53 protein-coding genes (2 of these 53 cut by a window edge) are annotated in these 56,947 nt (G+C 66.5%); 36 read left to right on the top strand and 17 right to left on the bottom strand.

The genetic code is table 11. The annotated features are described in order from the left end of the window. Nucleotides 1-44, bottom strand: partial view of a glycosyltransferase family 9 protein gene (locus tag QLQ85_RS21820; protein WP_282740910.1) — the 5' portion only. Its footprint begins 1,057 nt before the window's first position; the window shows 44 of its 1,101 coding nt (coding positions 1-44); the start codon lies at nt 42-44; the stop codon falls past the left edge of the window. Here QLQ85_RS21820 and QLQ85_RS21815 point away from each other — a divergent pair. Further along, complete coding sequence (locus tag QLQ85_RS21815; protein WP_282740909.1) at nt 43-768, top strand: 3-deoxy-D-manno-octulosonic acid kinase; 726 nt, start codon at nt 43-45, stop codon at nt 766-768. The genes QLQ85_RS21820 and QLQ85_RS21815 overlap by 2 nt on opposite strands. A gap of 11 nt (nt 769-779) precedes the next feature. Here the strand turns inward: QLQ85_RS21815 and QLQ85_RS21810 are convergent, their stop codons facing one another. Next, nucleotides 780-1,901 (bottom strand): glycosyltransferase family 4 protein, encoded by a 1,122-nt coding sequence (locus QLQ85_RS21810; RefSeq protein WP_282740908.1) that lies wholly within the window; start codon nt 1,899-1,901, stop codon nt 780-782. Nucleotides 1,902-1,939: 38 nt separating this feature from the next. Between QLQ85_RS21810 and QLQ85_RS21805 the strand changes: the two genes are divergently transcribed. From QLQ85_RS21805 to QLQ85_RS21795, 3 genes are all read left to right on the top strand, one after another. Further along, a complete protein-coding gene (locus QLQ85_RS21805; RefSeq protein ID WP_282740907.1) occupies nt 1,940-3,037 on the top strand; it encodes a glycosyltransferase family 9 protein in 1,098 nt (365 codons plus the stop codon). After that, on the top strand, nt 3,034-3,798 hold the full coding sequence (locus tag QLQ85_RS21800; RefSeq protein ID WP_282740906.1) for a glycosyltransferase family 2 protein: 765 nt from the start codon (nt 3,034-3,036) through the stop codon (nt 3,796-3,798). Before QLQ85_RS21805 ends, QLQ85_RS21800 begins: the two co-directional genes overlap by 4 nt. Nucleotides 3,799-3,893: 95 nt before the next feature. Then, nucleotides 3,894-5,567, top strand: coding sequence for a sulfatase-like hydrolase/transferase (locus QLQ85_RS21795; RefSeq protein ID WP_282740905.1), 1,674 nt, complete (start codon nt 3,894-3,896; stop codon nt 5,565-5,567). Between the two features lie 7 nt (nt 5,568-5,574). Here QLQ85_RS21795 and waaF read toward each other — a convergent pair whose 3' ends face one another. Together waaF and rfaD are read right to left on the bottom strand one after the other, a co-directional pair. After that, nucleotides 5,575-6,633, bottom strand: coding sequence for a lipopolysaccharide heptosyltransferase II (waaF, locus tag QLQ85_RS21790; protein ID WP_282740904.1), 1,059 nt, complete (start codon nt 6,631-6,633; stop codon nt 5,575-5,577). Then, on the bottom strand, nt 6,626-7,582 hold the full coding sequence (gene rfaD / locus QLQ85_RS21785) for an ADP-glyceromanno-heptose 6-epimerase (protein ID WP_282740903.1): 957 nt from the start codon (nt 7,580-7,582) through the stop codon (nt 6,626-6,628). The genes waaF and rfaD overlap by 8 nt, the downstream gene beginning before the upstream one ends. A 102-nt stretch (nt 7,583-7,684) precedes the next feature. On the opposite strand from rfaD, the gene glyQ reads away from it, so the two are divergent. The 3 genes from glyQ (at nt 7,685) to gmhB (ending at nt 11,541) form a co-directional block, all read left to right on the top strand. Beyond that, nucleotides 7,685-8,662, top strand: a complete 978-nt coding sequence (gene glyQ, locus QLQ85_RS21780) for a glycine--tRNA ligase subunit alpha (RefSeq protein ID WP_282722500.1) — start codon at nt 7,685-7,687, stop codon at nt 8,660-8,662. Nucleotides 8,663-8,664: 2 nt separating this feature from the next. After that, a complete protein-coding gene (gene glyS / locus QLQ85_RS21775) occupies nt 8,665-10,731 on the top strand; it encodes a glycine--tRNA ligase subunit beta (protein WP_282740902.1) in 2,067 nt (688 codons plus the stop codon). A gap of 252 nt (nt 10,732-10,983) precedes the next feature. After that, nucleotides 10,984-11,541, top strand: a complete 558-nt coding sequence (gene gmhB / locus QLQ85_RS21770) for a D-glycero-beta-D-manno-heptose 1,7-bisphosphate 7-phosphatase (RefSeq protein ID WP_282740901.1) — start codon at nt 10,984-10,986, stop codon at nt 11,539-11,541. Between the two features lie 141 nt (nt 11,542-11,682). Here gmhB and gyrB read toward each other — a convergent pair whose 3' ends face one another. The 4 genes from gyrB to dnaA form a co-directional block, all read right to left on the bottom strand. Beyond that, the gene (gene gyrB / locus QLQ85_RS21765) at nt 11,683-14,103 is read right to left on the bottom strand and encodes a DNA topoisomerase (ATP-hydrolyzing) subunit B (protein WP_282740900.1); all 2,421 of its coding nucleotides are present in this window, start codon (nt 14,101-14,103) and stop codon (nt 11,683-11,685) included. Beyond that, nucleotides 14,100-15,230, bottom strand: coding sequence for a DNA replication/repair protein RecF (gene recF, locus QLQ85_RS21760; RefSeq protein ID WP_282740899.1), 1,131 nt, complete (start codon nt 15,228-15,230; stop codon nt 14,100-14,102). Before recF ends, gyrB begins: the two co-directional genes overlap by 4 nt. Nucleotides 15,231-15,277: 47 nt before the next feature. Continuing rightward, a complete protein-coding gene (dnaN, locus tag QLQ85_RS21755; protein ID WP_282740898.1) occupies nt 15,278-16,381 on the bottom strand; it encodes a DNA polymerase III subunit beta in 1,104 nt (367 codons plus the stop codon). 100 nt (nt 16,382-16,481) lie between these two features. Continuing rightward, on the bottom strand, nt 16,482-17,954 hold the full coding sequence (dnaA, locus tag QLQ85_RS21750; protein WP_282722506.1) for a chromosomal replication initiator protein DnaA: 1,473 nt from the start codon (nt 17,952-17,954) through the stop codon (nt 16,482-16,484). Between the two features lie 518 nt (nt 17,955-18,472). On the opposite strand from dnaA, the gene rpmH reads away from it, so the two are divergent. The 4 genes from rpmH to mnmE all read left to right on the top strand — a co-directional run bounded on the left by rpmH (nt 18,473) and on the right by mnmE (nt 22,398). Continuing rightward, a complete protein-coding gene (gene rpmH, locus QLQ85_RS21745) occupies nt 18,473-18,607 on the top strand; it encodes a 50S ribosomal protein L34 (RefSeq protein ID WP_010626003.1) in 135 nt (44 codons plus the stop codon). Between the two features lie 13 nt (nt 18,608-18,620). After that, complete coding sequence (gene rnpA, locus QLQ85_RS21740; protein WP_282722507.1) at nt 18,621-18,995, top strand: ribonuclease P protein component; 375 nt, start codon at nt 18,621-18,623, stop codon at nt 18,993-18,995. A gap of 238 nt (nt 18,996-19,233) precedes the next feature. Then, on the top strand, nt 19,234-20,925 hold the full coding sequence (gene yidC, locus QLQ85_RS21735; RefSeq protein ID WP_282740897.1) for a membrane protein insertase YidC: 1,692 nt from the start codon (nt 19,234-19,236) through the stop codon (nt 20,923-20,925). 102 nt (nt 20,926-21,027) lie between these two features. Then, the gene (gene mnmE, locus QLQ85_RS21730) at nt 21,028-22,398 is read left to right on the top strand and encodes a tRNA uridine-5-carboxymethylaminomethyl(34) synthesis GTPase MnmE (protein ID WP_282740896.1); all 1,371 of its coding nucleotides are present in this window, start codon (nt 21,028-21,030) and stop codon (nt 22,396-22,398) included. A 6-nt stretch (nt 22,399-22,404) separates the two neighbouring features. Here mnmE and QLQ85_RS21725 read toward each other — a convergent pair whose 3' ends face one another. The 4 genes from QLQ85_RS21725 to rdgB form a co-directional block, all read right to left on the bottom strand. After that, complete coding sequence (locus tag QLQ85_RS21725; protein ID WP_282740895.1) at nt 22,405-23,253, bottom strand: 23S rRNA (adenine(2030)-N(6))-methyltransferase RlmJ; 849 nt, start codon at nt 23,251-23,253, stop codon at nt 22,405-22,407. A gap of 87 nt (nt 23,254-23,340) precedes the next feature. After that, on the bottom strand, nt 23,341-24,021 hold the full coding sequence (locus tag QLQ85_RS21720) for an OmpA family protein (RefSeq protein WP_282740894.1): 681 nt from the start codon (nt 24,019-24,021) through the stop codon (nt 23,341-23,343). 39 nt (nt 24,022-24,060) lie between these two features. After that, nucleotides 24,061-25,257, bottom strand: coding sequence for a radical SAM family heme chaperone HemW (gene hemW, locus QLQ85_RS21715; protein WP_282740893.1), 1,197 nt, complete (start codon nt 25,255-25,257; stop codon nt 24,061-24,063). An 8-nt stretch (nt 25,258-25,265) separates the two neighbouring features. Next, nucleotides 25,266-25,877, bottom strand: coding sequence for an RdgB/HAM1 family non-canonical purine NTP pyrophosphatase (rdgB, locus tag QLQ85_RS21710; RefSeq protein WP_282740892.1), 612 nt, complete (start codon nt 25,875-25,877; stop codon nt 25,266-25,268). Between the two features lie 403 nt (nt 25,878-26,280). On the opposite strand from rdgB, the gene QLQ85_RS21705 reads away from it, so the two are divergent. Then, a complete protein-coding gene (locus tag QLQ85_RS21705) occupies nt 26,281-26,979 on the top strand; it encodes a response regulator transcription factor (RefSeq protein WP_282722514.1) in 699 nt (232 codons plus the stop codon). Nucleotides 26,980-26,990: 11 nt separating this feature from the next. Here the strand turns inward: QLQ85_RS21705 and QLQ85_RS21700 are convergent, their stop codons facing one another. The 5 genes from QLQ85_RS21700 to QLQ85_RS21680 form a co-directional block, all read right to left on the bottom strand. Further along, a complete protein-coding gene (locus QLQ85_RS21700) occupies nt 26,991-28,244 on the bottom strand; it encodes an AAA family ATPase (RefSeq protein ID WP_282740891.1) in 1,254 nt (417 codons plus the stop codon). Between the two features lie 38 nt (nt 28,245-28,282). Beyond that, nucleotides 28,283-29,572 carry a glutamate-1-semialdehyde 2,1-aminomutase gene (hemL, locus tag QLQ85_RS21695; RefSeq protein WP_282740890.1) on the bottom strand — a complete coding sequence of 430 codons (1,290 nt, stop codon included), beginning with the start codon at nt 29,570-29,572 and terminating at the stop codon, nt 28,283-28,285. 165 nt (nt 29,573-29,737) lie between these two features. Next, a complete protein-coding gene (thiD, locus tag QLQ85_RS21690; RefSeq protein ID WP_407650432.1) occupies nt 29,738-30,589 on the bottom strand; it encodes a bifunctional hydroxymethylpyrimidine kinase/phosphomethylpyrimidine kinase in 852 nt (283 codons plus the stop codon). Next, entirely contained in the window at nt 30,589-31,020 is a 432-nt protein-coding gene (gene hemJ / locus QLQ85_RS21685; RefSeq protein WP_282740888.1) for a protoporphyrinogen oxidase HemJ, read from the bottom strand. The genes thiD and hemJ overlap by 1 nt, the downstream gene beginning before the upstream one ends. A 9-nt stretch (nt 31,021-31,029) precedes the next feature. After that, entirely contained in the window at nt 31,030-32,808 is a 1,779-nt protein-coding gene (locus QLQ85_RS21680) for a chloride channel protein (RefSeq protein ID WP_282741020.1), read from the bottom strand. A 160-nt stretch (nt 32,809-32,968) separates the two neighbouring features. Here QLQ85_RS21680 and argC point away from each other — a divergent pair, with 160 nt between their 5' ends. The 24 genes from argC to QLQ85_RS21560 all read left to right on the top strand — a co-directional run. After that, complete coding sequence (gene argC / locus QLQ85_RS21675; RefSeq protein WP_282740887.1) at nt 32,969-34,003, top strand: N-acetyl-gamma-glutamyl-phosphate reductase; 1,035 nt, start codon at nt 32,969-32,971, stop codon at nt 34,001-34,003. Between the two features lie 122 nt (nt 34,004-34,125). Further along, nucleotides 34,126-34,479: an iron-sulfur cluster insertion protein ErpA gene (gene erpA / locus QLQ85_RS21670; RefSeq protein WP_240567928.1), complete on the top strand. Its 354-nt coding sequence runs from the start codon at nt 34,126-34,128 to the stop codon at nt 34,477-34,479. Nucleotides 34,480-34,575: 96 nt separating this feature from the next. Next, the gene (locus tag QLQ85_RS21665) at nt 34,576-35,364 is read left to right on the top strand and encodes a transporter substrate-binding domain-containing protein (protein WP_282722520.1); all 789 of its coding nucleotides are present in this window, start codon (nt 34,576-34,578) and stop codon (nt 35,362-35,364) included. Between the two features lie 86 nt (nt 35,365-35,450). Further along, on the top strand, nt 35,451-36,122 hold the full coding sequence (locus QLQ85_RS21660) for an amino acid ABC transporter permease (protein ID WP_282740886.1): 672 nt from the start codon (nt 35,451-35,453) through the stop codon (nt 36,120-36,122). A gap of 32 nt (nt 36,123-36,154) precedes the next feature. Further along, nucleotides 36,155-36,922 (top strand): amino acid ABC transporter ATP-binding protein, encoded by a 768-nt coding sequence (locus QLQ85_RS21655; protein WP_282740885.1) that lies wholly within the window; start codon nt 36,155-36,157, stop codon nt 36,920-36,922. Between the two features lie 563 nt (nt 36,923-37,485). Then, entirely contained in the window at nt 37,486-39,381 is a 1,896-nt protein-coding gene (gene mnmG / locus QLQ85_RS21650) for a tRNA uridine-5-carboxymethylaminomethyl(34) synthesis enzyme MnmG (protein WP_282740884.1), read from the top strand. Further along, nucleotides 39,378-40,037 (top strand): 16S rRNA (guanine(527)-N(7))-methyltransferase RsmG, encoded by a 660-nt coding sequence (rsmG, locus tag QLQ85_RS21645; protein ID WP_282740883.1) that lies wholly within the window; start codon nt 39,378-39,380, stop codon nt 40,035-40,037. The genes mnmG and rsmG overlap by 4 nt, the downstream gene beginning before the upstream one ends. 60 nt (nt 40,038-40,097) lie before the next feature. Beyond that, the gene (locus tag QLQ85_RS21640; RefSeq protein ID WP_102626540.1) at nt 40,098-40,868 is read left to right on the top strand and encodes a ParA family protein; all 771 of its coding nucleotides are present in this window, start codon (nt 40,098-40,100) and stop codon (nt 40,866-40,868) included. Nucleotides 40,869-40,905: 37 nt separating this feature from the next. Further along, nucleotides 40,906-41,814, top strand: a complete 909-nt coding sequence (locus QLQ85_RS21635) for a ParB/RepB/Spo0J family partition protein (protein ID WP_282722526.1) — start codon at nt 40,906-40,908, stop codon at nt 41,812-41,814. 192 nt (nt 41,815-42,006) lie between these two features. Then, nucleotides 42,007-42,390: an ATP synthase subunit I gene (locus tag QLQ85_RS21630; RefSeq protein ID WP_282722527.1), complete on the top strand. Its 384-nt coding sequence runs from the start codon at nt 42,007-42,009 to the stop codon at nt 42,388-42,390. A 24-nt stretch (nt 42,391-42,414) separates the two neighbouring features. Next, a complete protein-coding gene (gene atpB, locus QLQ85_RS21625) occupies nt 42,415-43,239 on the top strand; it encodes a F0F1 ATP synthase subunit A (RefSeq protein WP_282740882.1) in 825 nt (274 codons plus the stop codon). Between the two features lie 73 nt (nt 43,240-43,312). Next, a complete protein-coding gene (atpE, locus tag QLQ85_RS21620) occupies nt 43,313-43,540 on the top strand; it encodes a F0F1 ATP synthase subunit C (protein ID WP_110284402.1) in 228 nt (75 codons plus the stop codon). 72 nt (nt 43,541-43,612) lie between these two features. Continuing rightward, a complete protein-coding gene (locus tag QLQ85_RS21615) occupies nt 43,613-44,083 on the top strand; it encodes a F0F1 ATP synthase subunit B (protein ID WP_282740881.1) in 471 nt (156 codons plus the stop codon). A gap of 11 nt (nt 44,084-44,094) precedes the next feature. After that, nucleotides 44,095-44,631, top strand: a complete 537-nt coding sequence (locus QLQ85_RS21610; protein ID WP_282740880.1) for a F0F1 ATP synthase subunit delta — start codon at nt 44,095-44,097, stop codon at nt 44,629-44,631. Between the two features lie 16 nt (nt 44,632-44,647). Beyond that, nucleotides 44,648-46,192 carry a F0F1 ATP synthase subunit alpha gene (gene atpA, locus QLQ85_RS21605; RefSeq protein ID WP_282740879.1) on the top strand — a complete coding sequence of 515 codons (1,545 nt, stop codon included), beginning with the start codon at nt 44,648-44,650 and terminating at the stop codon, nt 46,190-46,192. Nucleotides 46,193-46,261: 69 nt separating this feature from the next. Next, the gene (gene atpG, locus QLQ85_RS21600; RefSeq protein ID WP_282740878.1) at nt 46,262-47,152 is read left to right on the top strand and encodes a F0F1 ATP synthase subunit gamma; all 891 of its coding nucleotides are present in this window, start codon (nt 46,262-46,264) and stop codon (nt 47,150-47,152) included. Nucleotides 47,153-47,217: 65 nt separating this feature from the next. Beyond that, entirely contained in the window at nt 47,218-48,594 is a 1,377-nt protein-coding gene (gene atpD, locus QLQ85_RS21595) for a F0F1 ATP synthase subunit beta (protein ID WP_282740877.1), read from the top strand. A gap of 25 nt (nt 48,595-48,619) precedes the next feature. Then, nucleotides 48,620-49,048 (top strand): F0F1 ATP synthase subunit epsilon, encoded by a 429-nt coding sequence (locus tag QLQ85_RS21590; RefSeq protein WP_282722534.1) that lies wholly within the window; start codon nt 48,620-48,622, stop codon nt 49,046-49,048. Nucleotides 49,049-49,186: 138 nt separating this feature from the next. Then, nucleotides 49,187-50,560 (top strand): magnesium transporter, encoded by a 1,374-nt coding sequence (mgtE, locus tag QLQ85_RS21585; RefSeq protein WP_282740876.1) that lies wholly within the window; start codon nt 49,187-49,189, stop codon nt 50,558-50,560. 106 nt (nt 50,561-50,666) lie between these two features. Continuing rightward, nucleotides 50,667-51,464, top strand: coding sequence for an undecaprenyl-diphosphate phosphatase (locus tag QLQ85_RS21580; RefSeq protein WP_282740875.1), 798 nt, complete (start codon nt 50,667-50,669; stop codon nt 51,462-51,464). Nucleotides 51,465-51,498: 34 nt separating this feature from the next. Continuing rightward, nucleotides 51,499-52,629, top strand: a complete 1,131-nt coding sequence (locus QLQ85_RS21575) for an FAD:protein FMN transferase (protein WP_282740874.1) — start codon at nt 51,499-51,501, stop codon at nt 52,627-52,629. A gap of 19 nt (nt 52,630-52,648) precedes the next feature. Then, complete coding sequence (gene glmU / locus QLQ85_RS21570) at nt 52,649-54,019, top strand: bifunctional UDP-N-acetylglucosamine diphosphorylase/glucosamine-1-phosphate N-acetyltransferase GlmU (RefSeq protein WP_282740873.1); 1,371 nt, start codon at nt 52,649-52,651, stop codon at nt 54,017-54,019. An 11-nt stretch (nt 54,020-54,030) separates the two neighbouring features. Then, nucleotides 54,031-55,866: a glutamine--fructose-6-phosphate transaminase (isomerizing) gene (glmS, locus tag QLQ85_RS21565; RefSeq protein WP_282740872.1), complete on the top strand. Its 1,836-nt coding sequence runs from the start codon at nt 54,031-54,033 to the stop codon at nt 55,864-55,866. Between the two features lie 155 nt (nt 55,867-56,021). Further along, nucleotides 56,022-56,947 carry the 5' portion of a DUF945 family protein gene (locus QLQ85_RS21560; protein ID WP_282740871.1) on the top strand. Its footprint extends 784 nt past the window's final position, so 926 of the gene's 1,710 nt are visible here — the first part of the coding sequence; it begins with the start codon at nt 56,022-56,024; the stop codon falls past the right edge of the window.

Raw genomic sequence — 56,947 nt, 5'->3', positions numbered from 1 at the left:
AGCACGCCGATGTGCCGAGGTTGGGCGGGCAGAGGATGCTTCATGCGCTTGGCAACATTTCGAACGGGAAAGGTTTCCATTCTATATGATGCGGACAGTTTATGTGACGCCGGCCCGGTGCCACAAACCGACCCGCCGATTGTGCCGCAGGCCTTCGATCCCGACCACTGGCGGAGGAAGGGGCGCGTCGTCGGCGAGGCCCCGGGGCGCGGTGCCAGCCTGTTTCTCGATGCCGGGCGCGACCAGTGGGTGCTGCGTCCCTATCGCCGCGGCGGCCTGATCGCCCGGATCAGTACCCGTCGCTACCTGTGGACCGGTCTCGAACGCACCCGTGCCTTCCGTGAACTGCGCCTGACCGCCGAGCTCTACTCCCGCGGCCTGCCGGTTCCCCGTCCGGTGGCCGCCGCCGTGACCCGGCACGGCGTCACCTATGAGGCGGCGCTGATCACGGTTCGCCTGCCCGGGGCCCGCGCCCTGGCCGCGTGCCTGTCCGGGGAGGCGAACCACGAGCCCTTGCTGGAAACCGTCGGCGCCACCGTCCGGCGCTTCCACGATGCCGGCCTCGACCATGTGGACCTCAATGCCCGCAACCTGCTCGTCGACGAGCGCGGCCGGGTCTGGCTGATCGACCTCGACCGCTGCCGGCTGCGGGCCCCGGGCGCCTGGCAGGCGGCCAACCTCGAGCGCCTGCAGCGCTCGCTGGTCAAGTTCGAGGCCGCCGCGGCCATGGCCGCCATCCGGCGGGGTTATCACACGAGAGCGACCTGACCCCGCTCACCTCAGCCGCCATACTCCTCGGTCAGGGCCGTCACATGGGCCGCGAGGGTGAAGTCCCGGCGAATCCGTCGGCGGGCCGACTCGCCCAGCCGTCGGCGCAGGTCCGCGTCGACGATCAGCTCGGCCATGGCCTCGGCCCAGGCAGCGGGCGCTTCCGGCGCGGCCAGGCGTCCGGTCCCGGCGTCGATCAACTCGGGAATGGCGCCGCTGTCGGCACCGACGACCGCCTTGCCGGCCGCCATGGCCTCGATCACCGTCAGCCCGAAGGCCTCGTTGCGCGAGGGGACGCAGACGACGTCGAGAGCCTCGAACAGCCGAGGCAGGTCGCGGCGAAAACCGGTGAAGGTGATCCGTGACTCGAGGCCCAGCGCGGCGACACGCTCCCGCAACGCCGCCACGTAATCCTCGTTGCTACCCTCGCCAGCCGTCAGGCCACCGATCAACACGCCGTGCCAACACAGGTCCGGGCGGGACTCGGCCAGTCGCGACAGGGCCTCGATCCACACCGCCTGCCCCTTGCCCGGGGTGAGTCGCCCCGGCAGGCCGATGGCCACGGCCCCCTCGGGAATCCCCAGCTCGCGCCGCAGCGCCTCGCACGCCTCCCGCGACAGTCGTGGCGCATAGGCTGCCGGATCGATCCCCAGGTAGAGGCGGCGAATGCGCGCGGCCGGCAGCGGAAAGGCCGCCAGGTTGCGTTGTCGGGTCGCGTCGCTGATGGCGAACAGCCGGGTGACGCGCCCGTAGGCCCAGCGGTGGTAGGGGTCCTTCTTCGGCCGCGTGACGCCCATGTGGTCGGTGTAGAAGAGCCTCAGCCCCGGCCTGAGGGTCGCCAGCAGCGCCCCCAGCCGCAGGTCGCCGGACTTGTGGCAGTGCAGCACACGAATGTCGTGGCTCTTCAGGTAGGCGAGGATCCGCGCCACCGCCAACAGCGCCCGGGGCGGCGTCGACACCACCAGCGGCGAGACGCCGGCCTCCTCCAGGCTCGCGGCGACGCGCGAGTCGGCCAGGGCCAGGCCATGAGGCTCCCACCCCTGACGCTTCAGCTCGGGTATAATCCGTGAGGGATACATTTCCAGTCCGCCCCAGCCGCGCGAGAGGCAGATATGCATGACCTTGTGGGACAAGGTTGACTCCTTTCCGGTGTCGGGGCCCGGGAGCCCGGATGATGACAACTTCCGCCACCGCCATGGACGAGCGCCGCTCCCGCCTGCTGGTGGTTCGCAATGACAAGCTCGGTGACTTCATGCTGGCCTGGCCGGCCCTGGCCTGCCTCAAGGCGGCCGACCCGGCCCTCCATGTGAGCGTGCTGGTGCCGGCCTATACCGCCCCGATCGCCAGGCTCTGCCCCTGGGTCGACGAGGTACTCCTCGATCCGGGCGATGAGGCGGGGGCCGATGGCCGGCGCGAACTGCTGACCCGGCTGCGCCAGGGCCGCTTCGACGCCCTGCTGACGCTCTTCTCCACGCCGCGCATCGGCTGGCTGGGCTGGCGGGCCGGTATCCCGCTGCGCCTTGCCCCGGCCACCAAGTGGGCCCAGCTATTCTACAACCGACGCATCGCCCAGCGCAGGTCGCGTTCACGGAAGCCCGAATACGTCTACAATCTCGAGCTGGCCGAAGGGCTGCTCGGCGAGCTCGCTCGGCCTCTGCCGCCGCGCCCGTCACCGCCTTTCTGGCCGCTACCCGACGGGATCCGCGACACCCAGCGTGCGCGTATCGCCGACGAGCTCGGCCTCGACGAGGACCGCCCCTGGATCTTCGTGCATGCCGGTCATGGCGGCTCGGCGGTGAACCTGTCGCTCGACCAGTACGCCACCCTGGCATGTGGTATCGAGCAGCGGCTCGAAGGCACCGTGATGCCGACCTGGCTGTTGACCGCCGGGCCCGGCGAGGAAGCCATCGCCGACGAGCTGTGCGACCGGCTCGCCGCCGAGGGACTCACCACCGCCCGGCTGCCGTCACGCCGGGGTCTCGATGACTTCGCCCTGAGCCTCACCGCGGCGGACCTGTTCATTGCCGGCTCCACCGGCCCCCTGCATATCGCCGGCTGCCTGGATCGGCCCACGGCAGGCTTCTACCCGGCGCGGCGCTCGGCCACCCCGCTGCGCTGGCAGACCTGCAACGCGCCAGCCCATCGCCTGGCCTTCAGCCCTCCGGATGGCGCCAGTGAGACCGACATGTCGAGCATCGACCTGATGGCGGCAGCGGAACGCATCGTGCAGCGCCTTCAGATACCCACCAGCAGCGAGCCTCCGTCATGAAGCCCATCACCGGCATCGTCATTACCCTCAACGAACAGCAACGGATCGCCGCCTGCATCGACTCCCTGCAGCGGGTCTGCAGCGAGGTCATCGTCGTCGACTCACTGAGCCAGGACGATACCGTGCGCATCGCCGAGGACAAGGGCGCGCGAGTCCTGCTGCAGGAATATCTCGGCGATGGACCCCAGAAGGCCCATGGCGTTCCCCATGCCACCAACGACTGGATCCTCACGCTGGACGCAGACGAACGACTGGAAGAGGATGCCGTGGCCGCCATCCAGGCCCTGACGCTGGATGACCCCACCCGGGCCTACCGCTTCAAGCGTCGCAACTTCTGTGCCAACCACTGGATCAAGGCCGCCGGATTCTACCCGGACGAGGTGGTCCGGCTCTACAACCGCACCACCTCGGGCTACCTGCCGAAGAAGGGCCACGCCTCGGTTCGCGCACCGAAGGTCCTGGACACCGGCACGCACATTCGTCATTTCACCTACGACGGCCTCTCCCACTGGATACAGCGCATCGATCAGCTGTCCACCCGGGATGCCTGGGCCATGAAGGAGCGAGGGGTGGCGCCCTCGGCGTGGCGGCCCGCCCTGCATGCCGCGAGCGCCACCCTGCGCAAGCTGATCCTCAAGGGCGGCATCCTCCAGGGGGCCGATGGCCTGACCGTGACCATCACCACCGCCTTCCATGCCTACATGAAGTACGCCAAGCTCAACGAGCTGTACGAGAACGAAAACCACCGTAACGACAGGTGAGGCGACGAGGACCCTGCCCCTCACCCGGCTGCACGGGGGTCCATTCGGCGTCGCCACCTTGATAAGCTAACCGCGAATCCAACCGGGATATCGTCATGCCCATCCCCCCCACTCTCTCTCCCCTGCGCCGGCCACGCTGGTGGGCCCTGCTCGTCATCGGGCTGTGGATCGGCCATGCCGCCGCGACCGTGACCCTGCTGCCCGCCTGGGGCCTGGTGCCGATCGCCGGCGCCTGGCTCGGGCTGGGCTGGTTGCTGCGCTGGGGGGCACCGCGCCATCCGCGTCCGCCGGTCCGCGTCTGGCCCTGGTCGCTGCTGCCCATCGCCCTCTGGGGGCTCTATGTCTACCTGGCCGCCAGCTTCGGCAACGTCGACCTGGCGGCGGTGTTCTTCCACCTGCAGGCGGGCATGACCGATCACGGCGGCGTCGACCGCAAGCTGGCCGCGGTGCTCTACAACCTGTCGATGGTCGCGCTGCTCGTCTCCTTCACCTGGTTGATCAGGAGGGATCACCGCTGGCGACTCTGGGAGCGTCTGCTGGCCCTGGGCCTGCTGGCCAGCAACCCCTTGCTCTTCGGCATCACCCAGCGCGGCGCCGCCATCGTCACCGACGACGGCGCCTGGCTGGAACGCCGCTATGTCGCGCCGGTCATCCGACAGGCCCCCGAGGACCCGCCCAACCTGCTGTTTCTCTACCTGGAGAGCATCGAGCGCACCTACGGCGACCCTGAGCGCTTCGGCGACGCCTATGCCGATCTGGAAGCCCTCGGCGAGCAGGGGCGGGTCTTCGAGGCCGTGCGCCAGCTCGACAACACCGGCTGGACCATGGCCGGCATGATCGCCAGCCAGTGCGGCACGCCGCTGATGCCCGCCGGCCTGCTCCACGACAGCCAGTTCGAGCCCCTGGGCCAGGTGGTGCCCGGCATCGACTGCCTCGGCGACCTGCTCGCCGACCAGGGCTACCGACTCGCCTACCTGGGCGGTGCCAGCACGGCCTTCGCCGGCAAGGGTGTCTTCTACCAGGACCACGGCTTCGATACCGTGCTGGGCCGTGAGGAGCTGCGCCCGCGGCTCGAGGATCCCGAGTATCTCAACAACTGGGGGCTCTACGACGACTCCCTCTACGACTTCGCCCTGGAGGAGATTCGCCGCCTGGACGAGACCGGCGCTCCCTGGGGAGTCGTCACCCTGAGCCTCGCCAGCCATGCGCCCTACGGTTATCCGGCCCAGAGCTGCATCGATCGCCAGGGTGAATTCGATGGTACCGACATCCTCTACTCGGTCGAATGCTCGGCCTGGCTGGCCCGGAACCTGGTCGAGCGGCTCGAGGCCGAGGGCCTGCTGGAGAACACCCTGGTGGTGATCGCCAGCGACCACCTGACCATGCGTGTCTCGGCATGGGACGAGCTGATCCGTGACGAACGGGACAACACCTTCATGCTGCTCGGCCCCGAGGTCCCCTTGGGCCGGGTGCGGCGCGAGTCCTCCCTGCTCGACGTCCTTCCCACCGTTCTCGAGGCCATGGGATTCGAGATCGAGGATAATCGGGCCGGCCTGGGCGCCTCGCTGCTCTCCTCCTCTCCGACCCTGCTGGAACAGTACGACAGGGAGTTCGTCAACGACCGGCTGCGCGAGGAGACGGCACTGCAGAAGCACATGTGGGACGGACTGGTACCCGAGCGGCCGCCCGAGGAAGAGCCACCGGAGCAGGAGCAGGTCGTGGAGAACCCGGAGGATGCCACCGGCGAGGAACCCGCCATGGTGCAGTGACCCGCTGCTACCCCCGGGCGATGACCGTCTCGGTCGTGCCCAGCACCGCCCCCAGCAAGCGCGCCGGGGGCAACTGCACCAGGCAGTGGGTATGCCCGAGCGGACAGGTGCGCGCGAAGCAGGGCGAACAGGAGAGCCCGAGATAGTGGATCTCGGCATTGTCGGTCAGCGGCGGTGTATAGCGTGGCGAAGAGGAGCCGTAGATCGCCTGGACCCGGGTACCCACCGCCGCCGCCACGTGCATCAGGCCCGAATCGTTGGTGACCACCTGGCGGCAGTCCGCCAGCAGGTCGACGGCATCGGCCAGCCGCGTACGGCCACAGAGGTTGAGCACATGGGCCTGTCCCGCGCTGATCGTCTCGCCGGCGGCCTCGTCCTTCGGCCCCCCCAGTACCCTGACCTCGAAGCCTTCGGCCGTGAGTCGCCCGGCCAGTTCGCGGAAATGGGCGAGCGGCCACTGCTTGGCCGGGCCATACTCCGCCCCCGGCATCATGCCGATGGCGGGGCGCGACGAGAGCCCGAGGGTCGAGCGCAACGCGCCGAGGTTGTCGGCATCGACGGCGAGACGCGGCCGGGGGATGGCGAAGGTGCCCGATTCGGCCTCGGCGGCGGGCAGGCCCAGCGCGACGAAACGCTTCACCGTCTGGTCCAGCACCGCCTTGTCGAGCCGGCGGCGGTCATTGAGCAGGCCATAGCGCTGCTCGCCGGTGAAGCCAGTACGTTGCGGAATGCCCGCCAGGAAGGGCACCAGCGCCGACTTCCAGGAGCGCGGCAGCACGATGGCGCGGTCGAAGCGGCCACGCAGCCGACTGGCCAGGGTCCGGCGGGCCCGCCAGCCGAACTCGCCGTGGCCCGTCTCGAGGCACGCCACCTCGTCGACCTCCGCCATGCGCTCGAGGATCGGCCGCGACCAGGCCGGGGCCACCACGCCGATCCGGCACCCGGGATGACGCGCCTTGAGGGTCATCAGCAGGCTCTGGGCCATGACCATGTCGCCCACCCAGGAAGGCCCCACCACCAGGAGCCGCTCGCCCTTCGGCGGGGCCGCGGTGCCGGCCTCAGCCATGCAGCCACTCCAGGTACTCGCGTACCCCCTCGGCGACGGTGCGGAACTCGCGGTCATAGCCGGCCTCGCGCAGCCGCGAGATGTCGGCCCGGGTGTAGCTCTGGTAGCGTCCCTTGAGTTCCTCGGGGAAGTCGATGTACTCGATCTCGCCCTTGCCGTGGAAGCCGATCACCGCCTCGCCGATCGCCTTGAACGGCTCGGCGCGGCCGGTCCCCAGGTTGAAGATGCCGGACCGCTCCGGGTGGTCGAGGAACCACAGGTTGACGTCGACCACGTCGCCCACATAGACGAAGTCGCGGCTCTGCATGCCCGCTTCATAGCCGTCCCAGGCGCCGAACAGCTTGAGATTCTCGCCGGCGCTCACCTGAGTGTGGTGGTGGTAGGCGACGCTGGCCATCTTGCCCTTGTGCTGTTCGCGGGGGCCATAGACGTTGAAGTAGCGGAAGCCCACCACCTGGCTCCGGAAGTCATCCCAGCGCGCCCGCACGTACTGGTCGAACAGCAGCTTGGAGTAGCCGTAGACGTTGAGCGGCTTCTCGTGCTCCGGCGCCTCCACGAACACCTCGCTGCCGCCGTAGGTGGCCGCCGAGGAGGCGTAGAGGAAGGGAATGCCCTGCCGCTGGCAGAAGTGCAGCAGCACCTTCGAGTACTCGAAGTTGTTGTCGAGCATGAAGCGGCCGTCCCACTCGGTGGTGTCGGAGCAGGCCCCCTCGTGGAAGATCGCCTCGATCGGCGGCAGCCTGGAGGGTTCGCCGCGCAACACCGCCTCGACCCGGGCGCGGAAGTCGTCCTTGTCGAGGTAGTCGCCGAGGGTGCAGTCGGCCAGGTTGACGAACTTGGTGCCATCGCGCAGGTCATCGACCACCAGCACGTCGTCGCGGCCGCGGGCGTTGAGTGCCTTGACCAGATTCGAGCCGATGAAGCCGGCTCCGCCTGTCACTACGATCATGGGATGTCCTCATTGGGGCGCAGCGGACTGCGCCTATAACCGATCTGCCTGTGATTGTATACTTGACGCCCTGTGAATTCATGGCCAACGGTGCTTCCCGCGATGACTCTCTCGACACTCACGTCGACCTCAACCCCAGGGTCGACCCCAGATGGCTCGACCTTTCAAGGCTTGATCCTCACCCTGCAACAGTACTGGGCCGAACAGGGCTGCGTGATCCTGCAACCCCTGGACATGGAAGTCGGTGCCGGCACCTTCCATCCCGCCACCTTCCTGCGCTCCATCGGCCCCGAGAACTGGAATGCCGCCTACGTGCAGCCCTCCCGCCGGCCCACCGACGGTCGCTACGGCGAGAACCCCAACCGCCTGCAGCACTACTACCAGTTCCAGGTGGTGATGAAGCCGTCCCCCGCCGAACTGCAGGAGCTCTACCTGGGCTCGCTGAGACGCCTGGGACTCGACCCGCTGGTGCACGACATCCGCTTCGTCGAGGACAACTGGGAGTCGCCCACCCTTGGCGCCTGGGGGCTGGGCTGGGAGGTCTGGCTCAACGGCATGGAGGTGACCCAGTTCACCTACTTCCAGCAGGCCGGCGGCCTGGAGTGCTATCCGGTCACCGGTGAGCTGACCTACGGCCTCGAGCGCATCGCCATGTACCTGCAGGACGTCGACAGCGTCTACGACCTGGTATGGACCATTGCACCGGATGGCAGCCGCGTCAGCTATGGCGACGTCTACCTGCAGAACGAGCGCGAACAGTCCGCCTACAACTTCGAGCATGCCGACGTGCCGGCGCTGTTCGCCGCCTTCGACCACCAGGAGCGCGAGTGCGCCAAGCTGCTCGAGGCCGCCCTGCCCCTGCCCGCCTACGAGCAGGTGCTCAAGGCCTCGCACACCTTCAACCTGCTCGACGCCCGTCACGCCATCTCGGTCACCGAACGCCAGCGCTACATCCTGCGGGTGCGCACCATGGCCCGCGACGTGGCCCACGCCTACTACGACTCGCGCAAGGCCGCCGGCTTCCCGCTGGCCCCCGAGGCCCTGCGCAATGAACTGCTGGCCGAACAGGGAGACGCATGAGCATGGCTGCCAACACCCTACTGGTTGAACTAGGCGTCGAAGAACTGCCGCCTAGCGCCATCGACACCCTCTCCGACGCCCTGGCCGAGGGCATCCGCCGAGGCCTCACCGAGGCCGAGGTTGCCTTCGGCGAAGTGCTCGCCTACGCCAGCCCGCGCCGCCTGGCGGTGCAGATCCGCGAGCTCGCCGACAAGCAGCCCGACCGCGAGGTCGAGCGCCGCGGCCCGGCGCTGGCCGCGGCGTTCAAGGACGGCCAGCCGACCAGGGCCGCCGAGGGCTTCGCCCGCTCCTGTGGCGTCGGCGTCGACGACCTGATCCACCTGGAGACCGACAAGGGCACCTGGCTCGGCTACCGCGAGCGGCAGCCGGGCGAAGCCACGGTCCGCCTGCTGCCCGCCATCGTCGAGAGGGCCATCGCCGCCCTGCCGGTGCCCAAGAACATGCGCTGGGGGGCCTCGCGTATCGAGTTCTCCCGCCCCGTGCATTGGCTGGTGATGCTCTACGGCAGCGAAGTGATCGAGGCCGAGGCCCTGGGCCTGCGGGCCGGCCGCACCACTCGCGGGCACCGCTTCCACGCCCCCGAGGCCATCGAGCTGGACCATGCCGACGACTACCTCGCCGCCCTGGAGACCGCCTGGGTGCTGGCCGACCGTGACAAGCGCCGCGAGCGGATCCGCGAGCAGGTGCTGGCCGAGGCCGAGGTCCAGGAGGCCCTGGCGGTGATCGACGAGGAGTTGCTCACCGAGGTCAGTGGCCTGGTCGAGTGGCCGGTGGCCCTGACCGGCAGCTTCGACGAACGCTTCCTCGAGGTGCCGGCGGAGTGCCTGATCTCCTCGATGAAGGCCAACCAGAAGTACTTCCACCTGCTCGACGAGCAGGGGCGCCTGAAGCCGCTGTTCATCACCATCTCCAATATCGACAGCCGGGATCCCCAGCAGGTGATCGAGGGCAACGAGAAGGTGATCCGTCCGCGCCTGGCCGACGCCGCCTTCTTCTACGACACCGACCGCAAGCGCCCCCTGGCCAGCCACCTCGACGAACTCTCCGGCGTGGTCTTCCAGAAACAGCTCGGCACCCTGGCCGACAAGGCCCACCGCACCGCCGCCGTGGCCGCCTTCATCGCCGGCCGCATCGACGGCGACGTGGCCCAGGCCCGCCGTGCCGCCGAGCTGGCCAAGTGCGATCTGGTCACCGAGATGGTGCTGGAGTTTCCCGAGCTGCAGGGCATCATGGGCCGCTACTACGCCACCCACGACGGCGAACCCGGGGAGGTGGCCGATGCCCTGGAGGAGCAGTACCTGCCGCGCTTCGCCGGCGACGAGATCCCCCGCACCCGCACCGGCCTGGCCCTGGCCCTGGCCGACCGCCTCGACACCCTGACCGGCATCTTCGGCATCGGCCAGCGCCCCACCGGCACCAAGGACCCCTTCGCCCTGCGCCGTGCCGCCATCGGTGTGCTCAACATACTGATCAAGGGTGAACTGCCCCTCGACCTGCGCGAGCTGCTCGAACTGGCGGCCGCCCAGCACCAGGAGCTGCCCTACGCCGAGCGCCTGGTCGACGAGGTCCTCGGCTACATGCTCGACCGCTTCCGTGCCTGGGGCCAGGACGAGGGTATCGAGGCCGAGGTCTATCTCGCCGTGCGGGCCCGTCCGGTGACCCGCCCGCTCGACTTCGCCCGACGCCTGCGCGCGGTGCACGCCTTCGCGCACCGCGAGGAAGCCGCTGCCCTGGCCGCCGCCAACAAGCGAGTCTCCAATATCCTCGCCAAGCAGGAGCACGACGGTTCGACGCGGGTGGACGCCACGCTGCTGGCGGAGCCCGCCGAGCAGGCCCTCCATGCGTCCCTCATCGCGCACCATGATGCCGTGATGCCGCTGTTCGCCGAGGGACGCTACCGCGAGGCGCTGGACGCCCTGTCGAGCCTGCGTGAGCCGGTCGATGCCTTCTTCGACCAGGTCATGGTCATGGCCGAGGACGAGGCGGTGCGCCGCAACCGGCTGGCACTGCTCGCGGGCCTGCAGGCGCTGTTCCTCGAAGTGGCCGATATCGCCCAGCTTCAGCAGTAGCGCTGTCCGATGTCTTGCCGAAAGGGCCGGCCACTCGCCGGCCCTTTTTTCTTGTCACACGACCCCGCTGGCCTGTTTCACGTGGAACATGCCCGCCCGCCTCTCCCCCCTCCCATCGGTCTTCATCAGCCTTTTTTCGGCAGCGGATGTTTCACGTGAAACACGCCGCCTGCACTTCGCTACTTGGCAACCCGGGTTCCACATGAAACACTTCACACGTCACCGCCATCGAATCCTCAGTGCCCCTCTCTCATGCCCAGCCCCCTCAAGCTCGTGATCCTCGACCGCGACGGTGTCATCAACCATGACTCCGATGACTACGTGAAGTCCCTCGACGAGTGGATCCCCTACCCCAGCGCGATTGCCGCCATCGCCCGCTTGAGCCAGGCCGGCTGGACGGTCGCGGTCGCCACCAACCAGTCGGGCATCGCCCGCGGCCTCTACGACGAAACCACCCTGGCCGCCATGCACCGGGAACTCGGCCGGCGGGTCACGGCGGCCGGTGGCGAGATCGCCCATATCGCCTACTGTCCGCATGGCCCCGACGATGACTGCGATTGCCGCAAGCCGTTGCCCGGACTCCTCGAGCAGATTCGCGATGCCCTGGCCCTCGAGAGTCTCAAGGGTAGCTGGATGGTCGGCGACAGCCTGCGGGACCTGCAGGCCGGTGAGCCGCTGGGTTGCCGCCCGGTGCTGGTCAGAACGGGCAAGGGGGAACGCACGCTGGCCAGGGGCGAGGGCCTGCACCACGCCCTCGTCTTCGACGACCTCGCCGCCTTCGTTGACTGGTTGTTGCAGCAGACCCGCTGATCCCGTTTCTTTCCCCCCGCCCCGTCGCGCCCTTTCTCCTGGCTGATCATCCGTGTAGAAACCACGAAGCCGGCCATGATGGCCGGCTTCGGTCTTCTCTCACTGGACTCGGCATGTTTCACGTGAAACATGCCATCGCCTTCAGACGTCCAGATTGGCTACCAGGGCGTTGCGCTCGATGAAGTCACGGCGTGGCTCCACCTCATCGCCCATCAGGGTGTTGAACATCATGTCGGCGGCCACCGCATCCTCGATGGAAACCCGGAGCATGCGCCGCGTCTCAGGGTTCATGGTGGTATCCCACAACTGGTCAGGGTTCATCTCGCCCAACCCCTTGTAGCGCTGAATGGAGAGTCCCCGCTGGGCCTCACCCATCAGCCATGCCAGCGCCTCGTAGAAGGTGGTCACCGGCTTCTGCCGCTCTCCGCGGGCCACATAGGCTCCCTCTTCCAGCAGCCCGTCCAGGGTCTCGCCGAGGCCGGCGATGATGCGGTAATCGGCACTGGTGAAGAAGTCGATACCCCACACATAGTCGGTGGTCACACCGTGAGCCGTCAGCGTGACCGCCGGCAGATAGAGCCCGCGCTCGCTGTCCTGCTCGAGCCGGAAGGTGTAGCGCGGCCCCCCCTCGTAGGCCACCAGGGCATCCATCTCGGCTTGCAGGAACTCGATCCAGTTCTGCATGGTGACGCGGTCCTTGAGACTTGTCTCACCCTCCAGGTGCGCCGCATGGACGATCTTGCGCAGTACCTCGTTGGGATAGACCCGGGAAAGGCGCTCGATGCGCTTCATCACATCGCGGTACTGGTTGACCAGGCTCTCGAGGCCAGCGCCGCTGATGCCCGGTGCGTCGGCATTGACGTAAAGGCGGCCACCGTCCAGGGCCGTGGAGGTCAGGTAGTCGACCAGGGCCTGCTCGTCCTTGAGATAGCTCTCCTGCTTGCCACGCTTGATCTTGTAGAGCGGTGGCTGGGCGATGAAGACATGCCCCCGTTCGATCAGCTGCGACATCTGACGGAAAAAGAAGGTCAGCAGCAGCGTGCGAATGTGGGAGCCGTCCACGTCGGCATCGGTCATGATGATGATCGAGTGATAGCGCAGCTTGTCGGGATTGAACTCCTCGCGACCGATACCGCAGCCGAGCGCGGTGATCAGGGTGCCCACCTCCGCCGACGACAGCATCTTGTCGAAGCGCGCCTTCTCGACGTTGAGGATCTTGCCCTTGAGCGGCAGGATTGCCTGGGTACGGCGATCGCGCCCCTGTTTGGCGCTGCCGCCGGCCGAGTCACCCTCGACCAGGAACAGCTCGGAGAGGCTCGGATCCTTCTCCTGGCAATCGGCCAGCTTGCCCGGCAGGCCGGCGATATCCAGCGCCCCCTTGCGACGCGTCATGTCGCGCGCCTTGCGCGCCGCTTCGCGAGCCCGCGCGGCATCGAGCATCTTGTTGACGATCGCCTTGGCCTCGTTGGGCTTCTCGATCAGGTACTCCGAGAACAGGCGCCCCATCTCCTGCTCCACCGCGGTCTTGACCTCCGAGGAGACCAGCTTGTCCTTGGTCTGGGAGGAGAACTTGGGATCCGGCACCTTCACCGAGATGATCGCCGTCAAGCCCTCGCGCGCATCGTCACCGGAGGTGTTGACCTTGGACTTCTTGAGCAGTCCCTCCGCCTCGATATAGTGGTTGAGGCTTCGGGTCAGGGCGGCACGGAAGCCCGCCAGGTGGGCACCGCCATCCCGCTGGGGGATGTTGTTGGTGTAGCAGAAGATGTTCTCCGAGAAGGAGTCATTCCACTGCATCGCCACCTCGACGACCACGCCATCCTCGCGCTCCGCCTCGAAATGGAACACCGGGTTGAGCACCGTCTTGTTGGTGTTCAGGTGGTCGACGAACGCCTTGAGCCCCCCCTCATAGTGGAAGAGCTCCTCCTTGCCACTGCGCTCGTCGATCAGACGAATGGCCACGCCCGAGTTGAGAAAAGAGAGTTCCCTCAACCGCTTGGCGAGGATGTCATAGTGAAACTCGATATTGGCGAAGGTCTTCGGCGAGGGCCGGAAATGCACCCGTGTGCCACTCTTCTCGGTCTTGCCGACCACCGCCAGGGGGGCCTGGGGCACCCCATGATGATAGATCTGCTCATGGACCTGGCCGGCACGCCAGATGGTCAGCTTGAGCTCCTCGGAGAGTGCATTGACCACCGAGACCCCGACACCATGCAGGCCACCCGAGACCTTGTAGGAGTTGTCGTCGAACTTGCCCCCGGCATGGAGCACGGTCATGATCACCTCGGCCGCCGACACTCCCTCGCCTTCATGGATATCGGTGGGAACCCCACGACCATTATCGCTGACGGTGATCGATTCATCGGGATGGATAACGACCCGGATCTCGCTGCAATGGCCAGCCAGGGCTTCATCGATGGAGTTGTCCACCAGCTCGAACACCATATGATGCAGGCCGGTCCCGTCATCGGTGTCGCCGATGTACATCCCGGGGCGCTTGCGTACGGCATCCAGCCCCTTGAGAACCTTGATGCTCGTTGAGTCGTAAGCCTGTTCGCTCATTGACTACTCCGTCGTGAAGTCTGTCTGTCCAGTGGCAACAGCTGCCCTGCGCCCGAACTCGAACGTTTCACGTGAAACATCGCGACCGGGGTCTCGGGTTGCCACAGATCCACCAGGGCGTCGTGATCGACGCTGGTAATGAATACCTGGCAGTGCATTCTCTCCAGCCAGTCGCAGAACACGCGACGGTGCTCGCTGTCGAGCTCGGCTGGCAGGTCATCGATCAGGTAGACACAGGTGCGCCCCGTGCTCGCCTCGAGCAACCGGCCCTGTGCCAGCTTCAAGGCGCTGACGACCAGCTTCTGCTGGCCCCGGGAGAGCACCTCCACGGCCGGGCGCCGCCCTAATCGAATACCGAGGTCGGCACGTTGCGGGCCCTGCTGGGTGAACCCCATCTGCCGATCGGTCTCTCTTCCCTGGCGCAGAATCTCGGCCAATTCTCGCCGACGATCCCAACCTCGCGCATAGCGAAGTCGCAGCTCCGGCAGTGGCAGCAAGCCCGTCAGGGTCTCCTCGAAGACCGGCAGGAAGGCCTCCATCCAGGCGCGACGCAAGCCGTCGAGCCGCTCGCTCCAGTGCACCAGTTCCTGCTCCCAGGCCGGCAGGGAACCATCGTTCATTCTACCATGCCTGAGCAGCGCATTCCGATGTTTCAGCGCGCGTCGCGCCCGCTGCCAGACATCGAGAAACTCGTGTTTCACGTGAAACACGCCCCAATCGAGAAACTCGCGCCGCCCGGCCGGTGGGCCCTCGAGCAGGCGGAAGGCATCGGGGTTGATCAACTGCAGCGGGAGGGTCTCGACCAGGCGTGAGATGCGCGCGATTCGCTCACCGGCCAGGCGCATCTCCAGCTCCGGGGCATCACGATGTCGCCGCACCCCGAAGGGCACCGGTGGCTCGCCGGCGAGGCGGCCATGCAGCATCAACGCCTCGGCGTCATGGGCGATCACATGGCGTAGCTGGCGAGTACGAAAGGACCGGCCCATGCCGAGAATATGGATGCCCTCGAGCAGGCTGGTCTTGCCGCTGCCGTTGGCACCGGTCAGGAGATTGATCCGGGGCCCGGGGCGACAGTCCAGGGCCTGCAGGTTGCGCAGGCCCTGGAAGGTGAGACGGTCGAGTGGCATATAGGAGAGAGGGTCAGCCGACGCCGCGCAAGGCGAGGCCAGTTCCGTCAGAGGCGCATCGGCATGACGACATAGAGGGCATCGCCACCGCCTGGTTCTTCCATCAGTGCGCTGCTGTTGGGATCGCCCAGGGTCATCTGCACCCGATCTTCGTCCAGCGCGTTCAACACGTCGACCAGGTAGCCGACATTGAAGCCGATCTCCATGGCTCCGCCGCTGTACTCGATGGCCACGTTCTCCTCGGCTTCCTCCTGCTCGGGGTTGTTGGCCATCACTCGCAGGTTGCCCTCCTCCAGGTTCAGGCGCACGCCACGGTACTTCTCGTTGGAGAGAATGGCGGTGCGGGACAGCACCTGGCGCAGCTCGGCCCGGTCGGCGATGAACACCTTGTCGCCGCCACGGGGCACGACGCGTTCGTAGTCCGGGAACTTGCCGTCCACCAGTTTGGAGGTGAAGGTGAAATCACCGGTATGGGCCCGGACGTGACTGGCCCCCAGGGTCAGGCTGACCGGTTCGTCGCTGTCATCCAGCAGGCGGGCCAGCTCGAGTATGCCCTTGCGCGGCACGATCAGCTTCTGGGCAGGGTCGACCGGGATCTCGGTAGGCCGCGAACAGACCGCCAGGCGGTGGCCATCGGTGGCCACGGCGCGGACCAGGTTGGAACGTAGCTCGAGCAGCATGCCATTGAGGTAATAGCGTACATCCTGCTGCGCCATGGCGAAGGACGTGGCATCGATCAGGTGCTTGAGGGTACCCCGCGGCAGGCTGAGCTCGATGCTCCCCTGACTGTCCTCGATATTGGGGAATTCGGCCACCGGCAGGGTCGAGAGCGTAAAGCGGGAGCGCCCACTACGCAGCACGGCCCGACCATCCTCCAGGGAGAGCTGGAGCTCTGACTGGTCCGGCAGCGACTTGCAGATATCCATCAGCTTGCGTGCCGGCACGGTGGCGGCACCCGGTTCCTCCACCAGGCTCGCGGCAGTTCGCCCGATCAGCTCGACTTCCAGGTCGGTGCCGGTCAACGCCACCTGGTCCTGGTCGACCTGGATCAGCACGTTGGACAGTACCGGCAGGGTCTGGCGTCGCTCCACCACGCCGGCGACCAGCGTCAGCGGGCGCAGCAGGGCTTCTCGGGAGATGGAAAATTTCATGTCGGCTCCACGTCTTGTCCTGAAGGGTTGCGGCCGGCGACGGCTGGCCGGTCGGTCGGCATCGCTAGTGTTGCATGACAGCGGTTGAAAGGCAGCAAACCTAGCTGGTCAGCAGACGCAGCAGATTCTTGTAGTCCTCGCGGATGTCCGCGTTCTCTTCCTGAAGGGCCTGCACCTTGCGACAAGCGTGCAACACCGTGGTGTGATCGCGGCCGCCGAAGGCATCGCCGATCTCCGGCAGGCTGTGGTTGGTCAACTCCTTGGCCAGCGCCATGGCCACCTGCCGGGGCCTGGCCACCGAACGCGAGCGACGCTTCGACAGCAGGTCGGAGAGCTTGATCTTGTAGTACTCGGCCACGGTGCGCTGGATGTTATCGACCCCCACCTGCTTGTCCTGCAGGGCCAGCAGGTCCTTGAGCGACTCGCGGATGAAGTCCTGAGTGATCGGCTTGCCCATGAAGTGGGAGTCGGCAATCACCTTCTTCAGGGCACCCTCCAGCTCGCGGACATTCGAGCGGATCTTCTGGGCAATGAAGAAGGCGGCATCGTGCGGCAGCTCGACCTTGGCCTGATCGGCCTTCTTCATCAGGATCGCCACCCGGGTCTCGAGCTCCGGCGGCTCGATCGCCACCGTCAGCCCCCAGCCGAAACGTGACTTCAGCCGCTCCTCTACCCCACTGATTTCCTTGGGATAACGGTCCGACGTGAGGATCATCTGCTGGCCACCCTCGAGCAGCGCATTGAAGGTGTGGAAAAACTCTTCCTGGGAGCGCTCCTTGCCGGCAAAGAACTGGATATCGTCGATCAGCAGGGCATCCACGCTGCGATAGAAGCGCTTGAAGTCGTTGATGGCATTGAGCTGGAGCGCCTTGACCATGTCGGCCACGAAGCGCTCGGAATGCAGGTAGACCACTCGTGCATTCTCGCGACGCCCGGCCAGGGCATTGCCCACGGCATGCATCAGGTGGGTCTTGCCGAGACCCACGCCTCCATAGAGGAAGAGCGGATTGTAAGCCCCGCCGGGATTCTCGGACACCTGCCTCGACGCCGCCCTCGCCAACTGGTTGGACTTGCCCTCGACGAAGGTCTCGAAGGTGAAGTTCGGATTGAGTCCGCTGTTGTGCTTGAGGCTGCCCTCTACCTGGACCTGGCGCTCGCCGGGACGCCGTCCGGCAGCGCCCTCATCGCGTAGCGCTTCGATCTCGCGCTCGTCCCCGACCTCTCCGCGGCCACGCGACGGCACCTGGACCGCCGGTGCCGCCGGCTGACGGGGGCTGGCCGACACCGGATTGCCGAGTTCCCGCGGCTGGGGAGCGGTCGTCGTGCGACGACTGCCCACCGAGAGCACCACCTTGGGTGGCTTGGCGGGCGACAGCTCCCGCATCAACTCACTGATGCGCTTGGCATACTTGTCGCTGACCCAGTCACGGACGAACCGGTTGGGTGCCAGCAGACAAAGTTCGTTGGACTCCCCCTCCTCCGCCTGCAAGGGGCGAATCCAGGTATTGAACTGTTGGGAATTCAGTTCGTCCTGCAGGTAGTCCAGACACTGTTGCCAGAGAGCGAGCGACACGCGACCTCACCATTCATCGAAAAAACGACCGACATTGTATCGTTCAGGGCCAAGGTTATCCACATGAGCCACCCCCTTGCGGCATGCTGTGGACAACCCGGATGATCGGTGGGGACAGTCCCGAGATTCCGCGGGGACGCCCCGGCCCTGTGGATGGATGCCCGGGGGATACACCGCCGATGCACAGGTCATCCTCCGGTCATACGAGACTTGCCCACAACCAATAACCCCATTCAACATATTGATACAACGAGATTATTTATACATATCCACAGAAGCTGTCCCCAGTATTAATAACAACATCATCTAAAGATCTTTAATTATAATGACTGATTCGAGGCATGGCGGCGTTTCCCCTTCCCCTGCCACGCCCCGGCATCGATACGGAAAAATTGCACCCGGGCACCGAAATCACTACAATTTCCGGTCTTGAGCCGAATCCCCCCGGGTTCCGATGCGGAATCCGGACGCCTCGACATTGTCGATTCTTCCTGAAAACCACGTGGGAATAACGAGTTATGAAACGCACCTTTCAGCCCAGCGTTCTCAAGCGCAAGCGCGTGCACGGCTTCCGTGCCCGCATGGCCACCAAGAATGGTCGTGCCGTTCTGGCGCGTCGTCGCGCCAAGGGTCGCAAGCGCCTGAGCGCCTGAACGCGGACCGCACGTGTCCCGTCAGGATTTTCCCCGGCGTCTGCGTCTTCTGACGGCCGGGGATTATCGGCGCGTCTTCGATACGGCTGCATACAAGGTCCATGGCAAGGGGTTGATGGCACTGGCCTCTCCCAACGACCTGGGACACCCCCGACTCGGCCTGGTCTTCAGCAAGAAGAACGTCCGGCGAGCCGTCGACCGCAACCGCCTCAAGCGACTCGCTCGCGAGTCGATCCGGTTGCAGCAACAGCGCCTGCCCTCCGTGGACATCGTGATTCTGGCCAGGCGTGGCGTTCACGAGCTCGACAACGATAGCCTGCATCGCCAGCTTCACGGCATGTGGAAGCGTCTGACGCGAGACGTGCAGAAGTCGAAGACCGAGAACTGATGGGCCCAGGGCAACTTGCCAGCTGCGTTGCCGAGTATCGGCACTGGCGCGGCCCGGCCAGTCACGGAGTCTGCATGAGAGCCACCACCGCTTGCCGGGCGATCATCGCTACCACCATGCCGAGTGCCGAGAATCCGTGTACTGAGCCTAGCCTGCCTTCGGCAGGCTTTCGTGCATATCGGGCGTGCGACCCGCACCACGCCATCGGAATGTTCACCACCCATCGGGCAGACCCCTCATGGACGTAAAACGACTCCTCTTGCTGATTCCCCTGGCGGTGCTCGCCTACCTGATCGTCGTGCAGTGGAACCAGGATTACGGTCAGGTAGCGCCTGAACCGACAGCCCCCTCCTTCACCACCGGAGCCCCAGGCGAGGAAGCCGCCGCCCCGGACGGAGACGACGACCTCGCCGTCCCGACGACTCCGCGGGCCGAAGGTGAGGCGGGCCAGGAGATGCCCGGCGAGCCGGCCACGGCCACGCGCAGCCGCGACCTGGTGGCCGTGGTCACCGACGTGCTGGATGTGCGCATCGACCCGCAGGGGGGAGACATCGTCTATGCCGCCCTACCGCAGCATCGCTTCACGCTGGACTCCGACCGCCCCTACGTGCTGCTTTCCGACGGCGAAAGCCGCAGCTACGTGGCACGCTCGGGGCTACAGCTCGATGGACACGCCGGGCGCATCTCCTTCACTCCCGAGAGCACCGAATATCGCCTGACCGAGAACGACAATCGCCTCGAGGTGAACCTGTCCGCCGAGGTCAACGGCGTCGATGTCGTCAAGCGCTTCACCTTCGAACGCGGCAACTACGCCGTGGACGTGAACTACTACCTCGCCAACCATGCCGAGGAGCCGGTCAGCGCCCGTTTCATCGGCCAACTGGCCCGGGACAACAGCCCCGATCCCTCCAGCGGACCGAAGATGGGCATGCGCTCCTACCTGGGTGCCGCCTACTCCTCGCCGGAGGATCGCTATCAGAAGGTCGACTTCGAGGATATCCAGTCCGGCAAGTTCACGAACCGTGACGTCGAGGGCGGCTGGGTCGCGATCATCCAGCACTACTTCGTCTCCGCCTGGGCGCCACCCCAGAACCAGCAGAACCTCTTCTACGCCACTACCGACTCGCAGGATCGCAACGTGGCGGCCTTCGCCGGCCCGATCAGCAGCGTGGCCCCGGAGGGCGAGGCGCGGCTGGGCGCTACCCTGTACATGGGACCCAAGGTCCAGGACTACATGGAGGCCGTGGCCCCCAACCTGCGCCTGACCGTGGACTTCGGCTGGCTGTGGTTCATCGCCAACCCGCTGTTCTGGCTGCTCGACCAGATCCACAGCCTGATCGGCAACTGGGGCTGGTCCATCGTCTTCCTCACCGTCCTGGTCAAGCTGGCCATGTGGCCGCTCTCCGCCAAGGCCTACAAGTCCATGGCCCGCATGCGCAAGCTGGGGCCGGAGATGCAGCGCCTCAAGGAGCAGTACGGCGACGACCGCCAGAAGATGTCCCAGGAGATGATGAAGTTCTACCAGAAGGAGAAGATCAATCCTCTGGGCGGCTGTCTGCCCATCCTGGTGCAGATGCCGGTCTTCATCGCACTCTACTGGATGCTGCTCGAGTCCGTCGAGCTGCGCCATGCACCCTTCATGTTCTGGATCCAGGACCTGTCGGTGAAGGATCCGTTCTTCATCCTGCCGATCCTGATGGGTGCCTCGATGTTCGTGCAGCAACTGCTCAACCCGACCCCACCGGACCCCATGCAGGCGAAGATCATGAAGATGCTGCCGGTCGTCTTCACCTTCTTCTTCCTGTGGTTCCCGGCCGGCCTGGTCATCTACTGGGTGGTCAACAACGTCATCTCGATCGCCCAGCAGTACGTGATCACGCGCAAGATCGAGAGCGACCCGAGCGTCGGCAAGGGCATGAAGACCAAGTAACCCGGTCCTGCCCCGCGCCCGAAGACCCCCGCCCCCGGCGGGGGTCTGGCGTTTACGGCACCCCGTGCGGACAATGGCGCAGAGCGCGACGAGGAGTAGACGATGGCCGAGCCCCTTTACGTCCAGGACACCATTGCGGCACTCGCCACCCCGCCGGGACGTGGCGGGGTGGGCATCATACGCGTCTCCGGGCCCGCCTGTGCGGCGATCGCCGAGGCGGTGGTCGGGCACTGCCCTGCCCCGCGTCGCGCGCACTACGGCCCGTTCCGGGGCCAGGCCACGGTGATCGACGAGGGCCTCGCGCTCTACTTCGCCGGCCCCCACTCCTTCACCGGAGAGGACGTGCTCGAGCTGCAGGGCCACGGCGGCCCGGTGATCATGGACCTGCTGCTCGAGCGCTGCGTGCAGCTGGGCGCCCGCCTCGCCCGCCCGGGCGAGTTCTCCGAGCGCGCCTTCCTCAACGACAAGCTCGACCTGGCTCAGGCCGAGGCGATCGCCGACCTGATCGATGCCAGCTCGCGCAGCGCCGCCGAGAACGCCCTGCGCTCGCTGCAAGGCGAGTTCTCGCGCCGGGTCGAGACCCTGGTACGACGGCTGGTCGAGCTGCGCATGTACGTCGAGGCGGCCATCGACTTCCCCGAGGAGGAGATCGACTTCCTCGCCGACGGCAAGGTCGCCGCGATGCTCACCGCCGTACAGGACGAGCTGGCCGAGGTGCGTGCCGCCGCCGGCCAGGGCGCGTTGATGCGCGAAGGCATGAGTGTGGTGATCGCCGGTCGCCCCAACGCCGGCAAGTCGAGCCTGCTCAACGCCCTCACCGAGCAGGAGACCGCCATCGTCACCGAGATCGAGGGCACTACCCGGGACGTGCTGCGCGAACATATCCACATCGATGGCATGCCGCTGCACGTGATCGATACCGCCGGCCTGCGCGATACCCCCGACGCCGTGGAAAGGATCGGCGTGGCCCGTGCCTGGGACGAGATCGGGAAGGCCGACCGCGTGCTGTTGATGGTCGATGCCGCCACCACCGACGCCACCGACCCCATGGCCATCTGGCCCGAGTTCGTCGCCCGCCTGGCCGATCCCTCTCGCCTGACCCTGGTGCGCAACAAGATCGATGCCAGCCACGAACCCCCGGGCATCGACTCGTCCACAGCCACCCCGGTGATGCGACTCTCGGCGAAGACCGGCCAGGGTGTGGATAACCTCAAGGAGCACCTCAAGGCGGTGATGGGCTATGCGGCCACCACCGAGGGGCGCTTCTCGGCGCGTCGACGCCATCTTGACGCTCTCGACCGGGCGAAGCGAGCGCTCACCAACGGCGAGGAGCAGCTGGCCGGCTACGGTGCCGGGGAGCTGCTCGCCGAGGACCTGCGCGACGCCCAGCAGGCGCTGGGCGAGATCACCGGGGAATTCAGCGCAGACGACCTGCTCGGCGAGATCTTCGGCAGCTTCTGTATCGGCAAGTGAAGCCCCCTACTCGACCACCCACCACTCGTCGCGGTAGGTCGCGGTGTCACCCAGCAACGGCGTGATTCGGGCCATGGCGGCGGCGAGCCGTTCGTCGAGCCCCCAGGGCGGATTCACCACCAGCATGCCGCTGCCATACATGCCCCGCTCGTCCGTAACCGGCTCGCGCAGGCTCAGCTCGCTGCACCAGATCTTACGCAGCCCACCGTCGCGCAGGCCTTCCAGCAGTTCGCGGTGACGCCCGGCCGGCAGCAACGGGTACCACACCAGCATCACCGCGTGACGCGCCTTGCGCATCGCACTCAATACCGCCTTCGCCACCTCGGCGTACTCCGACTTGCGCTCAAAGCTGGGATCGACCAGCACGCAGAGCCGCGGCGTCGATACCGGCAACCGCTGCAGGAGCCCCTGCAGACCATCGCCGTGGATGCGCCGCACGTTGTCCGGCAGGTGCTGACGGGCCAGGTGATCGAGTTCGCCGGGATGCAACTCGAACAGCCTCAGGCGGTCCTCAGGGCGCAGCCGCTGGGCCAGCCACCAGGGCGAGCCGGGATAGTGATCCAGTTCGCCTTCCCGCTGCTGCACCCTCTCCAGGGACACCAACCAGGCGTGGAGCAAGGGCTCCTCCACCAACGCCTGGCGTGCCTGCCAGAGCGGCGCCACCCCCTGGCGGTACTCCTGCAGCTTTCGCGTCTCCTCTGCCGCCAGCGGATAGATGCCCCGACCGGCATGGGTATCGACATACGTAACTGGAGAAGATTTACGTAACAAATGATCGATGACGGCAAAGAGCGTCAGATGCTTGTGAACGTCGGCGAAATTGCCGGCATGGTAGGCGTGCTGATAGGAAAGCATGGATCGACATCCGTGATTCGGCAAGCAAAGGGCCCGCCACTGAGACAGTGGCGGGCCCGTATCGGCGGCATCGAGCGACAGGCGGGCTTATTGCTGGAACTGGGACTCGATGGGCGAGAGGGTGATCTCGACGCGACGGTTCTGGGCACGCCCCGCCTCGTTGTCGTTGCTGGCGACGGGCTGGGTCTGGCCATAGCCCCTCATCTGGAGGCGGTTACGCGAGACACCGGTCTGGGCCAGATAGTTGCCGACGGCCTCGGCACGGCGCTCGGAAAGCCGCTGGTTGTAGTCGGCATTGCCGGTGCTGTCGGTGTGACCGGCGATGTTGACCCGGGTATCGGTATATTGGGTCAGCACCGAGGACACGTCGTTGAGCGCATTGCGGGCATTCGAGGTCAGCTCGCTGGAGTCGAAACCGAAGGTCACGCTGCTCGGCATGTTGAGCACGATGTCGTCACCGCGGCGATCGACCTCGATCCCGGTACCCTGGGTACTGGCGCGCAACTGCTCCTCCTGACGGTCCATGTAGGCCCCGACGCCGGCCCCGGCGGCGGCACCCACGGCGGCACCGATCAGGGCGCGATCACGGCGGCTGGTGCTGCCGCTGCCGGACAGCGCCCCGGCGGCGGCCCCCACGGCGGCGCCGATGCCGGCACCGGTCATGGTACTCGAGCGCTGGGTCTGCCCGGAGTAGGGGTCCGAGGTGGCACAACCCACCAGCAGGGCGGCGGCGGCCACCGGTACGAAAAGACGAAGAGGCTTGATCATGGGGTCGTGTCTCCTTGGTGATTGAAATGGCCTGCTATTCTATCCCTGACAGCCCCGATCCAGACTGATCAGGGCCAGCAGCTCGTTCAAGAATAATAGACCTTGAGGGGATGCCTGCAGTCGGCCGGCATCTTCCACAAGAAGTCCTTTTTTGCGCGCCGGCACCAACCGCTGCTCCAGTCGGAACGGCTCGCGCCCGGTACAGCGCGACCAGGTCGACAGCGGGACGCCATCCACCAGGCGCAGGGCGTTCATGGCGAACTCCAGCGGCAGCTCCGCCTCGTCGATGAGGCTGCGGCCGGCGACGAAGCCACGCGGATCCTCGCGCCGGCGCAGGTAGGCGTCCGGCTGGCGCGACTTCCAGCGTCGCTCGATGGCCATCGCCCCGTCCGCCCCGCGCCGGCTCAGCTTGCCGTGGGCCCCCGCGCCGATCCCCAGGTAATCACCGAAGCGCCAGTAATTGAGGTTGTGACGCGAGCGCCGCCCGCCACGCGCATAGGCGGAGATCTCGTAGCGAACCAGGCCGGCCGCTTCGAGGCACTCATGGCCCAGGTCCTGGATGTCCCACAGCACCTCCTCCTCGGGAAGCGGCGGCGGATGGGAATGAAACTCGGTGTTGGGCTCCAGGGTCAGCTGGTACCAGGAGAGGTGCTCCGGTGACAGGGCGAGCGCCGCCTCCAGGTCGGCCAGGGCCAGGGCCGGGGTCTGCCCCGGCAGGCCGTGCATGAGATCAAGGTTGAGGTTGTCGAAGCCGGCCCGCCGGGCCTCGTCGACGGCCGCCGCGGCATCGGCACCCGAGTGGATCCGCCCCAGCGCCGCGAGCTGCTCGTCCTGGAAGCTCTGCACCCCCAGCGACAGGCGGTTGATCCCTGCAGCCCGGTAGCCGGCGAAGCGGCCACGTTCCAGGGTGCCCGGGTTGGCCTCCAGAGTGATCTCGATGTCCCGCGCCAACGGCAGCCTCGCCGCCAGGGCCTCGAAAAGCCGGGAGTAGAAGGCGGCGGACATCAGGCTAGGGGTACCGCCACCGATGAAGATGCTGGCAAGCGGGCGCCCGGCGGCCAGCGGCAGATCGGCATCGAGATCGGCGATCAGGGCCGCCAGGTACTCCTCCTCGGGCAGCACCGCGCCTCGCCCGACCCCATGGGAGTTGAAGTCGCAATAGGGGCACTTGCGCACGCACCAGGGTACGTGGACATAGAGCGCCAGCGGCGGCAGGGCAGGGGAGTCGTCCGTCATGCGCTCGCTCATCGACGATCGGGCGCCTCACGCAGGATCTCCACCAGGGCCTGCAGGGCACGCCCACGGTGGCTGAGGCGATTCTTGGCCTCGGGTGCGAGTTCGGCAACGCTCATGCCCTGGTCGGGGAGCCAGAACAGCGGATCATAGCCGAAGCCGGCTTCGCCGCGCGGATGCGCCAGGATCTCGCCTTCCCAACTGCGCTGCACGATCAGCGGCACCGGATCCTCGGCATGGCGCAGGTAGACCAGCACGCACCAGTAACGCCCGGTGCGACGCCCCTCGGCCACCGCGGACAGCGCCTCCAGCAGCTTTGCGTTGTTGCGCTCATCGCTCTTCGGCTCACCGGCGTAGCGCGCCGAATGGATGCCCGGCCGACCATGCAGGGCATCCACCTCGAGTCCGGAGTCATCGGCCAGGGCAGGCAGACCACTGACCCGGCTCGCCTCGCGGGCCTTGAGCAGGGCATTCTCGACGAAGGTCAGCCCGGTCTCCTCGACGTCGGCCACCCGGAAGTCCGCCTGGGGCCGGACCACGAAGCCCAGCGGACCGAGCAGTTGATGGAACTCCCGCAGCTTGCCGGCATTGCCGCTGGCCAGCACCAGAGGGGTCGGGGTCATGGGCGGTTCTCCAGGAGGGCGTGGGTGCCCATTCTACGGGTCGGGCCTGGCTAGGGGAATGCGGGCGGACGGGTGATGAAACTCATACTGTCGATATGCAAAAAGCCATACTAAGGATTGAGTATGAAACACAAGACTGGCACGGAATAGGCATGAATTTCATTGTCTCGGCGGTTGGCGGAGCTCGTTCCAGAGTCCAGGGAGCCACCCAACAGTATGTTTTACTTAGTCATTTATAGCAGCCAATAAATATCGTCTAAGAGAGAAGAAATAAATAACCAAAAGTTAGTAATAAATTGTTACATTTTGTCCAACACTCAGTTGACCACTTCAGAAAGTCCCGCTCAGCCTGAAGGATGGTCAGGGATGGGGGCTCTACCCGCTCTTCCGTGGGAGTCGCATCATGAATCAGGACAAAGGAATCGTACTGCTGGTGACGACCAGCAATCCACAGACGCAGCTTTTCATCGATTACCTGCATCAGCAACTCGACTGTCCGGTATCGGTCGTGGCACCGGCGGCCGACTGGAAGGGCAGGGACCCCGCTCGGGTGCTGGTGCTGCTCGATGCGGATCACATCGACGAAGCCACCATGCAGCAGTGGCATGTCAAGGCGGCTGAGGAGACCGGCTTGACGCTGGCTGCCTTCAACCTGCGTGACGAGGATCATGCGGTGGAGGTGCTTTCCGCCATGAACCTGCAAGGCGTCTTCTACCGCAGCGACCCCCTGCCGTTGATCTGCAAGGGACTCAATACCCTGATCGAGGGCTATCTCTGGATGTCGCGCTCGCTGATGACCCGCATGATCCAGTTCTTCCGTCGCCAGCAGCTCAACTCCTACCGCCCGGTCTGCGGGCTGACCCATCGGGAGCTGGAGATCATCGCCATGCTGGGGACCGGGGCCTCGAACACCGAGATCGCCGACCAGCTGTTCGTCAGCGAGCACACCGTCAAGTCGCACCTCTACAACATCTTCCGCAAGATCAAGGTGCACAATCGCATCCAGGCGGTGAACTGGGCGCGCCAGAACCTCGGGGCCCCGCCGCCGCTGGTCGGCCGTCGACGACGCAACGAGCCCCCCGCGGCGTCCAACGGCCACTGAGCCGGGACACCTCAGAACAGTCGGACATGTTCCTGGATCAGCCCCGCCAGGGTCTCGGCGGCGTTGTCGGCGGTGGTATCGAGGTGGACCAGATGGAGTCGCTCCTCGTCGGCGAAGGGCTCGAGATCGGCCTGCTGACGGGTCAGCACCGACAGGCTCTCTTCCACGGCGCTTCCCTGCTGCCGGGCCCGCTTCTCGATGCGCCGTCGCAGGGTGGCATCGTCGGCCTCGAAACTGACCAGCAGGCACGGCAACCCCCGCGCCTCGGCCTGCTGGCGCAACAGGTCGCGCTGCCAGCGGCGCAGGAAGGTCCCATCGACACAGGCCGGTATCCCGGCGTCCAGGAGCACACCGGCGCAGGAGGCGAGTCGCCGGTAGGTGCGTTCCGTCGCCGCCTCGGAAAAGATATCCACAGGGGCGCTACCGGCGACGTCCTGGGGATAAGTCACATCGAGACCGTGCAGGCGTCGACGCTCGATATCGGAACATACCCGGATCGCTCCGAGCCGGGACACCAGTCCGCTGGTGAAGCGACTCTTGCCACTGCCGGCGACTCCCACGGCGATCACCAGCGGCGGGAAACGAAACTCGGCGATGAACTCGGCAAGGGCGAGGAAGCGACGGCACTCGGCCATGCTCTCGGCCTGCAACGCGGGATGTTCGGGATCACGATTCAGTGGCGGACGCCGCGAAAGCGCACGCCGCGCGCCGCTCAGGGCATGGCAGGCTCCGAGCAGCGACAGCAGCCGCGTCATCTCGTAGTCGCCGGAGAGCCGCAGATAGCGATCCAGTGCCAGTCGCGTCAGCGCCGTCTCCTCGCGACTCTTCAGGCCCACCAGCAGTGCGGCCAGGTCACAGGCCGGATCGCCGGGAAGATCCCCCCCGGGGGCCCCAGGATCCCGACCGATGGCATTGGACAGCAGCACCCGCCCCTGGTGACAGAGCCGGCTATCGGGGTTCTCGAGAGCCCAGCTACGGCAGAGCCGCTCCCGGCGGGCCTCGAAGACCGGTGCGAGACGCTGGATATCCTGCTCCAGCCATGCGGCGAGGTGCTCAAGGCGCTCCCGATCCTCGTCACCATCGAGGCGCTCGCGGATGGCCCGCACTTCGCCCCTGGCCATGACCAGCGCCGCCTGCTGCCCGGCATCGGCGGAGGCCGCCGGCATGCCGGAGTCACGGTGAAAGACCACCAGTCGCTCGACCAGCGCCTCCAGTTCGAGGACATCACCACCAGAGGGTGGGGCGAACCCCGTTGCCTGGCTCATATCGCGTCTCCTTCCGGTATCGGGAAGCGGGCGGCGTCTCAAGCCTTCTGCATGGCGGCCAGGGCCTGTTCAGCCGCATCCAGCGTCACCTGGATGTCCTCCGGCGTATGGGCACTGGACATGAAGCCGGCCTCATAGGCCGAAGGCGCCAGGTAGACCCCCCGGTCGAGCATCGCCGAGAAGAAGCGACGGAAGGCGCCGGCATCGCAGGCCGTGGCCTGGGCGAAATTGTCGACCCGGCTCTGGCGGGTGAAGAAGACACCGAACATGCCGCCGACCCGCTGGGTGATCATGTCGACACCGGCCGCATCGGCGCGCTCCTGCAGGCCATGGCAGAGGGTATCGACCCGCTGGGCCAGGGCATTGTGGAAGCCCGGGACCCGCAGCTTGGTGAGCAGGGCGATGCCGGCGGCCATGGCCAGTGGATTGCCCGAGAGGGTACCGGCCTGGTAGATCGGGCCCAGCGGCGAGATGTTCGACATGAGCGTCTCGCTGCCGCCGAAGGCACCCACCGGCATGCCGCCGCCGACGATCTTGCCCAGGCAGGTGAGGTCCGGCTTGACGTCATAATGGGCCTGGGCACCGCCCAGGGCGACCCGGAAACCGGTCATCACCTCGTCGAAGATCAGCACGCTATCGTGGGCGTTGCAGACCCGGCGCAGGGTCTCCAGGAAGCCCGGCTGCGGCGGGATGCAGTTCATGTTGCCGGCGACCGGTTCGACGATGATGCAGGCCACCTGGTCGCCGATCTCCTCGAAGCATTGCTCCACCGCATCCAGGTCGTTGTAGGGCAGGGTGATGGTGTGCTCGGCCAGGGAGGCCGGCACGCCCGGCGAACTGGGCTCGCCGTGCGTCAGGGCGCCGGAGCCGGCCTTGACCAGCAGCGAATCGGAGTGGCCATGGTAGTTGCCCTCGAACTTGACGATCTTGTCGCGCCCGGTGACGCCGCGCGCCAGGCGAATCGCCGACATGGTGGCTTCGGTACCGGAGTTGACCATGCGCACCATCTCGATGGAGGGGATCATCTCGCAGATCAGGTCGGCCATGGTGGTCTCGATGGCCGTGGGTGTCCCGAAGGAGAGGCCGTTGTCGAGCCGCTCGCGCACCGCGGCGAGCACGTCGGGGTCGGCATGGCCGGTGATCATCGGTCCCCAGGAACCGACATAGTCGACGTAGCGCTTGCCTTCCACATCGAACAGGTAGGCGCCCTGGGCACGCTCCATGAACACCGGCGGGCGCTCCAGGCCCTTGAAGGCCCGGACCGGCGAATTGACGCCACCGGGGATGTGACGGCAGGCCTGTTCGAAGAGCTGTGCGGATGTGGTCATGTCTACCTCAAGCAAACGAAGATGGTGTCAGCCCGTGGCACCGGGCTGTGGACAAGTCACTGGATAACCTGCCGGCAAGCGGGGGAAGGGCGGTGAAGAAGTCCCCCCGTGTGCCGGCCTCTATGCTCCATTCTCGGTGGTCACGTCGGCGATGGCCAGCCCCCCTCATCCACGCGGCGCGTCACCGGGGAAGCTCACCACCGCCGGCAGCTGCCAGAGCCGCCGCGGCAGCGCCTGATCATGACCCGGTTGCCAGCCATGGGCCAGTGCCTGCCAGGTGAATGCCTGAGCCTGCTCGCAGGCCGTCACCACCGTCTCGCCGGCCGCCAACCGAGCCGCCAGTGCCGCGGCGAGCGTACAGCCGGACCCATGGAAGGTGCCGCCGAGGCGCGGCCAGGACCACTGCCGGCTCAGGTCCGTGGCATGCAAGGTGTGCTCCACCCGGTCGGCCGGCACGCGCCCGCTCGGATCGTCGGTGCCGGTGACCAGTACCGCCTGGCAGCCCAGGGTCATCAGATCCACCGCTCGCTCGGTGTCATCCCCCTCGACACCGGCCGACAGCCTTGCCAGCTCCTGCCGATTGGGGGTGAGGATATCCACAAGGGGTAGCAGCCGCTCGCGGAAGGCATCCACCAGCTCGGCTGTGGATAACTCACTGCCGCCGCCGGCACGCAACACCGGATCCACCACCAGCGGCACCCCGGGATGACGGCGCACGATATCGGTCACGGCATCGAGGGTCGCCGTGTGGGCCACCAGTCCTACCTTGATCGCGGCGATCTCGAACCCCTCGAGTGCCACCACCATGCGTCGCATGGTGCCCGGATCCACCGGCACCACCTCGGCGACGTCGCGACAGTTCTGCACGGTCAGCGCCGTGGGAACGGTCAACGCCCAACCGCCGCAGGCGGCGATCGCCTCGGCGTCGGCCATCAGGCCGGCCCCCCCGGTGGGGTCGTGACCCGCCAGCACCAGCACCACCGGCAGATGAGGAGAGACTGTGGATGGGGTCATCATCAGAACGGCTTGAGCACGGCGAGCAGGACGATCGCCAGCAGCGCGATCACCGGCAGCTCGTTGAACCAGCGGAAGAAGACGTGACTCCTCGTGCAGCGACCCGCGGCGAACTGCTTCAGGTAGATCAGGCAGACATGGTGATAGGCCACCAGCAGCGCCACCAGCAGCAGCTTGACGTGCATCCAGCCCTGGCCGAGCCAGGCGGGCGTCAGGAAGAGCATCCCGCCACCGAACACCAGCACGGCGATCATCGACGGCGTCATGATGCCGCGGTAAAGCTTGCGCTCCATCACCCGAAAGTGCTCGATGGCCTGTTGCTCGCCACGATCACGGGCCATGGCGTGGTAGACATAGAGTCGCGGCAGATAGAACAGCGCGGCAAACCAGGTCACCATGGCGATCAGGTGCAGGGCCTTGATCCACAAGTACATTTTGTCTCCTCAGGACGGCGACGACGGGTCGAAACGGTAATAGCGCTCGATGGCGCCGCGGGTGATGATACCGGAAATCCGCTTCTGCTTCGGCCGGTGGCCATGCTCCACGTAGAGCGCATCCACCGCCTGGTCGTTGAGACGGGCAAAGGCCTCCGAAAGGGTCGCCTGCAGGTGGATCGGCGCCATCTCCAGGCGCAGGCCGGGAATCTCCAGCAGGTCGAGCAGTTCGCCCTCGTCGCTCTCCCGCTCGTCCTCCGCCAGCTCCTGCCCCATCAGCCAGCGCGCCAGGTCAGCGGCCTTGAGGGCCAGGGTCGGCTTGTCGTCGGTGGAGCGTTCGATCAATACCCAGACCGGCTTGGGCTCGAGCAGTGCCCGTGCCTGGTCGCGGGTCACCATCCGCGGCGTGCGCACCAGGTTGCGTTCCATCACCGCCGGCACCGAGACCCGGGAGAGCGCCTGCATCAGCGGCTGCTGCAGGGGGTGCAGGCCGTGGCGAGTGACGCTGATGAAGAACCCGTCGCAGCGACACAGCTGGCGGGTGGTGAGGCCCGATACCACCACCACCAGCATGCCGGGCAGGATGATGTTGGGGTTATGGGTCAGTTCGAGCAGCGCCATCAGCGCCGCCAGTGGCGCCTGCAGCACCGCTCCCATCATGGCCGCCATGCCGAGCATGGCATAGAGCCCCGGGTCGGCGGCGGTACCCGGCCACAGCCAGCCCCCCGCCAGGCCCATCAGCGCCCCGGCGGCGGCACCGATCACCAGCACCGGGCCGATGATGCCGATGGGCACGCCGCTGGCGACGGTGAGGGCGGTGAGCAGCAGCTTCGCCACCACCAGTGCCAGCAGCACGTCCACCGTCAGCTCGCCGGTGAGCGACGCCGCCAGGCTGTCATAGCCGATGCCCTGTGCCTCCGGATACCACCAGGCCACGCCCGCCGTGGCCACCGCCACCAGCGACAGGCGCAGCCAGACCCGCAGCCCGGTGATCCGCGCACTCTTCGCCACATGGATGAAGGCCCCGGCCAGCAGCCCGATCAGCAGGGCGGTGATCACGATCCAGGGCAGGTTGAACATCGACCCCAGGCTCACCGTGGGTACCTGGAAGGCGGGCTCGGAACCGTAGACCAGCTGGGCCACCACGGCCCCCATGGTCGAGGCGAGGATCACCGGCATGAAACCGGCGATGGTGTACTCCATCATCACCACTTCCATGGCGAAGATGACCCCCGCGATGGGGGTATTGAAGGAGGCCGAGATACCCGCCGCGGTACCGCAGGCCACCAGTACCCGCAGGCTGTTGTGGGGCAGCCGCAGCCGTTGCCCCAGGCCACTGGAGGCCGCCGCCCCCAGGTGGATCGCCGGCCCCTCGCGGCCGGCGGAGAGCCCGCCGAGCACCGAGACCACGCCGACCCACCACTGGTTGAGCCAGTTGCGCAGCGGAAAGCGCCCCTGGTGGTAGGTCAACCGCTCGATCACGTGGCCGACGCCCAGCTTGCGGGCCGCCGCCGGCTGGCGCCACAGCAGGAGTCCGATGACGGCCACCGCGACCAGCGGCAGGACGGCCCGCACCCCACGGGAGAGCCCCTCGAAGGCCTCGGAATCGCCCCCCGGCATGAAGGCCAGGGCCCCCAGGTCGAGCAGCAGGCGGAACCCCACCATCAGCCCCCCGGTGATCAGCCCCGAGAGCACACCCAGCACGCACAGCTGGGGCAGGGCATCGACATTGGCCAACTGGCGGCGGAAGCCTTCCAGGCTGAGGTCGGGGAGCGAGAAGCGCGGCACGGCGACGATCCTGTTCATCCGGTGGCGAAGAGCGGCCTGGGTAGGCCCCCTCTCTCTTGTGTATCATAAGCGTCATCATAGGTCCCGGCTGCTGCAGGCGTTCGACGCAGCGTCCACGCCGGGGCAACAGGCTCGTCAGGCCATCGGGAAGGAGGGCATCGTGATCAAGGTCGGAATCGTCGGCGGCACCGGATACACCGGGGTCGAACTGCTCAGGCTGCTGGCCCAGCACCCCGAGGTCGAGGTGGAGGCGATCACCTCCCGCTCCGAAGAGGGCGTGCGCGTCGGCGACATGTACCCCAACCTGCGTGGCCACTACGACGGCCTGGCCTTCAGTACCCCCGACGCCGAGCGCCTCGCCGCCTGCGATGCGGTGTTCTTCGCCACCCCCCACGGCGTCGCCCACGCCCTGGCCGGCGAACTGCTCGACAAGGGCACCCGGGTGATCGATCTCTCGGCGGACTTCCGCCTGCGCGACGCCGCGGAGTGGGCCCACTGGTACGGCCAGCCCCACGGCGCCCCGGCGCTGCTCGACGAGGCCGTCTACGGCCTGCCGGAGATGCACCGTGAACGCATCCGCAAGGCGCGCCTGATCGCCGTGCCCGGTTGCTATCCCACCGCCGTGCAGCTCGGCCTGCTGCCGCTGCTCGAGGCCGGCCTGATCGACGCCGGCCGGGTGATCGCCGACTGCAAGTCCGGTGTCACCGGTGCCGGCCGCGGTGCCAAGGTGCCCTCGCTGCTCGCCGAGGCCAGCGAATCGATGAAGGCCTATGGTGCCGGCGGCCATCGCCACCTGCCGGAGATCCGTCAGGGGCTCGGTGATGCCGCGGGCGGCCCGGTGGGGCTGACCTTCGTGCCCCACCTCACGCCGATGATCCGCGGCATCCACGCGACCCTCTACGGCCGGCTCACCACCGAGCCGGGTGACCTGCAGGCGCTGTTCGAGACACGCTTCGCGGACGAGCCCTTCGTCGACGTCATGCCCGCCGGCAGCCATCCCGAGACACGCAGCGTCAAGGGCGCCAACCTCTGCCGTCTCGCCGTGCACCGCCCCGGCGACGGCGACACCGTGGTGGTGCTGTCGGTGATCGACAACCTGGTCAAGGGCGCCTCCGGCCAGGCGGTCCAGAACCTCAACCTGATGTTCGGCTTCGACGAACGCGCCGGCCTGTCGGCCCCCGCGCTGATGCCCTGATCTCACTCCCCTGGACATCGAGGGCGCCGAGGGAAGGTCGCTCCCACAAAAGTTGACCCTTTTGCTGGGGATTGGGGATAATGGACGGTCGAATTCTCCATTTCCCTTCAGGGAGCTCTTCCATGAGCGGTGCCGAATCCTTCGTCCCCACCCCCTTGATGCTGTCGGACAGCGCCCGGGCGCGCCTCAAGGCATTGATCGAGGAAGAGGGCAATGCCGAGCTGAAGCTGCGGGTCTACGTGACCGGCGGCGGCTGTTCGGGCTTCCAGTACGGCTTCGACTTCGCCGACGAGGTCGCCGAGGACGACACCCTGATCCCCTTCGGCGATGTCGCCCTGGTGGTCGACCCGCTCTCCTACCAGTACCTGGTCGGCTCCACCGTGGACTTCGAGGAGGGGCTGGCCGGTGCCCGCTTCCTGGTCCAGAACCCCAACGCCACCACCACCTGCGGCTGTGGCGCTTCTTTCATGGTCTGATCCCCCCGCTCCCCGCGACTTGACGCTGTCACGGAACCTCGCCAAGGTTGAAAGGGCGAATCCCACCGCTAAAAGTCCTACAAAACGGGGAGCCACATGAACAGATCCTCCATCGCTTCATCGCTGCCGAAGCAATCCGCACTGGCCGCCACCCTGGCGCTTGGCCTCGGCCTCGCCGGCCAGGCCATCGCCCAGACGTCCACCGTCAAGGTCGTCACCGACCCCAGCTTCGTCCCCTTCGAGATGATGGATGCCGACACCGGCGAGATGATCGGATTCGACATGGACATCATCAACGAGGTCGCCGAACGAGCCGGCTTCGAGGTGGACCTCACCACCATGGAGTTCAACGGCATCATCCCGGCCGTCCAGACCGGCAGTCAGGAGATCGCCATCGCCGGTGTGACCATCACCGAAGAGCGCGCCGAGATCGTCGACTTCTCCGACCCCTACTACGACTCCGGCCTGCGCATCATGGTGCGTGCCGACAACGACAGCGTCGAGACCATCGAGGACCTCGAGGGCATGTCGATCGCCACCAAGATCGGCTCCACCAGCTACGACTACCTCCAGGAAACCCTGGGCGACAACGCCGACATCACCCCCTATCCGGGCACCTCGGACATGTACATGGCGCTGCTCGGCCGCAACGTCGACGCCGCCTTCTACGACGCGCCCAATGTCTCCTACTTCGCCCAGACCCGCGGGGAAGGCCGCACCAAGGTGGTCGGGCCGCTCTACGAGGGCCAGCAATACGGCATCGTGTTCCACAAGGGCAGCCAGTGGGTCGAGCCGGTGAACGAGGCGCTGGCCGAGATGCGCGAAGACGGCACCTACGACGAGATCTACGAGAAGTGGTTCGGCGAGTCGCCGAGCGACGACTGATCGACCAGTCGGCCTGAGCGGGGCCGGGCGGCAGGAGCTCCCGGCCCCGTGTCGTTTCCGGCCACCGACACTCCGGAGAACCTCACGTGGAAGTGACCTTTCAATTCGACTGGGCGGCGGCCCTGCGCTCGATTCCGCACCTGTTGCCGGGCATTCCCTGGACCCTGCTGATCTCCTTCGGCGGCCTGGCCATCGGTTTCTTCATCGGTATCTTCTTCGGCCTGCTGCGCATCAGCCCACTGCGCTGGCTGCGCTTTCCGGCCATCTTCTACATCGAGGTGTTTCGCGGCACCCCCATCCTGGTCCAGGTGCTGTTCATCTTCTACGGCCTGCCACAGATCCTCGGCGGCCCGATCAATGCCCTCACCGCCGGCATCGCCGCCATCGCGGTCAACTCCGGCGCCTACATCTCGGAGGTGGTGCGCGGCGGGGTACAGTCCATCGAGCGCGGCCAGCGGGAGGCGTCGCTGTCGCTGGGGCTCTCCCGCGCCCAGGCCTTCCGCTACGTGATCTGGCCCCAGGCCTTCCGGCGCATGATCCCGCCCCTCGGCAACCAGGCCATCATCAGCATCAAGGACACCTCGCTGTTCTCGGTGATCGGCGTCGGCGAACTGGTGCGCCAGGGGCAGATCTACATCGCCACCACCTTCACCGCCCTCGAGGTCTACCTGATGGTGGCCCTCATGTACCTGGTCATCACCTGGAGCCTCTCCATCGCACTGCGCCTGCTCGAGCGCCGCGGCCTGGTCGGCCAGTGAGGGGCCACGAGACAGCTTAGGGGAGCCACCGCATGACACAGAGCAAGACGACCACGACGCCCATCGTGCGCATGGAGAGGGTCAACAAGCACTTCGGCAGCCTGCACGTGCTCAAGGATATCGACCTCGAGGTCCAGCCCGGTGAGGTGGTAGTGGTGATCGGCGCCAGCGGTTCCGGCAAGTCGACCCTGATCCGCTGCATCAACGGCCTCGAGGAGTTCCAGCAGGGCCATATCGAGGTCGACGCCAAGGAGTTGCTGCCCGACGGCAAGAGTGCCAGGGCGCTGCGGGAGATCCGCACCGAGGTCGGCATGGTATTCCAGCAGTTCAACCTCTTTCCCCATCTCAGCGTGCTCGACAACGTCATCCTGGCCCCCATGAAGGTGCGCGGCTGGAGCCGGGCGGATGCCGTCGAGACCGCCGAACGGCTGCTCGAGCGCGTCGGGATCGCCGACCAGAGTGCCAAGCATCCCGGCCAGCTGTCCGGCGGCCAGCAGCAGCGCGTGGCCCTGGCCCGGGCGCTGGCCATGGAACCGCGGCTGATGCTGTTCGACGAACCCACCTCGGCGCTCGACCCGGAGATGATCGGCGAGGTCCTCGACGCCATGCGTGAACTGGCGAAGGAGGGCATGACCATGGTGATCGTCACCCACGAGATGGGCTTCGCCCGCGAGGTGGCCGACCGGGTGATCTTCATCCACCAGGGAGAGATCGTCGAGCAGGCGCCCCCCGAACGACTCTTCGACTCGCCGCAGAGCGAACGTACCCGGAACTTCCTGTCACGGGTGCTCAAGCACTGAATCCTGCCTTTTCCAGCCTCCTTCGGGGCCCTGTCGTTATCGACAGGGCCTTTTTTCTGGCTGTGGACAGAATTCCTGCACAGGCCTTCTCCAAGCCGCTGAACCCCCCGCCACCATCGGCTTCGTTGCACCCGCGAAGGGTTGTTCACAGCTACGGGCACAAGCCCGGTAGCCGGCGGTGGACAAGCGGTGCGCCCGCATCGCTGTGGGCAAGTCGCCATTCCGTCCACAGCCTCTCGACCACCTGTACGCAGCCAGCCGGCTCCTTGTCCAGCTCTTGGTCAACAATACAACATGTTGTTAATCAACATAAAAACACGGTTATCCCCGGATTTTGTCCACACCTATAGTCACTACAACAACAGAACTTCTCTCTCTTATTCTGTTTTAACTGATTAGCTGGCAAGCCTGGATGGGGCCTTCGACGAAACCGGGTGTGGAAAACCCTGACGATTACCCACAGGAGGTTTATACTGCCGGGCTGATTCGGACCCGCTTTCCGGCGATCCCTATCGACGACCCGAAACAACGACATCGGCGCCGCGGCGCCAACGAGGTGCACCTTGGAGTATCCCGACCGCTTTGACGTCATCGTCATCGGCGGTGGCCATGCGGGAACCGAAGCCGCTCTGGCCTCCGCTCGCATGGGCTGTCAGACCCTGCTGCTGACCCACAACATCGAGACGCTCGGCCAGATGTCCTGCAATCCCGCCATCGGCGGGATCGGCAAGAGCCACCTGGTCAAGGAGATCGATGCCCTGGGCGGTGCCATGGCCCTGGCCACCGACCTCGGGGGCATCCAGTTCCGGGTACTCAACGCCCGCAAGGGGCCCGCCGTACGCGCCACTCGCGCCCAGGCCGACCGGGTTCGCTACAAGGCAGCCATCCGCGGGATGCTGGAGAACCAGCCCAACCTGACGCTGTTCCAGCAGGCCGCCGGCGATCTCATCGTCGATGGCGACACGGTGCGTGGCGTGGTCACCGAGACCGGCATCCGCTTCCTCGGCGAGACCGTCGTGCTCTCCACCGGCACCTTCCTCGGCGGGGTGATCCATATCGGGCTCGACCGGAGTCGCGGCGGCCGCGCCGGGGATCCGCCATCCAATGCCCTCGCCGAGCGGCTGCGGGCACTGCCGTTCCGGGTCGATCGCCTGAAGACCGGGACGCCGCCGCGCCTCGACGCGAGGAGTCTCGATTTCTCGGTGCTCGAGGAGCAGCCCGGCGACACCCCCACGCCGGTGATGTCGTTCATGGGCCGGCGCGATCAGCATCCGCGCCAGGTAAGCTGCCACATCGCCCACACCAACGAGCGTACCCACGAGATCATCCTGGCCAACCTCGACCGCTCGCCGATGCATTCCGGGGTGATCGAAGGGGTCGGGCCGCGCTACTGCCCCTCCATCGAGGACAAGGTGCACCGCTTCGCCGACAAGGCGAGCCACCAGGTGTTCATCGAGCCCGAGGGCCTCGACACCCACGAGCTCTACCCCAACGGCATCTCCACCTCGCTGCCCTTCGACGTGCAGCTGCAGGTGGTACGCTCCATCGCGGGCCTCGAGAACGCCCATATCACCCGGCCGGGCTACGCCATCGAGTACGACTTCTTCGACCCGCGGGACCTCAGGCACTCGCTGGAGACGAAGTTTATCCACAACCTGTTCTTCGCCGGGCAGATCAACGGCACCACCGGCTACGAGGAGGCCGGCGCCCAGGGGCTGTTGGCCGGGCTCAATGCCGCCCGCCGCGCCCAGGGGCTCGAGCCCTGGTGGCCACGCCGCGACGAGGCCTACCTGGGCGTGCTGGTCGACGACCTGATCACCCTGGGAACGAAGGAGCCCTACCGCATGTTCACCTCGCGGGCCGAATACCGGCTGCTGTTGCGGGAGGACAACGCCGACCTGCGTCTCACCGAGACCGGCCGCGAGCTCGGGCTGGTCGACGACGCCCGCTGGGCGGCCTTCGCCACCAAGCGCGAGGCCATCGAGCGGGAGAGCGCCCGCCTCAGGGCCAGCTGGGTGCAACCCGGCAGCGCGGCCGCCGCGGCCGTCGAGGCCAGGACCGGCAAGGCGCTGGCGCGCGAGTACAGCTTGCTCGACCTGCTCAAGCGTCCCGAGCTCGGCTATGGCGATGTGGCCGGGCTTGCCGGCGAGCCGGTGAGCGATGAGGCGGTCGCCGAACAGGTCCAGATCCAGGCCAAGTACCAGGGCTATATCGACCGCCAGCAGGACGAGATTGACCGGCTCAAGCGTCACGAGGCCACACCGCTGCCCACCGACCTCGACTATGACCGGGTCGAGGGACTCTCCCACGAGATCCGCCAGAAGCTGGCCGCGGCCCGCCCCGAGACCCTCGCCCAGGCCTCGCGCATCTCCGGCGTGACCCCGGCGGCGGTCTCCATCCTGCTGATCCACCTCAAGAAGCGCCGGCTTCTCGAGAGCGGTCGGGTGGCCAACGCATGACGCCGCCCCCCTTCGAATCGACCGTCGGCACCCGCCTCGAACGTGGCCTGATCGAGCTGGGCATCGACGTGGATGACGAGCAGTCCCGTCGCCTGCTGGGCCTGCTGGCGCTGTTGCACAAGTGGAACCGCGCCTATAACCTCACCGCGATACGCACGCCCGACGAGATGGTGGCTCGGCACCTGCTCGACAGCGCCGCGGTACTGCCCTTCGTCCAGGGACCGACCCTGCTCGATGTGGGCTCGGGGCCGGGGCTGCCGGGGCTGGTACTGGCGATTCTCAGGCCGGACCTCGCGGTCACGCTGCTCGACAGCAACGGCAAGAAGGTACGCTTTCAACGCCAGGCCGTGCTGGAATTGGGGCTGACCAACGTCACCCCGGTACAGGCCCGGGTCGAGGCGTTCGAGGGACGCTTCGACCAGGTGATCTCGCGGGCCTTCGCCAGCCTCGATGATTTCATCGGCCTCACCGGCCATCTGCTCGCCCCGGGAGGCCGGTGGCTGGCCATGAAGGGGCCGGCCGTGGAGGACGAACTGGCGGGGCTGCCGGAAGACGTCGTCCCGGTCGCGAGGCACGCGCTCACGGTGCCCTTCGATGTCGGCAGTCGTCTGCTGGTGCTCCTCGAGCGTCGGGGGGCCATCCAGGCCCATCCGTGAGGTGTTCGTTCGAGGGGAGCGCCGCGTGAACATCCGTGTTTCCCAGCAAGGGAGTTGCCCGTGACCAAGATAATCGCCTTGACCAACCAGAAGGGCGGCGTGGGCAAGACCACCACCGCCGTCAATCTGGCCGCCAGCCTGGCGGCGCTGGACCGCCGCGTGCTGCTGGTCGACCTGGATCCCCAGGGCCATGCCACCATGGGCAGCGGCGTGGACAAGCATGAGCTCGACGGCAGTGTGCTCGACGTGCTGCTGGGGGATCGGCGCTCCGCCGAGGTGATCCTCGACTGTCCGGCGGCCGGCTTCGCGCTGCTGCCGGGCAACGGCGACCTGACCGCCGCCGAGGTCGAACTGCTCGACCGCGACGAGGGGCGTGAGCGTTGTCTGATCGAGGCGCTCTCCGACGTGGCCGGCGAGTACGACGTGGTGCTGATCGACTGTCCGCCGTCGCTCAACATGCTCACCGTCAATGCCCTGACCGCCGCCCACGGCGTGCTGATTCCGCTGCAGTGTGAGTTCTACGCCCTCGAGGGGCTCTCGGCGCTGCTCGATACCGTCGAACAGATCAAGGACAGCGTGAACCGGGACCTGGAGGTGTATGGCATCCTGCGCACCATGTTCGACTCGCGCAACAGCCTGACCCGGGATGTCAGCAAGCAGTTGCGCGACTACTTCGGTGACGCCCTGCTCAAGACCACCATCCCGCGCAACGTACGGGTCGCCGAGGCGCCGAGCCATGGCCTGCCGGTGACCAAGTACGCGCGCTTCTCGCGCGGCAGCCAGGCCCACCGGGTGCTGGCCAAGGAGCTGATCCGCCGGCTGTCGCTGTAGGCCGAGCGCTGTAATCCGCTGTGATGAGGGAATGTCGATGACGCGCAATAAACGCGCCCTGGGACGCGGCCTGGATGCCCTGATCGGTGCCAATGCCCGCCGCCGCGAGAACCTGGATCTTCCGGGCGTCGACCCGACCCGGCCGGAGGAGGGCGAGGCGCCGGCAGCCGAGGAGCGGCTCGAACGCCTGCCGCTGGGCCAGCTCACCCGTGGCAAGTACCAGCCGCGGCGCGATATCCAGCCCGAGGCGTTGGAGGAACTCGCCGACTCGATCCGTGCCCAGGGCGTGATGCAGCCCATCGTGGTGCGTCCCGTCGGTGCGGAGCGCTACGAGATCATCGCCGGCGAGCGTCGCTGGCGCGCCGCCCAACTGGCGGAGCTGGACGTCATTCCCGCGGTCATCCGCGAGGTCAGCGACCAGGTGGCGCTGGCGCTGGCGCTGATCGAGAACATCCAGCGCGAGAACCTCAATCCGGTGGAAGAGGCGATGGCCCTCAAGCGGCTGCTCGAGGAGTTCGAGCTCACCCAGCAGCAGGCGGCCGATGCGGTGGGCCGGTCCCGGGCCCAGGTCGCCAACCTGCTGCGCCTGCTCGCCCTCGACCCGGAGGTGCAGACCCTGCTCGAGCGTGGTGACCTGGACATGGGCCACGCCCGCGCCCTGCTGGCGCTTACCGGGGCGAAGCAGCGCAAGGCCGCCCACGAGGTGGTCAACAAGGACCTCACCGTCCGCGACACCGAGGCGTTGGTCAAGCGGCTCGCCGCCGGCGAGCCGCGCAAGGCCGAGCGGCCGACACCGAGCCCGGACGTGGCACGTCTCGAGACCCGGCTGGGTGAGCTGCTCGGCGCCCCGGTGAAGATCCAGCACGGCCGCGGGGGCAAGGGGCGGGTCACGATCCGCTACGCTAGTCTCGACGAACTGGACGGGATCCTGGAGCACATTCGTTGAGAGCGGTGCGTGTCGGGCGATGTCGACGAACCGTCCCCCTTTGGTCGAAAAGTGACCGGATATCCTCGGAATCGACACCACTCCGGTTGAAGGGCCGGAGGGGCTTCCCTATAATCCGCCGGTGTTTGTCCGCACGGGACGCAGCGCCGCAGACACCTTCGTCTCGTCCGCTGGATGCCATGGGGAGTCGGCATGGCTAGGCCCCGTGTGGTGCGGCGACTTCCGAATCATCGTCGCCTTCTGCAGGCCCAGGGACTGGCCATCATCGTCATGGCCCTCCTCGGCTTCGCGGTCGGCGGGCAGGAGGCAGCCATCTCGGCGGCGACCGGCGGGCTGATCTGTCTTCTTCCCAACCTGTATTTCGTATGGCGGGTCGGCAGCCAGCGTGCCGGCCGGCAGGCAAGGCGCTTCGTGTCGATTTTCTATCGAGCCGAGGCGGGCAAGTTCGGTTTGACGGTGGCACTGTTCGCCCTGGTGTTCGTGACAGTGCCCCCCTCAAACCCGGCTTTTTTCTTTGGCGCATACGTGGCGGTTCACCTCATGCACTGGCTGGCTCCCTGGCTGCTGCGTGACTGACCGACCCTAACGAGAGGCAGACCCATGGCTGGCAATAACCCCTCGCCGACCGAATATATCAGGCACCACCTGCAGAACCTGACGTTCGGCAAGCATCCCGACAACGGCTGGTCGCTGGCACACTCAGCCGAGGAGGCCCAGGAGATGGGCTTCTGGGCGCTGCATCTGGATACCATGGGCTGGTCCATCGCCATGGGGGCACTGTTCATCTGGCTGTTCCGCAAGGCCGGCAAGGTGGCGACCACCGGGGTTCCCGGCACCCTGCAGAATCTCGTCGAGATGGTCATCGAGTTCGTCGAGTTCACCGTCCGCGGGGCCTTCCACGGCAGGAATCCCGTCATCGCGCCGCTGGCCCTGACGCTGTTCGTCTGGATCTTCCTGATGAACTTCCTCAAGCTGATCCCGGTGGATTACGTGCCCGAGCTGTTCCTGCGCCTCGGCGTCGACTACATGAAGATGGTGCCCACCACCGATCCCAATGCCACCCTGGGCATGGCCCTGGGGGTCTTCCTGCTGATCATCTACTACAGTCTGAAGGTCAAGGGGGCGGGGGGCTTCGCCAAGGAGCTCTCGCTCACCCCCTTCAACCACTGGTCGCTGATTCCCTTCAACCTGGTCATGGAGCTGATCGGCCTGCTGGTCAAGCCATTGAGCCTGGGCCTGCGACTGTTCGGCAACATGTTCGCCGGCGAGGTCATCTTCATCCTGATCGCCCTGCTGCCGTTCTGGGCCATCTGGGTGCTGGATGTGCCCTGGGCAATCTTCCACATCCTGGTCATCACCCTCCAGGCCTTCATCTTCACCGTGCTGTCCGTCGTCTACCTGAGTCAGGCGCACGAGCATCACTGAAACGAGCAACGCTTGCACTTTCATCAACCCTTAACCCATTGAACCTCAACTCGAGAAAACTAGGAGCACCACCATGGAACTCGTCTACATTGCTGCGTCCCTCATGATCGGCCTGGGCGCTCTGGGTACCGGTATCGGCTTCGCCCTGCTGGGTGGCAAGCTGCTGGAATCCACTGCCCGCCAGCCTGAGCTGGGCGATCAGCTGCAGACCAAGACCTTCCTGATGGCGGGCCTGCTGGACGCCGTGCCGATGATCGGTGTCGGTATCGCGATGTACCTGATCTTCGTCGTTGCCGGTTAATGACGACACCGGGCGCCCTGCGCTCGGTGTGTTCGTTTCCGGTTGCCACGAACCTGTCAGAGGTACATCCCTGTGAATATCAACATGACGCTTATCGGACAGACGATCGCCTTCGCGATCTTTGTCTGGTTTTGCCTGAAGTACGTGTGGCCGCCGATCAGCAATGCGCTCCACGAGCGTCAGAAGAAGATCGCCGATGGCCTCGATGCGGCCAGCCGTGCAACGCGTGACCTCGAGCTCGCCCAGGAGCGCGCCAACGAGACCCTGCGCGAGAGCAAGGAGCAGGCCTCCCTGATCCTCGAGCAGGCGCACAAGCGCTCCGCGCAGATGATCGAGGAAGCCCGCGATCAGGCCCGTGTCGAAGGCGAGCGACTGGTCGCCGGCGCGCGTACCGAGATCGAGCAGGAAATCCATCGCGCCAAGGACGAGCTGCGTGCCCAGGTGTCGACGCTGGCCGTCGCCGGTGCCGAGCGTGTCCTGGAAGCCTCCGTCGACGAGAAGGCACATCGCAAGCTGCTCGACAAGCTTGCCGCCGAACTGTGAGGAGGTGATCCATGGCGGAAACGTCAACCGTCGCTCGACCCTACGCCAAGGCGGCATTCGAGTACGCACGCGATCACGGGGCGCTGGATGACTGGGCCGGCTGGCTCGCGACGCTGGGCCGGGTCGTTGCCGACCGTGATGTCCAGAAGCTGCTCTCCAGCCCGAAGCTGTCCACCGAGCGCAAGGTGGCCCTGGTCATCGAGGTGGCCGACGTCACTGTCGACGATGCCGCGCGTCGCTTCCTCGAGACCCTCGGGCAGAAGGGGCGCCTGGTGGCCCTGACCGACATCGCCGAGCAGTTCGAGCGGTTGCGCGCGGAGCTCGAGAAGCGCATCGACGTCACCGTGGTCTCGGCCTATGCGCTCGATGACAAGCAGCAGCAGAAGCTCGCCGGCGCGCTCAAGAAGCGCCTGAATCGCGAAATCTCCATTACCACTCAGGTGGACCCGACGCTTCTCGGCGGTGTCATCCTGCGTACCGGCGATACCGTCATCGACGGCTCGGTACGCGGTCGATTGCACCGCCTCTCCGAAGCCCTTTCCGCCTGAGTCTGAGGGACATGGCATGCAGCAACTGAATCCTTCCGAGATCAGCGACATCATCAAGCAGCGGATCGAGAAGCTTGATGTCGCATCCGAAGCCCGCAACCAGGGCACCATCGTCAGCGTCTCCGACGGCATCGTGAAGATACACGGCCTCGAGGACGCGATGTTCGGCGAGATGATCGAATTCCCCGGCAGTATCTTCGGCATGGTGCTCAACCTCGAGCGCGATTCCGTGGGTGCCGTGGTGCTGGGCGACTACCTGCAGCTCGAAGAGGGCATGACCGCCCAGTGCACCGGGCGCATCCTCGAGGTGCCGGTGGGCCCCGAGCTGGTGGGTCGCGTCGTCGACCCGCTGGGCAACCCCATCGACGCCAAGGGCGATATCGGCGCCAAGATGACCGACGCGGTGGAGAAGGTCGCCCCGGGCGTCATCACCCGCCAGTCGGTGGACCAGCCGATCCAGACCGGCCTCAAGTCGATCGACGCCATGGTGCCGATCGGTCGTGGCCAGCGTGAGCTGATCATCGGTGACCGCCAGATCGGCAAGTCGGCGATCGCCGTCGACGCCATCATCAACCAGAAGGGCAAGGGCGTCACCTGCGTCTACGTGGCCATCGGCCAGAAGCAGTCGACCATTGCCAACGTGGTGCGCAAGCTCGAAGAGCACGGTGCCATGGAGCACACCATCGTGGTCGCCGCCGGCGCCGCCGATCCGGCCCCGATGCAGTTCCTCGCGCCCTATGCCGGCTGCACCATGGGCGAGTACTTCCGCGACCGCGGCCAGGACGCCATGATCGTCTATGACGACCTGACCAAGCAGGCCTGGGCCTACCGTCAGGTCTCCCTGCTGCTGCGCCGTCCGCCGGGCCGCGAGGCCTATCCGGGTGATGTCTTCTACCTCCACTCGCGCCTGCTCGAGCGTGCCGCTCGCGTCAACGCCGAATATGTCGAGAAGTTCACCAACGGTGAAGTGAAGGGCAAGACCGGCTCGCTGACCGCGCTGCCGATCATCGAGACCCAGGGCGGTGACGTCTCGGCATTCGTTCCGACCAACGTGATCTCGATCACCGACGGCCAGATCTTCCTCGAGACCGACCTGTTCAACTCGGGCATCCGCCCGGCCATCAACGCCGGCCTGTCGGTGTCCCGGGTGGGCGGTGCGGCCCAGACCAAGATCATCAAGAAGCTCGGCGGCGGCGTGCGCCTGGCGCTCGCCCAGTACCGCGAGCTGGCGGCCTTCTCGCAGTTCGCGTCCGACCTGGACGAGGCCACCCGCAAGCAGCTCGAGCACGGTCAGCGGGTCACCGAGCTGATGAAGCAGAAGCAGTATTCGCCGCTGTCGGTGGCCGAGATGGGGGTGTCCCTGTATGCCGCCAACGAGGGCCATCTGGACGATATCGACGTGAGCAAGGTGCTGGACTTCGAGCGTGCCCTGCACGACTACATGAGGTCCGAGCATGCCGAGCTGCTCGACAAGATCAACCAGACCGGCGACTACAGTGACGAGATCCAGCAAGGGCTGAAGGCGGGTCTCGAGAAGTTCAAGGCCACTCAGAGCTGGTAATGCCGCTGGCCCGCCCGTGAGGGCGGGCCCTGGAGCTTTCTGAGAGCCACGAACGAAGGGTAGATCGCTATGGCAGCTGCAAAAGAGATACGCACCCAGATCGGGAGCATCAAGAATACGCAGAAGATCACCAGCGCCATGGAAATGGTGGCTGCATCGAAGATGCGTAAGGCGCAGGATCTGATGAAGGCCAGCCAGCCCTATGCCCGCCAGATCCGCAACGTCGTGGGCCATATCGCCGACGCCCAGCCCGAGTACCGCCACGACTACATGATCGAGCGGGACACCAAGCGGGTCGGCTACATCGTCGTGTCCACCGACCGCGGGCTGTGCGGCGGCCTGAACGTCAACCTGTTCAAGGCCGTGCTGAAGGATGCCAAGGCGTGGCGCGACAAGGGCGCGGAACTCGACTTCTGTGCCCTGGGCAGCAAGGCCGGCGGCTTCTTCCGCAACTACGGGGGCAACCTCGTGGCGGCGAAGAGCCACCTGGGCGAGTCGCCCGAGGTCGAGGACCTGATCGGCAGCGTGAAGGTGATGCTGGATGCCTATGACGAGGGACGCCTGGACCGGCTCTACGTGGTGTACAACGAGTTCGTCAACACCATGACGCAGAAGCCGGTGGTCAGGCAGCTGTTGCCCCTGTCGCCCGACATGGGCAACAACGGGCATCACAAGCATTCCGAAGAGAACAAGCGTCCCGGAGGCTGGGACTACCTGTATGAGCCGGATGCCAAGGCGCTGCTCGATAGCCTGCTGATTCGCTTCATCGAATCGCAGGTCTATCAGTCGGTGGTCGAGAACGGCGCCTGCGAACAGGCGGCGCGGATGATCGCCATGAAGAGCGCCACCGACAACGCCGGCGGTCTGATCGACGACCTGGAGATGGTCTACAACAAGGCCCGTCAGGCCGCCATCACCCAGGAGATCTCCGAGATCGTCGGTGGCGCCGCCGCCGTATAGCGCCAGGGGAGGGGGTGCCCTCCCGGCATGCAGGTTTCATTTTCAGGTATTTGAGAGGAACCAAGATGAGCGGACGTATCGTACAAATCATCGGCGCGGTGATTGACGTAGAGTTTCCGCGGGACACCGTTCCCAAGGTCTACGACGCGCTGAAGGTCTCGGAGGGCGAGACCGTACTCGAGGTCCAGCAGCAGCTGGGCGACGGCGTGGTGCGCACCATCGCCATGGGCTCCACCGAGGGGCTCAAGCGCGGCATGGACGTCACCAACACCGGTGCGGCCATCTCCGTGCCGGTGGGCAAGGAGACCCTGGGCCGGATCATGAACGTACTCGGCGAGCCGATCGACGAGGCCGGCGAGATCGGCGAGGCCGAGCGCATGCCGATCCACCGCAAGGCACCGAGCTATGCCGACCAGGCGGCGTCCAACGAGCTGCTGGAGACCGGCATCAAGGTCATCGATCTGGTCTGCCCGTTCGCCAAGGGCGGCAAGGTCGGCCTGTTCGGCGGCGCCGGCGTGGGCAAGACCGTCAACATGATGGAACTGATCCGCAACATCGCCACCGAGCACAGCGGTTACTCGGTGTTCGCGGGTGTGGGGGAGCGGACCCGCGAGGGTAACGACTTCTACCACGAGATGACCGAATCCAACGTCATCGACAAGGTGTCGCTGGTCTACGGCCAGATGAACGAGCCGCCGGGCAACCGTCTGCGCGTGGCCCTGACCGGCCTGACCATCGCCGAGAAGTTCCGCGATGAAGGCCGCGACGTGCTGCTGTTCGTCGACAACATCTACCGCTACACCCTGGCCGGTACCGAGGTCTCGGCCCTGCTGGGTCGTATGCCGTCGGCGGTGGGCTATCAGCCGACCCTGGCCGAGGAGATGGGCGTCCTGCAGGAGCGCATCACCTCCACCAAGACCGGCTCGATCACCTCCGTGCAGGCGGTCTACGTGCCCGCGGACGACCTGACCGACCCGTCTCCGGCGACCACCTTCTCGCACCTGGACGCCACCGTGGTACTGGCGCGTTCCATCGCCGAGCTGGGCATCTACCCGGCGATCGACCCGCTGGACTCCACCTCGCGTCAGCTCGACCCGCTGGTGGTCGGCGAGGAGCACTATGACACGGCGCGCGGTGTGCAGAACGTGCTGCAGCGCTACAAGGAGCTCAAGGACATCATCGCGATCCTGGGCATGGACGAGCTCTCCGACGAGGACAAGCAGGCCGTGGCCCGGGCGCGGAGGATCCAGCGCTTCCTGTCGCAGCCGTTCTTCGTCGCCGAGGTGTTCACCGGCTCCCCGGGCAAGTACGTGTCGCTGAAGGACACCATCCGCGGGTTCCAGGGCATCCTCAACGGCGAATACGATGATCTGCCGGAGCAGGCCTTCTACATGGTGGGCAGCATTGACGAGGCCGTCGAGAAAGCCAACCAGATGAAGTAAGGTCGTCCATCAAGAGGACAAGACTATGGCGAACAGCTTCAAGTGCGAAATCGTCAGCGCCGAGGAAGGGGTGTTCTCCGGCCAGGTCGAGCAGCTCGTCGCTTCCGGCATCATGGGTGACCTGGGCATCCTGCCTGGCCACGCGCCGCTGCTGACCGAGCTTCAGCCAGGCCCGATCCGCGTGATCCATGACGGCGGACAGGAGGAGAACTACTACGTCTCCGGCGGCTTCCTCGAAGTGCAGCCCGACGTGGTGACCGTCCTTGCCGACTCCGCCGCACGCGCCAAGGACCTGGACGAGGCGGCCGCAGAGGAAGCACGCAAGCACGCGCTGAAGGCGTTCAACGACAAGTCCGCGGAGCTGGATTACACTCGCGCCGCGGCCGAACTCGCCGAGGCCGTGGCGCAACTGCGTACCATCCAGCAACTGCGCAAGAAGGCCGGCAAGGGCTGATCGACGCTCCTGCCGTGGAAGACGCCCCCCGGATCCATGTTCGGGGGGCGTTTTCGTGTCTGATAACATGCTCGCAGCACAACACGTCTCCATGCAGGCCACCATCGCCTGCACCCTGGTGGCGTCAGGAGGATGCCCATGTCGTTGAATGAGACCCTGCAGGAACAGAAGGAGGCGCTGCTGACCGCGCTGGCCGAGGAGCAGGGCGAGCGTCTCGATGAACTGCTGCCGGAGTTGCGTTCCGCGGATCTCGCCGAGATCGTCGAGGACATCCTCGCCGAGGAGGATGACCTGCCCATCGCCCTCGCCCTGCTCGACAGTCTGCCCATCGAACGGCGGGCCAATGTGCTCGGCTATCTGCCGGGCGAGGAGCAGACCGATGTGGCCGAGGCGATGTCCGACGAAACGCTGCTCGCGGTGCTCGAGGAGATGGGCTCGGACGAGCGTGCCGACCTCTTCAACCTGCTCGGCGAGGATCGCCGTGAGACCCTGCTGCGGCGCATGGCGCGCCAGGAGCGCGAGGATCTCAAGCGGCTGGCGAGCTACGAGGAGGGCACCGCCGGGGCGATCATGACCTCGGACTACGTGGCCATCCCCAGTGGCATGACCGTGTCCCAGGCGATGATGCGGGTGCGCCAGACGGCCCCGGACGCCGAGACCGTCTACCAGCTCTACATCATCGACCCGGATGGCCGCCTGGCCGGTACCCTGTCGCTGCGCCAACTGATGGTGGCGCGGCCCGGGGCCAGGGTCGACGACTTGATGATCAAGGACGTGATCAGCATCCCCGTCGACCAGGAGCAGGAGGAGGTCGCCCGGGTGGTGGCGCGCTATGACCTGCTGGCCGTGCCGGTGATCGATGCCGATGAGCGGCTGATCGGCATCGTCACCCACGATGATGCCATGGACGTGGCCGAGTCCGAGGCCACCGAGGATATCCACAAGGGGATGTCCATCGGCCAGCTCGAGGACGGCGTCAGCCGGGTGCCACTGTGGAGCCTCTACCGCAAGCGGGTGATCTGGCTGGTGCTGCTGGTGTTCGGTAATCTCTTCTCCGGCGCCGGCATCGCCTACTTCGAGGACACCATCGCCGCCCAGGTGGCGCTGGTGTTCTTCCTGCCGCTGCTCATCGGCAGCGGCGGCAACGCCGGCGCCCAGGCCGCCACCCTGATGGTGCGCGGCATGGCCACCGGCGACGTCGGGGTCAAGGACTGGGGCAAGCTGCTCGGCCGCGAGCTGCTGGTGGCCGGTTCCCTGGGGCTGACCATGGCGCTGGCGGTGGCGCCCATCGGCGTGCTGCGCGGTGGCGAGGCGGTGGCCATGGTGGTGGCCATGAGCATGGTCACCATCGTGCTGTTCGGCAGCCTGCTGGGCATGTGTCTGCCGTTCCTGCTCGACCGCCTGGGCTGGGACCCGGCCACGGCCTCGGCACCGCTGGTAACGACGCTGATCGATGCCTCGGGGGTGCTGATCTACTTCAGTATCGCCACGGCGATCCTGACCGGGCTATGATCGTTGCCGATGGCATACAGTCTCGATTCGGCCACCATGGCGATGAGGCGGACAACGCCATGACGGATGTGTATCCTCGGCTTCGTTCATCCACACAGGAATCGCCATGGACTGGCTTCAGGTCGCCGTACTCTCGCTCGTCCAGGGACTGACCGAGTTCCTGCCGATTTCCAGCTCCGCTCATCTCATCCTGGTACCGGTGCTGACCCCCTGGGATGACCAGGGACTGGCCTTCGACGTGGCGCTGCATCTCGGCAGCCTGGCGGCGGTGGTGCTCTATTTCCGCCACGAACTGAGCAGGATGGCCGTCAGCTGGGCCGGTTCGCTGCGTGGCGGGGTGGCCGACGAGGATGCCCGCCTGGCCTGGTGGGTGCTGCTCGCGACGATTCCGGTCTGCGTGGTCGGCCTCGCCTTTCACGACGCCATCGAGGTCGGCATGCGCTCGCCGCTGATCATCGCCGCGGGTCTGATCGTCTTCGGCGTGCTGCTCGGCTATGCCGACTGGCGCCACCGCGGGGCGCGCAGCGAATACCAGCTGACCCTGAAGGATGCCCTGCTGATCGGCGGCGCCCAGGCGCTGGCGCTGATCCCCGGCACGTCACGCTCGGGGATCACCATCACCGCGGCGCTGCTGCTGGGGATGAGCCGTGAAGGGGCGGCACGCTTCTCCTTCCTGCTGTCGATTCCGGTGATCGTGCTCGCCAGTGCCCTCGAGATCGTCGGGCTGGTCGGCGAGCCCCGGGAGGTGGACTGGTCGACCCTGGTGATGGGCACCCTGCTGTCGGGCATCAGTGCCTATCTCTGCATCCACTACTTCCTGGTCTTCATCCGTCGGATCGGCATGCAGCCCTTCGTGGTCTATCGCATCGTGCTGGGGCTCTGGCTGCTGTGGCTGTTCTGGTAAGCTCGCCTCACCTGCCTGCCGGAGCCGCTGTGCAATGAATCCTTCCCGTCTGCTGTCGTTGCCGCTACTGCTTGTGTTCACCGCGTTGCTGGCGGCCTGTTCGGAGAGCGACCGGCCGCTGGAGTCGCCGGTGCGCCTCGAGGGCAGCATCTTCGGCAGCTTCTACCAGGTGACCATCGCCGATCCCTTGACACAGGGCGAGGCGCGCGAGATCGAGAAGGAGTTTCTCGCCGAGCTCGATGAGGTGGATGCTGCCATGTCCACGTATCGTGACGACTCGGAACTGGTGGCCTTCAACCAGGCGCCGGTGGGGGAGTGGCAACCCCTCTCCGACGAACTGGTCGAGGTGCTGGCGATCGGCCAGACGGTGGCCGAGGCCAGCGATGGTGCCTTCGACATGTCCCTTGGTGGCCTGGTCAATCTCTGGAGCTTCGGTCCCGAGGCCCGCCCGCGGGAAATCCCCGACGACGAGACCCTGGCCGAGCGACTGGCCGAGATCGGACCCGACAGCGTCGAACTCGACGTGGCAGGGCTCCAGGCGCGGCGCGTGAGAGACGTCTTCATCGATCTCTCGGGTGTGGCCAAGGGCCATGGTACGGATCGTGTGGCGACCTATCTGGATCGCCGGGGCATCGAACACTACCTGGTCAATCTGGGAGGGGAAGTGATGGCGAAGGGGTACCGTGACGCCGAGGGAACGCCCTGGCGCATCGGCATCGAGGCCCCGCGGGACGACCGCCAGGAAGCTCAACATGTGCTGCCGCTGCATGACCTCTCGGTGGCCACTTCCGGCGACTACCGCAATTACTTCGAGGAGGAAGGCCGGCGCTATTCCCATACCCTCGATCCGCGTACCGGCCGTCCCATCGAGCACCGGCTGGCCTCGGTGACGGTGGCCCACCCCTCCAACGCCTGGGCGGATGCCTGGGCCACGGCACTGATGGTGCTGGGCGAGGAGCAGGGGATGGCGCTGGCCAGGGAGCAGGGGCTCGGCGTGCTGATGATCGTGCGCGAGGACGAGGGCTGGAGCAGTCGGGTCAGCCCCGGCTTCGTCGCGACTTTCGGCGAGGCACTGACCGAGGAACTCGGCCTCGAGGTTCGGCGAGGACAAAACCGGCCCGGCATGGAGTGCAGGGGCCGTAACCATCTAGAATGTAACGACTGAAGAGAATGGACATGGAGTCATGATGACGCTCGACGTGGTGATTCTGGCGGCCGGACAGGGCACGCGGATGCGCTCGACGCTGCCCAAGGTGCTGCACCGCCTGGCCGGCAAGCCGATGGTGCGGCATGTGATCGATACCGCCCGGGGGCTCGTCGCCGATCGCACCCATGTGGTGGTCGGCCATGGGGCCGAGCATGTGCGCGAGGCGCTGGCCGACTGCGAGGTGCGCTTCGCCCTCCAGGCGGAACAGAATGGCACCGGCCACGCCGTCGCCCAGGCCCTGGACGGGCTCGGCAGCGGCAAGGTGCTGGTGCTCTACGGCGACGTGCCGCTGATTCGCCGCGAGACCCTGGCGACCCTGCTCGAGGGGGTCGACGAGCAGCATATGGGGCTGTTGACCGTGACCCTGCCCGATCCCGGCGGCTACGGGCGCATCCTGCGCAACGCGTCGGGCGAGGCGGTGGCCATCGTCGAGCACAAGGATGCCTCCCAGAAGGAGCTCGCCATTCGCGAGTGCAACACCGGCATCATGGCCATGACCGCGGCCCAGCTCAGGCGCTGGCTGCCGCAGCTCTCGGCCGACAACGCCCAGGGCGAGTACTACCTGACCGACGTGATCGCCATGGCGGCGGCGGAGGGGGTGAAGATCGTCACCACCCAGCCGGCCCAGGCGCTCGAAGTCGAGGGCGTCAACAACCGGGCCCAGATGGCGCGGCTGGAACGTGCCCACCAGCGCGAGCTGGCCGAACGGCTGATGGCCGAGGGGGTGGCACTGCTCGATCCGGCGCGGCTCGACATCCGTGGCACCCTGACCTGCGGCCACGACGTGGAGATCGACGTGGGCTGTGTCTTCGAGGGTGACGTGGAGCTGGGGGAAGGCGTGCGCATCGGCCCCCACTGCGTGATCCGCGACAGCCATATCGGTGCCGAGACGCTGGTCGAGCCGCACAGCGTCATCGAGGGCGCGGTGGCGGCCGGCCGCAACCGCATCGGCCCCTTCGCCCGGCTACGCCCCGGTTCGCGGCTCGCGGTGGGAGCCAAGGTCGGCAACTTCGTCGAGACCAAGAACGTCGAGCTGGGCGAGGGCAGCAAGATCAATCACCTGAGCTATGTGGGCGACGCCTCGCTGGGCCGTGACGTCAATGTCGGTGCCGGCACCATCACCTGCAACTACGACGGCGCCAACAAGCACCGTACCGAGATCGGCGACGAGGCCTTCATCGGTTCCAACACCGCCCTGGTGGCGCCGGTCAGCGTCGGCAAGGGGGCCACCGTGGGGGCCGGCTCCACCATCAGCAAGGACGTGCCCGACAATGCCCTGGCGGTCTCCCGCGGTCGCCAGGTCAGCAAGGCCGACTGGCCACGGCCGACCAAGCGCCAGGAACCCTGAGGAGAGAACGCATGTGTGGAATCGTCGGTGCCGTCGCGGAGCGCAACGTCCAGGGTATCCTGCTCGAAGGGCTCAAGCGACTCGAGTATCGCGGCTATGACTCGGCGGGCATGGCCGTGCAGTCCCCCGAGGGCACCCTGCAGCGGTGCCGTGCCGTGGGCAAGGTGGTGGCCCTCGAGGAGCGGCTGGAGACGGAGCCCCTGCCGGGGCGCTGCGGTATCGCCCATACCCGCTGGGCCACCCACGGCAGGCCCAGCGAGGCCAATGCCCACCCGCACCGATCCGGCGAGCGGGTGGTGGTGGTGCACAACGGCATCATCGAGAATCACGAGGCGCTGCGCCACGAACTGCTCGACGCCGGCTATGCCTTCGATTCGGAAACCGATACCGAGGTGGTGGCCCACCTGGTGGACCGGGAATCCCGCGATGGTGTCGACCTGCTGACCGCGGTACTGCACGCCCTGGCCCGGCTCGAGGGTGCCTATGCCCTGGCGGTGATGCATGCCGACCAGCCCGACGTCATCGTCGGCGCCCGCAAGGGTAGCCCGCTGGTGGTGGGGGTGGGCATCGACGAGGCCTTCCTGGGCTCGGACCCCCTGGCCCTGCTGCAGGTCACCGACCGCTTCATCTATCTGGAGGAGGGCGATGTGGTGAGGCTCTCGTCACGGGGTGGTGTCGCGGTGTTCGATGCCGCGGGGCAGTCGGTCGAGCGCGAGGTGCAGACCTTCGAGCACGCTGACGGGGCGGCGAGCAAGGGCGACTATCGTCACTTCATGCTCAAGGAGATCCATGAGCAGCCGGCGGTGATCGCCGCGGCCCTGGAGGGGCGTCTGGGCGAGCGTTCGGTGCTGGTGGAGAGCTTCGGGCCCGAGGCCGAGGCATTGTTCGGCCGGGTGCGCCAGATCCATATCGTCGCCTGCGGCACCAGCTATCATGCCGGCATGGTGGCCCGTTACTGGCTGGAGCGTTTCGCCGGAGTGCCGGTCCAGGTCGAGGTCGCCTCGGAGTACCGCTACCGGCAGGTGGTGGTGCCGGAGGGCACCCTGTTCGTGACGCTCTCCCAGTCCGGCGAGACCGCCGACACCCTGGCGGCGCTGCGCTTCGCCCGTGCGCGCGGCTACCTGGCCAGCCTGGCGATCTGCAACGTGCCGGGAAGTTCGCTGGTGCGCGAGTCGGACCTGACCCTGATGACCCAGGCGGGACCCGAGATCGGCGTCGCCTCGACCAAGGCCTTCACCACCCAGCTCGCCGCCCTGATGCTGTTGACCCTGGCGCTGGGCCGGGTCAAGGGCCTCGATGACGGCGTGCAGGCCGAGCTGGTGCAGGCACTGCGCGGTCTGCCCGGCCTGGTCGCCAGCGTACTGAAGCTCGATCCGCAGATCGAGGCGCTCTCCATGGCGTTTGCCGAGAAGCAGCATGCGCTCTTCCTGGGGCGCGGGGCGCACTTCCCCATCGCCCTCGAGGGGGCGCTCAAGCTCAAGGAGATCTCCTACATCCACGCCGAGGCCTACCCGGCCGGTGAGCTCAAGCACGGCCCGCTGGCGCTGGTGGACAGCGAGATGCCGGTCATCTCCGTGGCACCCAACGACGAGCTGCTCGACAAGCTCAAGTCCAACCTCCAGGAGGTGCGGGCCCGGGGCGGTGAGCTGTTCGTCTTCGCCGACGAGCGGGTCAAGCTGGAGGAGGAGGAGGGCATCCGGGTGCTGCGCCTGCCCCATGTCCACGAGGCGCTGGCGCCGATCCTCTACACCGTGCCGCTGCAGCTGCTCAGCTACCACGTGGCGGTGCTCAAGGGCACCGACGTGGACCAGCCGCGCAACCTGGCCAAGTCGGTGACCGTGGAGTGACTCGCCCGATGACATGCCATCGCGGCGGCTGACCCATATTTCCCCTTGCTTATTTTTTGTTACTACAATATGTGGCTTGAACGTCCGGCAGTCACAGGGACTTCCCCGTGACTGCCGGACGTCGATAGAACGAAACAAGAAAAAGGGGAACCGACGTGGGAAACGAAAAGGGACGTTCGAGAGGCCGCTGGACATGGATCATCACGCTACTGGTGGTGCTGGGCGTGGTGGCCGGGGTGGGGGCACCCAACTGGCTGGGACGACAGATCGAGCAGCAGCATGCCGACTATCTCCAGCAGCTGGCGGGGCTGACATATCTCCAGGTCGAGGATGCCGAGTATGAACGGGGCTGGTTCTCGGCACGGGCCGACTATGACCTCATCCTCGATCCACGCTTCGCCCTGTCGCTCAGGGAGCTGTTCGCCGGCATGGACGTGCCGGAAGAGCCGTTCCGCATAAGCGTCAGCGAGCGGATCACCCATGGCCCCCTGACCGGAGGCCTGGCCAGCCTGGAAGGCGATGCCGCGGTGTCGGGGTGGCTGGTCGAGGAAGTCGTCGCCTTCGAAGGTGACCGGCCGGACTACCGCTATGATGCCCGGATCGGTTATGACCGGGTCGTCCAGGGCGAGTGGGAACCCATGGCGGTGACGGTGTCCGCCGGCCCGCTGCTCAGCGACGCCGGCCTGAACACGCGCTATGTCACGGATTACCGAGGCGGTGACTTCAGCTACGACCCCGGTTCCGGCGAGTATCGCGCCACCCACCACCTGGGCCCTTCCCGCCTGGAGGAGCCCGCTGCCGTGCATACGTTCGAGGGTTCCACATCGCACCATCTGGCGCGTTTCTCGTCCGGGGTGCTTCGCGAGCTGCGACTGCAGTCCCGGGATTCCCTGGCGTTGTCGGAGCGCCGCGATGTCGACCGGCCACTCGATACCCGTATCGAGGGCCAGACCGTCGACATTGGACTCCATTTCGACGACCAGGGGCGTTTCGAGAGCATCGTCTCGCGCTTGGGCATCGAGGGGTTCCAGGGACAGAAGCCGGATCAGTACCTGCAGATGGATGGCATGGCGCTCGAGTT

Source organism: Halomonas kalidii, assembly GCF_030010475.1.
GTDB lineage: Bacteria > Pseudomonadota > Gammaproteobacteria > Pseudomonadales > Halomonadaceae > Halomonas > Halomonas heilongjiangensis.
The sequence above is the reverse complement of the archived record's forward strand: the minus strand, read 5'-3'. Positions and strand labels throughout refer to the sequence as shown.

What these genes read in the sequence shown, in the direction of transcription:
- QLQ85_RS21815 (WP_282740909.1), top strand. Translation starts at nt 43, where the DNA reads ATGCGCTTGGCAACATTTCGAACGGGAAAGGTTTCCATTCTATATGAT.
- QLQ85_RS21805 (WP_282740907.1), top strand. Translation starts at nt 1,940, where the DNA reads ATGATGACAACTTCCGCCACCGCCATGGACGAGCGCCGCTCCCGCCTG.
- QLQ85_RS21800 (WP_282740906.1), top strand. Translation starts at nt 3,034, where the DNA reads ATGAAGCCCATCACCGGCATCGTCATTACCCTCAACGAACAGCAACGG.
- QLQ85_RS21795 (WP_282740905.1), top strand. Translation starts at nt 3,894, where the DNA reads ATGCCCATCCCCCCCACTCTCTCTCCCCTGCGCCGGCCACGCTGGTGG.
- waaF (WP_282740904.1), bottom strand. Translation starts at nt 6,633, where the DNA reads ATGGCTGAGGCCGGCACCGCGGCCCCGCCGAAGGGCGAGCGGCTCCTG.
- rfaD (WP_282740903.1), bottom strand. Translation starts at nt 7,582, where the DNA reads ATGATCGTAGTGACAGGCGGAGCCGGCTTCATCGGCTCGAATCTGGTC.
- glyQ (WP_282722500.1), top strand. Translation starts at nt 7,685, where the DNA reads ATGACTCTCTCGACACTCACGTCGACCTCAACCCCAGGGTCGACCCCA.
- glyS (WP_282740902.1), top strand. Translation starts at nt 8,665, where the DNA reads ATGGCTGCCAACACCCTACTGGTTGAACTAGGCGTCGAAGAACTGCCG.
- gmhB (WP_282740901.1), top strand. Translation starts at nt 10,984, where the DNA reads ATGCCCAGCCCCCTCAAGCTCGTGATCCTCGACCGCGACGGTGTCATC.
- gyrB (WP_282740900.1), bottom strand. Translation starts at nt 14,103, where the DNA reads ATGAGCGAACAGGCTTACGACTCAACGAGCATCAAGGTTCTCAAGGGG.
- recF (WP_282740899.1), bottom strand. Translation starts at nt 15,230, where the DNA reads ATGCCACTCGACCGTCTCACCTTCCAGGGCCTGCGCAACCTGCAGGCC.
- dnaN (WP_282740898.1), bottom strand. Translation starts at nt 16,381, where the DNA reads ATGAAATTTTCCATCTCCCGAGAAGCCCTGCTGCGCCCGCTGACGCTG.
- rpmH (WP_010626003.1), top strand. Translation starts at nt 18,473, where the DNA reads ATGAAACGCACCTTTCAGCCCAGCGTTCTCAAGCGCAAGCGCGTGCAC.
- yidC (WP_282740897.1), top strand. Translation starts at nt 19,234, where the DNA reads ATGGACGTAAAACGACTCCTCTTGCTGATTCCCCTGGCGGTGCTCGCC.
- mnmE (WP_282740896.1), top strand. Translation starts at nt 21,028, where the DNA reads ATGGCCGAGCCCCTTTACGTCCAGGACACCATTGCGGCACTCGCCACC.
- QLQ85_RS21725 (WP_282740895.1), bottom strand. Translation starts at nt 23,253, where the DNA reads ATGCTTTCCTATCAGCACGCCTACCATGCCGGCAATTTCGCCGACGTT.
- QLQ85_RS21720 (WP_282740894.1), bottom strand. Translation starts at nt 24,021, where the DNA reads ATGATCAAGCCTCTTCGTCTTTTCGTACCGGTGGCCGCCGCCGCCCTG.
- hemW (WP_282740893.1), bottom strand. Translation starts at nt 25,257, where the DNA reads ATGACGGACGACTCCCCTGCCCTGCCGCCGCTGGCGCTCTATGTCCAC.
- rdgB (WP_282740892.1), bottom strand. Translation starts at nt 25,877, where the DNA reads ATGACCCCGACCCCTCTGGTGCTGGCCAGCGGCAATGCCGGCAAGCTG.
- QLQ85_RS21705 (WP_282722514.1), top strand. Translation starts at nt 26,281, where the DNA reads ATGAATCAGGACAAAGGAATCGTACTGCTGGTGACGACCAGCAATCCA.
- QLQ85_RS21700 (WP_282740891.1), bottom strand. Translation starts at nt 28,244, where the DNA reads ATGAGCCAGGCAACGGGGTTCGCCCCACCCTCTGGTGGTGATGTCCTC.
- hemL (WP_282740890.1), bottom strand. Translation starts at nt 29,572, where the DNA reads ATGACCACATCCGCACAGCTCTTCGAACAGGCCTGCCGTCACATCCCC.
- thiD (WP_407650432.1), bottom strand. Translation starts at nt 30,589, where the DNA reads ATGATGACCCCATCCACAGTCTCTCCTCATCTGCCGGTGGTGCTGGTG.
- hemJ (WP_282740888.1), bottom strand. Translation starts at nt 31,020, where the DNA reads ATGTACTTGTGGATCAAGGCCCTGCACCTGATCGCCATGGTGACCTGG.
- erpA (WP_240567928.1), top strand. Translation starts at nt 34,126, where the DNA reads ATGAGCGGTGCCGAATCCTTCGTCCCCACCCCCTTGATGCTGTCGGAC.
- QLQ85_RS21665 (WP_282722520.1), top strand. Translation starts at nt 34,576, where the DNA reads ATGAACAGATCCTCCATCGCTTCATCGCTGCCGAAGCAATCCGCACTG.
- QLQ85_RS21655 (WP_282740885.1), top strand. Translation starts at nt 36,155, where the DNA reads ATGACACAGAGCAAGACGACCACGACGCCCATCGTGCGCATGGAGAGG.
- rsmG (WP_282740883.1), top strand. Translation starts at nt 39,378, where the DNA reads ATGACGCCGCCCCCCTTCGAATCGACCGTCGGCACCCGCCTCGAACGT.
- QLQ85_RS21635 (WP_282722526.1), top strand. Translation starts at nt 40,906, where the DNA reads ATGACGCGCAATAAACGCGCCCTGGGACGCGGCCTGGATGCCCTGATC.
- QLQ85_RS21630 (WP_282722527.1), top strand. Translation starts at nt 42,007, where the DNA reads ATGGCTAGGCCCCGTGTGGTGCGGCGACTTCCGAATCATCGTCGCCTT.
- atpB (WP_282740882.1), top strand. Translation starts at nt 42,415, where the DNA reads ATGGCTGGCAATAACCCCTCGCCGACCGAATATATCAGGCACCACCTG.
- atpE (WP_110284402.1), top strand. Translation starts at nt 43,313, where the DNA reads ATGGAACTCGTCTACATTGCTGCGTCCCTCATGATCGGCCTGGGCGCT.
- QLQ85_RS21610 (WP_282740880.1), top strand. Translation starts at nt 44,095, where the DNA reads ATGGCGGAAACGTCAACCGTCGCTCGACCCTACGCCAAGGCGGCATTC.
- atpA (WP_282740879.1), top strand. Translation starts at nt 44,648, where the DNA reads ATGCAGCAACTGAATCCTTCCGAGATCAGCGACATCATCAAGCAGCGG.
- atpG (WP_282740878.1), top strand. Translation starts at nt 46,262, where the DNA reads ATGGCAGCTGCAAAAGAGATACGCACCCAGATCGGGAGCATCAAGAAT.
- atpD (WP_282740877.1), top strand. Translation starts at nt 47,218, where the DNA reads ATGAGCGGACGTATCGTACAAATCATCGGCGCGGTGATTGACGTAGAG.
- QLQ85_RS21590 (WP_282722534.1), top strand. Translation starts at nt 48,620, where the DNA reads ATGGCGAACAGCTTCAAGTGCGAAATCGTCAGCGCCGAGGAAGGGGTG.
- mgtE (WP_282740876.1), top strand. Translation starts at nt 49,187, where the DNA reads ATGTCGTTGAATGAGACCCTGCAGGAACAGAAGGAGGCGCTGCTGACC.
- QLQ85_RS21580 (WP_282740875.1), top strand. Translation starts at nt 50,667, where the DNA reads ATGGACTGGCTTCAGGTCGCCGTACTCTCGCTCGTCCAGGGACTGACC.
- QLQ85_RS21575 (WP_282740874.1), top strand. Translation starts at nt 51,499, where the DNA reads ATGAATCCTTCCCGTCTGCTGTCGTTGCCGCTACTGCTTGTGTTCACC.
- glmU (WP_282740873.1), top strand. Translation starts at nt 52,649, where the DNA reads ATGATGACGCTCGACGTGGTGATTCTGGCGGCCGGACAGGGCACGCGG.
- glmS (WP_282740872.1), top strand. Translation starts at nt 54,031, where the DNA reads ATGTGTGGAATCGTCGGTGCCGTCGCGGAGCGCAACGTCCAGGGTATC.